Here is a 55844-nt window from a genome sequence, read left to right as displayed (position 1 = left end):
GCAACTCGCGGGCGATTCGACGCCGAGCAGCAGGCGTCGTCTTCTCAGCCCGATCGCGTTCGGCAAGCCGGATGAAACTTCGGCTATCCAAATGGCAATGCTGGGCGCTGCGAATTCGGCTGGCGTGACGGCGTTGCCCGAGCACGCCGAGGTCCGTCCCAAGGACCCTAAAACCGAAGCTCGCTATTTGAAGTCAATGGAAGCGGCAGAGCAGGCGAAACCGGCTCCAACTTATGCGGCTACCCGTCCCGCGCCTGGTGCGCCGTGGAGCGACAAGCAGGTCGAAGCCGCCTGGAAGCTGGTGAGTGCCAAACAGACGGCCCTCAAGGAAGAGCAGGCCCGGGGTCCGAGCGTGGAAAGAGCCGCGCAGATACAACGCTGCCTGGCAGTCGACCTGGCGCTGCTTGCTCCTGGTACGGCGTTGCAGCTTGCGCCCGTCGAGGACATCGACACGAAATACAAGCATTTCCGGGCAGCTTGCCAAGGCACGGACCTGACGTTCAAGGACGGCGGCGAAACGGAAACCGAGGCGAACGGCACATTGAACGTTTTGCTGCGTGCGATCACTGAAGGAAACGTGTTTCCGCCAGACGCTCGCGTCGACGGCCGCCATCCCTACGAGTTGCTCGGCACGCTGTCGCGATTGTCTGCGCCGGACAACGAGATGGCGACAGAAACGTTGCACCACCTGCTGCAGGAGTGTTCTCCGAAGGCGCGCGCGGACCTTGGCGCCGTTGCGTTGATGGACATGGAACAGCAAGTCTCGCGCTCGTGGCAGGACTATGCACTCTGGGCGTTCAGCACGGGTCTGGCGGGAGCAGTGGGATCCGCTGCGGATAAGCAGGAAGTTTCGGTCCGCAAGAACCTGGGCCTGAAACCTGGCGAGGCGGCCTCCTCGGCCTGGGACAAATTCGTGCTGGCCGCCGCGGATGCCACCACCTCGGGCGACTCGGAAGTCGGCGATGGACTCATCGTCAATAGGATGGACAATCTCGCGCACCATGAAGGCATAGGATTCAAGTGGGAGGATCTGCCGCAGATGGCCAAGTCATGGCTCCTCGGGACCATCACCGCGTTGCCGTCGAGCGCGCTCACCTATGCCAACTTGCACAAAGCGGCAACGGTGGCTTTGGGCCTGCCGGCGAACCTCATCGCCGCTGTCGGCTCTGCGGCGCCATTGCCGATGGCGCTCCAAAAGCGCAACGATCTCAGCCGCGCCGTGACGGTCGAACTGATCGGCGACGGCCTGATGACCCCGATGCACAAGGACGAGATCGGCCGGTTGGCTGACGCTTCCGAACGCATTTCCACCAGTGGCCAGATCATGCAAAAAGGCGGAGCTTGGACTCTCTTGGGCGGATTGGCCACATGGCTGGTTCAGTCGGGCAAATCCAGCCAAGGGGAAGCCCTTGCGGTGACACAACGGTTGTTGCTGAACCCGATGGAAGCGCACTCGATGATCGGCGGAGGCTTGCTGGCGGAATACGCATCTTTCCTCGGCACGAAACGCCGGTCCGAAAAGAGCGCCGACATGACGAGCCTGGTGCTCAACAACGCGCTGGAAGGCAAAGAGACGACGATTGCCGACATTATCGACGTCCACGAGCCATCGTTCGAAAGGCTGTTCCAGGGGGTTGGCCGAGGCGTCAGCACGGGAGTGAATGCACTCGTCAACGCCGGGGAGAAAGGTGTTCGCGCGAGCGCGAACGCCGCGGCACGGACCGTCGGGTATTCCGTCAAGCCGCCCATGCGTAATCGAATCGACTACGATAAGGCTGGCCCCGGGCGAAATCCGGGCGGCACACATCTGCAGGCATCAATCAGCAGGTTGGAGCAAGGCGGCGACGCGATGGGAACGGCCGCCATTCCCATGGAAAACCTCGATCGCCGCAGCGCCGCGGATGTGGACCTGGAGCGCGGGGATCTCGACTTCGGGTCCCCAATGGCCGTAAGGCGAAGTCGTTGACACCCAGGGTCCTCGAAGGACGTGCTTTGAAGATCGCTTATTTTCTTTCAACCCGGCCGATGCGGACCATGCCCAGCCGATAGTAGCCGCCGTTAATCGGCGTATTAACGCGGCGCGGATCCGGCGATTTGCACCCGGTTGCGTCCGGCGCGCAGGCGGCCGGTCGAGAGCACGACGACGACAGCGGCCACGTTGATGAACAGGATGACGAGCGCCGCCCCATGGCCCGCATCGGTTGCGGGACCGAGCGCTTGCGGCAGGGGCATATGGATCGCGAAGGCGCCGAGCGCAACGGCCAGTGCGACGGGGCCGCCGATCAGCGCCCAGGCCCACGAGCCGACGTGCTCGGGATCGACGGAGCGGTGCTTGAACCGCTCGCGGATCAAGGCGGCCAGCATCGCGAGCAGCGGAAAGCCGCCGTGCCAGAAGACCCAGATCCAGCCGGCGCTGGCCGGTCCCGCGCCGAACAGGCCGGTGGGCGTGATGACGCCCGGATACGTCAGGAGCTGCAAGGCGACGGCCGCCGCCGTATAGGCGTAGGCGCCGCCGAGCGCGCAGAGCATCAGTTGACGCGTCGCGGCAAAGCGCGCGCAGAGCAGGACAAGCAGCGCAAAGCCCCCGGCGACCGCCGCCTGTTTGCGTGTGGCGCGCTGTATCAGCAAGTCTTCCATCGCACTTGTCTCGTTTGTCGTCGTCGCGTTTTTGCCGCTGGCAAGCCTGGCGGTGGATGGCGCGGCCGGTTTGCGGGCTGGTCTGTGCCTGAACCGGGTCGTCCATTCTCCTGCAGATCGAACTGCGATAGCACATCGTTGCGCGCCTGCGAGCGGCCCTATGCGCCGTGTCATATCATGTCCGTTTCCCTCAGCATGACTGCCCTACAAGGCAAATCCAGGCCAATCGACATGACCGAGTCCAGCAACCCGCTGCTGCAAGACTGGCACACCCCATACCAGTTGCCGCCGTTTGCGCAGATCAAGCCCGAGCACTTCATCCCCGCCTTCAAGACGTTGTTCGCCGAGCATCTCGCTCAAATCGATGCGCTCGCCGAGAACCCCGCGGCGCCCACGTTCGAGAACACCGCTGCCGCGCTCGATGCCGCCGGCGCGCGTCTGCAGCGTGTGCACCTGCTGTTCGAAAACCTGTGCTCGTCCGAATCGCCGGCCGAGCTGCAGGCTGTCGAGCGCGAGATGGCGCCGCTTCTGGCCGCGCACGCGAGCAAGGTATCGATGCACGCAGGCTTCTTCGCGCGGCTCGACGCGGTGCACCGGCAAGCCGCGACGCTCCCGCTCACCGAAGAGCAGCAGCGCCTGCTGCAGCGTTTGCATACCGATTTCGTGCGCACCGGCGCGACGCTCAAGGGTGCGGCGCGCGAGCGCTTTGCGGCGATCGCGGAACGTCTCGCGGACCTGCACACGCAGTTCGCGCAGAACGTGCTCGCCGATGAAGCGACCTATCAACTGCCGCTGACCACCGAGGCCGACCTCGCCGGCCTGCCCGATTTCCTGCGCGGGGCCGCGAAGGGCGCGGGGCAGGAGCGCGGCCTCCACGGCCATGTGATCACGCTCTCGCGCTCGCTGGTGCTGCCGTTCCTCACGTGGTCCACGCGCCGCGACCTGCGCGAAGCGGCGTGGCACGCCTGGACGAGCCGCGGCGAAACGCCGGGACGCGACAACCGTCCGCTCGCGCGCGAAATCCTGGCGCTGCGCCACGAGCAGGCGCAATTGCTCGGCTACGACAGCTACGCCGACTACGCGCTCGCCGACCGCATGGCGGGCAAGCCGTCCGCGGTCTACGAGCTGTTCCGGCAGGTCTGGGAGCCCGCCAAGGCGAGCGCCGAAGCGGAGCGCGAGGCGCTCGCCGCGCAAGCCGCGGCGCTCGGCGAACCCACGGACATCGAGCCGTGGGACTGGTACTACCTCGCGGAGAAAGTGCGCGCAGTCCGCTACGCGCTCGACGACGCGGAGGTCAAGCCGTACTTCAGCCTCGACGCGATGCTCGGAGCGATGTTCGATTGCGCCGGCCGCCTGTTCGGGCTGACGTTCGTCGAGCAGACCGGCGTGCCGCTCTATCACCCGGACGTGCGCCTGTGGGAAGTGCGCCGCGGCGGCGAGCTCGCCGGCATCTTCCTCGGCGACAACTACGCGCGGCCCAACAAGCAGGGCGGCGCGTGGATGAGCGTCTATCGCCACCAATCGCGCAACGGCGGCATGTCGCTGCCGGTGGTGGTGAACAACAACAACTTCGCACGCGCCGGCGACGGCCCGACGCTCTTGAGCTTCGAGGACGTGCGCACCTTGTTCCATGAATTCGGCCACGGCCTGCATGGGCTGCTGTCCGACGTGGGCTACGGACGTCTGTCGGGCACGAACGTGCCGCGCGATTACGTCGAGCTGCCTTCGCAGCTGATGGAGAACTGGGCGACGGTGCCCGAGGTGCTGGGCAAGCACGCGCGTCACGTCGTGACGGGCGAGCCGATTCCTGCTGCGCTGATCGAACGCATCCGCGCGTCGCAAACCTTCAATCAGGGTTTCGAAACGGTGGCTTATGCGTCGTCGGCGCTGATCGACATGGCGCTGCATTTGCAGGAGAACCCTGCCGGGATCGATATCGCGAGCTTCGAGGAGCAAGAGCGCGAGCGCCTCGGCGTGCCGCGCGCAGTCGGCATGCGCCATCGCTTGCCGCACTTCGGGCATGTCTTCAGCGGCTCGTACTATGCCGCGGGCTACTACGTCTACATGTGGGCGGAGGTGCTGGAGGCCGAGGCGTTCGATGCTTTCGAAGAAGCGGGCAACGCGTTCGATCCTGCGCTGGCGGAGAAGCTGTATCGGTATATCTACAGCGCGGGCGACAGCCGCGAAGAGCGCGCCGCGTTTCGCGCGTTCCGCGGGCGCGATCCGCAGGCCGCGCCGATGCTGCGCAAGCGGGGATTGCTGGCGGCTTGAGGCTTGAGCCGGGCGAGCAAGGCTGGGACGAGGAGACAGATTCGCACTTTCCCCCCGTACAATTACGCCGCGACGCAGGCATTGGCCTGCCTATTAGTCTCGGATTTGTACGATGCGAAATATCTTGCTGAATTGGAAGATGGGGAATTTCTCGGGCTGGGGCATTCTCGGCCTGAACCTTTTTGCCCAGTGGGCGAACCTGCCGTATATCCGGCCGATCATGGGATATCCGATCGACCCTTATGACCTGCCGATGGTCGATCCGCTCAGGCTCATTTGCTTGCGCAATGCGTTCGGCGAAGCCAACAACTACCTCGCCAGACTACAGCCGGACTCGCGGGGACAGCGAAAGCTCAAGGGAACGGTGATCGACGGGCTCGGCAGCGACCTCGCCGGCGGAGCATTCTTCGGCGATGCGAACATCGGCCGCTGCGTGTTCGAGGATACGACGCTCGGCAATGCGCGCGAGAAGCTGGCGCGATACGACCAGCTGCTGTGCGGTTCCAATTGGAACGCCGGCCTGCTCGAGGCGAAGACGGGCCGCAGGCCAAAGGTCATTTTCGAGGGCGTGGATACATCGATTTTCTGTCCGGGCCCACGCTCGGGCATTTTCGACGCATCGAAGTTCTACATTTTCTCGGGCGGCAAGATCGAGCACCGGAAGGGGCAAGACGTGACCCTGCTCGCTTTTCGCGAGTTCTCGCGCCGTCACGAAGATGCCGTTCTCGTCACCGCGTGGCATTCGCTCTGGCCGCAATCCGTGGTGGGATACAAGGGGCGGCTCGATCATCCCGTCCAACTGGACGCGCAGGGACAGTTCGACATTCGGCGCTGGGTTCACGAAAACGGCATCGATCCGGCGCGGGTCCTCGACCTTCGGCCGATTCCCAATGCGCTCATGCCCGTTGTGCTGCGGGAAATGGATGTCTGCGTGCAGCCTTCGCGTGCCGAAGCTTGCACGAACCTGCTCGCAAAGGAGGCGATGGCATGTGCGGTGCCCGTCATCGTCACGGCGAACACGGGAATGCTCGATCTCGTCGCCGACGGAAACTGTGTGCCGTTGACGAGGCAGACGCCGGTTGTCGACTATCCGGCGATGGGCACGGAAGGCTGGGGCGAGCCCGACGTCGACGAGTTGCTCGAAGCATTGGAGTGGGCCTATCGGAATCGATCCGCGGCAAAGGCCATCGGGGTCGCGGGAAGCCAGTGGCTGACCGAACAGGGACGGACGTGGTCGGCGCACGCCAAGCAGGTGTTGGAATGGGTGATGGCCGCATGACGTCATTGGCCGGCGGCACGGCGATACGGCGAACGCCGTACCCGCGCGCGGTCAGCGCCCCGCCGCCCGCAGCGCGAACGTAAACACCGCCCCGCCGCGCGGCTCGTCGACGAGCCGCGCCTCGCTGCCGTGCAGTTGCAGCATCCGCTGCACGAGCAGCAGCCCGAGCCCGCCGCGATGCGCGTCGCCGGGCGCCACCTCCCACGATCCCACCGGGCGCCGGAACAGGCGCTCGCGCAAGGCCGCCGGCACGCCAGGCCCGGTATCGCGCACGGTCACCGTCACGTCGCCGTCGCGCGTGGCCAGTTCGACGGCGACATGCCCGCCCTCGGGCGTGTGCCGCAATGCGTTGTCGAGCAGATTGGTCAGCACGCGCTCGATCATGCCGAGATCGGCATGGACGTTCGGCAGGCGCGGCTCGATCCGCGCGTCGAGCGTCACGTCGCGCGCCTTCGCGGTCAGTTCGAACTTGGCGAACACGTCCTGCACGAGATCAACCAGCGAGCCGTCCTCGATCGCTGGCTGCACGAGGCCTGATTCGAGCCGCGCCAGCTCGAACAGCGCTCGCGCGAGGCGGCCGACCTTCTCGCTCTGCGCGAGCGCGATCGACAGATAACGGTCGCGTTCGCCGGCCTCGAGCGTCGCGCCCTTGAGCGCGAGCGTCTCCAGATAACCGTGCAAGGACGTCAGCGGCGTGCGCAGATCATGCGAGAGATTCGCGATCAGTTCGCGCCGCTGCTGGTCCTGTCGCTTCAGCTCGCGCCACTGCTCGCCGATCCGGTCGGCCATCTGCTCGAAGGTGGTTTCGAGCACGGCGATCTCGTCGCGCGCACCGGCCGCCGACGAATGCGGCAGCGGCGGCTGCGCGTCGGGCTCGCCGTTCGCATCGAAGCGGCGCATCGCGTCGGCGAAGCGGCGCAACGGCCGCGTGATCAGCCCGAATGCGGTCAGCCCGGCCAGCAGCCCGAGCAGCGCGACGAGCGCGATCGACCACAGCGTCGTGCGCAGCACCGAACTGGCCGCCACGCGCGCCGCCAGTTCGTCGTGCGCCTCGCCGAGCAGCACGACGTAGATATAGCCCGACGGCGCGCGGCCCGGCAGCTGCAGCGGCGCCGCGCTGAACACCTTGCGCGCGTCGAGGCTGCGCGGATCGTCGCCGAGGATCGGCAGCGGCTTGCCGGCGAGGAAGCGCTTCACCGGCGCGAGATCGACGCGGTCGCGCTTGACGCGGCCGGGCGGCGCATCGTCGCCGCGAATGCGCCCCTCGTTGTCGAGCAGATAGACCTCGACGCTCGGATTGACGCTCATCAGTTGCCCGAACAGTTGCCGCACCGCGTCGGTTCGCAGGCCGTTGTCGTCCATCAGCGACGCGCTCAGCGCGATATGCCCGGCGAGATCGCGCGAGAGCCGCTGCACGACCTCTTTCTCGTGCATGTCGCTGGCGCGGATCTGGATCCACGCGGATGCGCCGCAGCAGGCGAGCAGCAGCACCGAGAAAGCGACGGCGAGCCGCTGCGTCAGGGTCAGGCGGCGCATCATGCCTCCTTGCCCGCGCCGGGCGGTTCGGACGCGGCGGCCGGCCCCGGCGCGACGAGCTTGTAGCCGCGCCCCCAGACGGTCAGGATGCGCGCCGGCTGGGCCGGATCGGCCTCGATCTTGGCGCGGAGCCGGTTGATGTGGGTGTTGACGGTGTGCTCGTAGCCCTCGTGCTGATAGCCCCAGACGGCATTGAGCAGGTCGTTGCGCGAGAACGCCTTGCCCGGATGGCGCGCGAAGTGATAGAGCAGGTCGAATTCGCGCGGCGTCAGGTCGATCGGTGCGCCGTCGACGGCGGCCTCGCGCGTCAGCGGATCGAGCGTCAGCCCGCCCACGTCGACGCGCCCGGCGTCGGGACGCGTGTCGCGCGACAGCGCCTCGACGCGCCGCAGCAGCGCCTTCACGCGCGCGACGAGTTCGAGCATCGAGAACGGCTTGGCGAGGTAGTCGTCGGCGCCGAGTTCGAGGCCGAGGATCCGGTGCACCTCGCTCGAGCGCGCGCTGATGATGATGATCGGCGTGTAGCGCTCCATCGCGCGCGCCCGGCGACAGATCTCGAGGCCGTCGACACCGGGCAGCATCAGGTCCAGGATCAGCGCGTCCCAGTTGCCTTGTTCGAGACGGCGCAGACCGTCGTCGCCGTTCGCGCAGTGCACGACCTCGTAGCGCTCGTCGCGCAGGTGCAGCGCGAGCACGTCGGCGATGTCGGCGTCGTCTTCGACGATCAGGATGCGTTTCTGTGAGTCCATACGCGTCAGGAAATAGCAAGCAAGTCACACGGCGCCGACCGGCCGCCGGTACGACGATTCTCCGGCATTCGCGCCGGCAAGTCGTCACGGTTTCGTGAACATTCGCGCCGCCGAATTCGCCGAGTTATCACGAAATCTTTAACTTTCCGTGAGGACTTCGCGACCGCCGGGGCCGTACGCTGTGCGGCAAGTCACCCCGTCCGACAGGAGCCCATCATGACCAGCCGCCGACGTTTCCTGCTGACCGGCGCCGCGTTCGCCGGCGCCGCCGCCGCGCTCACGCGCAACGGCGCGTTCGCGCAACAGCCCCCGAAGCCGGCCGCGCCGGCCGAGCTGATTCTCTCCGATGCCGAATGGCGCAAGCGCCTCACGCCCGCACAATACACAATCCTGCGCGAGGCGGGAACCGAACGCCCGTTCAGCAGCCCGCTCAACGACGAGCACCGCTCGGGCACCTTCTCGTGCGCCGGCTGCGGGCTCGCCCTGTTCTCCTCGAAGACCAAGTTCGACAGCCACACGGGCTGGCCGAGCTTCTGGGCGCCGCTCGATCATGCCGTGGTCACCGAGGCCGACACCTCGTTCGGGATGGTCCGCACCGAGGTCCATTGCCGCCGCTGCGCCGGCCACCTCGGCCACGTCTTCGACGACGGCCCGAAGCCGACCGGCCTGCGCTACTGCATGAACGGCACGGCGATGACGTTCAGTCCGTCGCCGGCCTGAGCGCCGCCCTCCCTTCAGAAGGACCACGCCATGTTGCTCCTCATCCTCGCTTATCTCGGCGGCGTGCTCACCATCGTGAGCCCGTGCATCCTGCCGGTGCTGCCTTTTGTGTTCGCCCGCGCGGACCGGCCGTTCGTGCGCAACGGCCTGCCGCTTCTGGCCGGCATGGCCGTCACGTTCGCTGCCGTCGCGACGCTGGCCGCCGTCGGCGGCGGCTGGATCGCGCAGGCCAACCAGGCCGGCCGCTGGATCGCGATCGCGCTGGTCGGCGTGTTCGGCCTGACGCTGCTGTTCCCGAGCCTCGCCGAACGTCTGACGCGCCCGCTCGTCGCGCTCGGCAATCGTCTGAGCGGCGTCGCCTCGTCGGCCGAGAACGGCGGCCGCGGCAGCATCGGCCCGTCGCTGCTGCTCGGCGTCGCGACCGGCCTGCTGTGGGCGCCCTGCGCCGGCCCGATCCTCGGTCTCGTGCTGACGGGCGCCGCGCTGCGCGGCGCGAGCGTCGGCACGACGCTGCTGCTGGCCGCCTACGCGGCCGGCGCGGCCACTTCGCTTGCCGCTGCGCTCTTGATCGGCGGCAAGGTGTTCGCGGCGATGAAGCGCTCGCTCGGCGCCGGCGAATGGGTCCGGCGCGGGCTCGGCGTCGCGATGCTGGGCGGCGTCGGCGCGATCGCGCTCGGCCTTGATACAGGCGTGCTGACGCAAGTCTCGACGATCGCGACGGGCGGGCTCGAACAGTCGCTCGTCGACAGGCTCGCGCCGCGCGGCAATGCGATGCGCGGCGCGCCTGCCGACGCCAACAGTCCGGCAATGACGGCGGCGAATGACGCGGCCGCGGCGGCCAGCGGCAACGGCCCTTCGATGATGGCCGCCGGTGACGCCATGCGCGCTGCCGCCAGTGGTGCGGGTGCCAATCCGGCTGACGCCAACGGCCCGTCGATGACTGCGGCCGCCGCGCGCCAGAACGCGGCCATGCTGCACGTGTCGGCGCCGGCGCTGCCCGTCGAGGGCGAGGCGCCGTCGCTGGCCGGCGCGACCGAGTGGCTGAACTCGCCGCCGCTCACGAACGCGTCGTTGCGCGGCAAGGTCGTGCTCGTCGACTTCTGGACCTACTCGTGCGTCAACTGCCTGCGCACGCTGCCGTACGTGAAGGCCTGGGCACGCAAGTACCAGAACGACGGACTCGTCGTGATCGGCGTGCACGCGCCCGAGTTCGCATTCGAGCGCGACATCGGCAACGTGAAGAAGGCCACGCACGATCTCGGCGTGACCTATCCGGTCGCAATCGACAACGGCTATTCGATCTGGCGCGCCTTCAACAACGAATACTGGCCGGCGCACTACTTCATCGACGCGCAGGGCCAGGTCCGCTACCACCACTTCGGCGAGGGCGACTACGTGCAATCCGAACGCGCGATCCAGCAGCTGCTGGTCGAGGCCGGCCACCCGGACGCGGCACAAGTCCCGATCGGCATCGACGGCCCGGTGGCCAGCGGTGCGCAGGCCGCCGCGGACGACGCCGACATGCGTTCGCCGGAAACCTATGTAGGGTATGCGCGCGCCGAGCACTTCGCGTCGCCGGGCGGCCAGTTGCACGACCGCGAGCGCAACTACGCGGCACCCGCGCAGCCCGGCCTCGACGACTGGGGCCTTGCCGGCACCTGGACGGTCGGCGACGAACAGGCGACGCTCGCGAAGCCGGGCGGCCGGATCGTCTACCGCTTCCATGCGCGCGATCTGAACCTCGTGCTCGGCCCGGGCAAGAACGGCGCACCGGTGCGCTTTCGCGTGACCATCGACGGCACCGCGCCGGGCGCCTCGCATGGCGCCGACGTCAACGCCGATGGTATCGGCACGGTGACCGGCCAGCAGCTCTATCAGTTGATCCGTCAGTCCGGCCCGATCGCCGATCACACGTTCTCGATCGAATTCCTCGACCCCGGCGCGCAGGCCTTCGCGTTTACGTTCGGTTGAGCGCGGCGACCTTCCCCCCCATTCGATTTCCATAAGGAGACCAGACCATGAAATCGTCCCAACAGACCGCATCGTCCGCGCCGCGCGCGCGGCTTCGCCTGACGACGCGGATCGTCGCCGCCGCCGCCGCGATCGGCGCGGTAGCCGCCGTCGCGTTCGGCTGGCAGCCGGCCGCGCTTGCAGGGAGCGCGAAACCGCTGCCCGCGCCGACGCTCGACGAGAGACCCGGCGCGAGCCGCACCGAAACCGCCGTGTTCTCGGGCGGCTGCTTCTGGGGCGTGCAGGGCGTGTTCGAGCACGTGGCCGGCGTCAAGCAGGTCGCCGCGGGTTATGCGGGCGGCGCGGCTTCGACGGCGCAGTACGAGACCGTCAGCGAGGGCGATACGGGCCACGCCGAATCGGTGCGGATCGTCTACGATCCGACGCAGATCACCTACGGCCGGCTGCTGCAGATCTTCTTCTCGGTCGCGCACGATCCGACCGAGCTGAACCGGCAAGGGCCCGATACCGGCACGCAGTACCGGTCGGCGATCTTTCCGGCCGATGCGCAGCAGAAATCGATCGCGACCGCCTATATCGCGCAGTTGACGAACGCGCATGCGTTCTCGTCGCCGATCGTCACGAAGATCGAGATGGGCAAGAGCTTCTATCCGGCCGAAGGCTATCACCAGGACTTCCTGGTCAACCACCCCGACTATCCGTACATCGTCATCAACGATATGCCGAAGGTGGCGGCGCTGAAGTCGCAGTACCCCAAGCTGTACGTCGATTCGCCGGTGCTGTACGCGAAGAACGGCGGCGGTGCGTAAAAGTCAGCATCACGAACCCGATGGCCGTTTGGGCGCGATGCATCGAACGGTCATCGGCTCGTTTTCATGCGCGGGCTCATGTGGCGCATCCGGCGAGCGAACTTCATCCGCCCCGTCGCCAACCGCGGGCGGCGTCTCGATCGGATAGCCGCGCCGCCGCCACGCATCGAGACCGCCTTTCACGGTCCGCACGCGCGTGAACCCCTTCTCGCGCATCTTCCGCCCGACCTCGCGCGCGCTCGCATGATCGGAGCAGACGCAATAGACGACGGCGTCGTCGGCCATCAGCGCTTCATCCACCTTGTCGGCCGAGCTCAAGTCGAGCGGCCGCGCGCACGGAATGCGATGAGCCGCGAGGCTGCGGATCGGCTCGGCGCGCGCATCGAGAATGACAGGCGCCGCTGCGTGCGCCTCCGGCGCCGCCGATGCCAGCGCACGCCGCCTGCGCGCGATCCAGCGCCGCACGCGCCATCGCTGCACGAGGCGCAGCGCGAAGTATCCCGCCAGGACTGCGGCGGCGACGTCGATGAGCGTGGCGTCATGCGCTCTCACGACGCTCAGCAGCAGATGCAGCTCCTTGTGCACGAGCACGCCGCCGAGCAGCCAGAACGCGGCCCACGAGGCTGCGCTCGCCAAGTCCCAGGCCACGTAGATGCGCGCATCGACGCGCGTCGTGCCCATCAGCGGCGGCGTGATGAAGGCGAGGCCCGGCACGAACTTCGACACCGCCGTGAGCGAGACGCCAAAGCGCTCGAAGAGCGAGCGCGCCGTCCGGACGGGGACCTCGATGTGGGGCGAGAGCCGCCCCAAGGCGTCGAACACGCGCTCGCCGTAGCGGCGTCCCGCGGCGAACCAGACGCCGTCGCCCGCGAGCGCGCCCGCCACCGCGCCCAGCAGCGCGGACCAGAACGGCAGCGCGCCGCTCGCGATCGCCGTGCCCGCGACCACCAGCGTCGGCACCGCGGGTATCGGCACGCCGAGCCGCGTCAGCAGCACGTTCAGGAAGACGGCGGCTGCGCCCCAATTCGCAATGGCCGAAGTAGAGAGGGCGTTCATTTGCTGCGATTCCGGTGATCTCTGCGTTCTCAGGGCGGCGCGCTATCTTGCGTCCGACGACAGCAGGTCGACGGGCACGCCGTCGCACCCGATGCCCCGCGCCACTTCGAGCGCGCGCCATCCCGCCGTCTGGCCCGGCTCCGGGGCCGCGACGAGGCGGTCCAGCTGCCTGTCGGTACGCACGATGTTGAACGGCCACGACGGCCGCAGCAGACGCTCGTGCACGAGCGAGCCGACCCAGATGGGCCGGGGCCCGCCGTCGCGCTGCGCGAGCGCGTAATCGGTTGGCCAGAAGCGCAGCACGTCGCGTTCTTCGCGCGTGGCGCGCGAGCGCGTGAAGACGAGCGCCGACGGCTCGCCGTTGTTCAGCTTCGGCAGCGCGGGCAGGTCCATCGCGGAGACGTCGGGCGAGACGAGCGACAGCAGGCTCTTCGTCGTCAGCCGCATGCCTTCGACCCAGCCGCGGCTCTTCAGCTGCGCTTCGATCTGCGCCGGATCGGCGGCCCATTGCACGGTGAGGGGTTCCCTGCGGTCGCCGATCAGGTCGGACCGGTAGCACGGCAGGATCTTCCATGCCGAGTCGGCCCACTTCGCCTCGGTCACGACGATGGGCGGCGCCGGCGGCTCGGCGGAGGCGGCGATGCCCGCGATGCTGCCGCCTGCCTGCCACACGACGCACGCGCCGATCACGGCGAGGAACACCGCCGGCATGTGCGGATGGGCCCGGGGCGGCGCGGGATGCCGCCACACGCTGACCAGCGCGGCGAGCGCCACCCAGATCGCCGCGAAGGCCGCGCCGCCGAGCGCGTCCGAGATCGAGAAGCGCCCGAGATAGAGCCCGGCGAACGCGACGGCGACGATGATCGCGGTCGCGGCCGCGGTCACCGCCATGCCCTGAACGCGGCCGACCCGGCGCGTCAGCAGGAAGGCGAGAAATCCGTAGATCGTGACCGTGGCGGCGACGTGGTTGCTCGGAAACGAATAGATGCCGGCGCCCGCGTGCGCCGGGGCGGCGGGCAGGACGCTCAGCTGGATCGCGAGGATCAGCATCTGCGAGAACACCACTGCGGTCAGCCAATAGGCGACGCTGCGCCAGCGGCGCTCGTAGGCCAGCAGCAGCGTGGCGGTCGCGACGAGGGCGATGAGCGTCGGCACGGCGCCGAGCGTGGCCAGCACGGCGAACACGGTGTCGGCCCAAGGCGAGCGGATCGACTGCAGATAGCGGTACGAGGAGAGGTCGATTTGCACGAGCGGGTCGCCGCTGATGACGTCCTCGAACACGCCGAAGAAAACGGCTGCCGCGGCGAGCACGAGCACCGTGAGCGCGATGAGCGTGCCCATCACCGGCCGGGCCGGGTCGAGCATCTGCGTCACGATGCGGCCGGCTGTGTCCTTGCGCTTGCCCGCCCAGCGCATCAGCGCAAGACGCGACGAGGTTGCCCAGTTGCGCGCGTGATCGAGCACGAGACGTACGCCGCGCACGCTGATCCACAACGCGACGGCGAGGATCGCGATGACGGTGACGAGGCGGAACGAGACCGCGCCCGCGAGCTCGAGCGATGCGCCGAACACGACGCCCGGCAGGATATGGGCGAGCGCCCACAGGAGCGCCGAAAGCGCATTCATCGCGTAGAAGCGCGCGGGCGCCATGCCCAGCATGCCCGCGACGACCGGCACGATGGCCCGCAGCGGCGCGAAAAAGCGCGCGGTCACGACGCTCAGGGCGCCGTGCTTCGCGAAGTATTGGCGCCCTGTTTCGAGGATGTTCGGATGCGTGCTGAAGGGCCAGCGGGACGCGATGGTGTCGCGATAGCGGTGGCCGAGCCAGTAGCTGAGGCCGTCGCCGCAGACCGCGCCCGCGATCGCGCTGACGAACAGCCACCCAAGGTTCAAGGCGCCGGTGCCGACAAGCGCCCCGGAAACGAACAGGATCGAGCTGCCGGGAACGAACGTGCCGATGACGGCGACGGCCTCGAAGAACGCAGCGAGGAACACGACGGCCAGCGCCCAGCCCGCATGGTCCGCAAGCAGGTGCAGGAGGTCGGCGTACGCATGCTCCATCTGGGTCTCCGGCGGACCGGCGTTTCGAACAAGCCGGGCAAGCGGCGGGCCGGCGGGTCCCGTTACTTTAATACGGCGTCGCCGGGCTTGCCGGACGGGGCCCGCGCACCGCATCGAGCCCGCATTTCACTCGCCGATCCAGGCCCCGCGCAGATCGCTGTCCTGCAGCAGTTGCAGCAGCGTGCCGGCCGGGCGGCTCAAGCGCCTGGCCGCGAGCGAGATGAATTCGACGTCGGGCAGCGTCGGCAGGCTCGCGCTGTTGACGGGCGGCGCGAGGCCGCGCGCGGCGAGGTATTCCGAGCGCACCGTGATGCCGAGCCCGCCGCGCGCCGCGGCGACGCATCCGGCGTGGCTGCTGCTCGTGCACACCAGTTGCCAGCGCACGCCTTTTTCGGCGAGCGCGTCGAGCACCACGGGGCGCGTGACGCTCGGCTCGGCGACGAGAATGAGCGGCAGCGGCTGGGTGAGATCGACGAGCGTGCCCGCTTTCGCGAGCCATTCCAGCCGCGAGGTGAAGAGCGGCACGCCGCGCCGCCCGCCCACGCGGCGCTTGCCGACCATCAGGTCGATCGACCCTGCATCGAGCAGCTCGTAGAGCTTGCCTGTCATGGCGATGGTGATCTCGAGCTCGACGTCGGGATGCGCGTTGCGAAACGCGGCCAGCACCGTGGGCAGCGGCCCGAGCGCGACGTCGTCCGACGAGCCGAGGCGCACCCGGCCTTTGAGGCGCGGCCCCCGAAACTGCGACTCGGCGCGCGAGATCGCCTGCAGGATGACGGTTGCGTGCGCAAGCATCGCCTCGCCGTCGGGCGTCATGGCGAGCGAATGGGTGTCGCGCACGAGGAGCCGCCGCCCCACGCTTTCTTCGAGGCGGCGGATGTGTTCGCTGACGCTCGACTGCGTGAGGTCGAGCTGCCGTCCGGCCTCGGTGAAGCTGTGACAGGCCGCCACGGTCGCGAAGGTCTTGAGCCAGGTGGGATTGAGCATGCGCCATTGTTATCGGCAAATCCGATGACAGTCAACGCCGTTAGCGGGGTTCCCGATTGACGGCGATGTCAATATCATGACGGTAGCTGAAAGAAACCTCCATGATGAACAAGGAATCCTCACAAACCGCGCTACTCTGGATCGTCGCCACGGGCTTTTTCATGCAGGCCCTCGATACGACGATCGTCAACACCGCGCTTCCCTCCATCGCGCAGAGCCTCGCCGAATCTCCGCTGGCGATGCAGCCGATCGTCGTCGGCTACACCCTCACGATGGCGCTCCTCACGCCCGCCTCGGGCTGGCTCGCCGACCGCTTCGGCACCCGCCGCGTCTACTTCGCCGCGATCCTGATCTTCGTGCTCGGCTCGGTCTGCTGCTCGAGCGCGCATACGCTGAACCAACTGGTGATCGCACGCGTGCTGCAGGGCGTCGGCGGCTCGATGCTGCTGCCGATCGGGCGGCTCGCGGTGCTGCGCAGCGTGTCGAGCGAGCAATACGTGTCGGCGCTCGCGTTCGTGTCGATCGCGGGGCAGGTGGGGCCGATCGTCGGCCCGACGCTCGGTGGCTGGTTCGCCGAATCGATCTCGTGGCACTGGATCTTCCTCATCAACGTGCCGATCGGCGCGTTCGGGCTGTGGGCCGTGCATCGCTATCTGCCGCGCGATACGTCGGGCAGCGAGGCGCCGCCGTTCGACATCTTCGGCTGCGCGCTGCTCTCGCTCGCGATGATCGCGTTCTCGCTCGCCACCGATGCGCCCGTGCACGAGCATCGCGCAGCGTGGTCCGCAGGCCTCTTCGCGCTGGGTCTCGCCGCGGCGCTTGCGTACATCCCCTATGCGCAGCGCCGCAACAATCCGCTGTTCCGGCTCGCGCTCTTTCGCGAACCGAACTTCAGCGTTGGCCTGATCGGCAATCTCGTCTGCCGGATCGGCTCGAGCGCGGTGCCGTTCCTGCTGCCGCTCCTGATGCAATTGCAGCTCGGCTTCACGCCGTTGCACTCGGGCCTGATGATGCTGCCCGCCGCGCTCGCGGGCACCGTCGCCAAGCGCTGGATCGCGCCGCTCATCAAGCGCTACGGCTACGACACGTTCCTGCTCGTCAACACGCTCGTCGTCGGTGGGGCGATCGTGGCGTTCGCGCTGATCTCGAAGGGCACACCGCTTGCCGTCGAGATCGCCGTGCTCGCCGTGTTCGGCGCGGCCAACTCGATGCAGTTCGCGGCGATGAACAGCGTCACGCTGAAAGGCTTGTCGCACGCCGATGCGGGCAGCGGCAACAGCCTGTTTTCGATGGTGCAGATGCTGGCGATGGGGTTGGGCGTATCGATCGGCGGCGGGCTCGTGAAGGTGTTCTCGGCGCAATGGAGCTCGTCCGCGATGGGCTTCCGGCTCAGCTTCGTGTGCGTCGGCGTCATCACGCTGCTCTCGGCGCTGGTGTTCCGCCGCATCGACAACGAGCCGGCTCCGGTGCGGGCCGTTCGCCGCGCGCCGCAGGGGGCGGGGCGCTGATTCCCGGCGCGCCTCGTGTCTTTGCCTCATTTATTGAAATTGCCGCGGACGTGGACTAATTTGGGGGCATGTCCGCCCGACGCTCCCGACGGTGCGGACCCGTTTTCCTCATTGTCGAAACCATGCGCCGCCACATTGCCGTCCTGCTGCCCGCGCTGATCGCTCTTGCCGCATCGGCGCCCGAGGCTTCCGGCGAGGAGTCCGCGATGTCCTTGACCTTGACTTCCCCCGCCTTCCAGAACGGCGCCGGGATTCCCGCGCGCCACACCTGCCAGGGCGCCGACGTGTCGCCGCCGCTCGCGTGGTCCGGCGTGCCGGCCAACGCGAAGAGCCTTGCGCTGATCGTCGACGATCCCGACGCGCCGGACCCGGCCGCGCCCAAGGTGGTCTGGGTGCATTGGGTGCTCTATGACATTCCGCCGGGCGCGAGCGGGTTGCCCGAAGGCGCGGGCGGCGGGGCGCCGCCGCAAGGCGCGCAGCATGGCGTCAGTGATTTTCAGCGCGCCCAGTACAACGGCCCGTGTCCGCCCGTCGGCCGTCATCGCTACTTTTTCAAGCTCTACGCGCTCGACACGGTGCTGCCCGACCTCGGCAAGCCCAGCAAGGCGGCGCTTGAAAAGGCGATGCAGGGGCACATCGTCGCGCATGCCGAGCTGGTCGGCACGTATCAGAAGCATTGAGGCGCGAAGCATGGACATGGATACCGGCGATGGTTGGGTCGTGCGCAGGATGTCGGCCGACGAGGTCGGGCTGGCTGTCGAGTGGGCCGCGCAGGAGGGATGGAATCCCGGCTGGCACGATGCCGCTTGTTTCTGGGAGGCCGATCCGGATGGCTTTTTCGTGGGCGTTTGGCGGGGCGAGCCGGTGGCTTGTCTCGCGGCGGTCGCTTATGACGAGTGCTTTGGCTTCATCGGCCTCTATATCGTCAAGCCCGGGTTTCGCGGCAAAGGCTTCGGCATGCGAGTCTGGCAGCACGGCATGCGCTACCTGGGGGACCGCAACGTCGGTCTCGATGGCGTCCTCGCCCAGCAGGCGAATTACCGGAAGTCCGGTTTTCAGCTGGCTTATCGCAACATCCGATATCAGGGGCGGGTGCAGGGCATCGGATGTGCGCAGGTGACCGAGGCGGAAGGTGTGCCGTTCGAGCAACTGCTCGCTTACGACCGGCAGTGCTTTCCCGCTGCGCGCGAGCGTTTCGTCAGAGCGTGGATCGCGCAGCCGGATGCGGTCGCGCTGGCGACGGTCGATGAGGGGCGCGTGGCCGGATACGGTGTCGTGCGGCGCTGCCAGGCCGGCTGCAAGATCGGCCCGCTGTTTGCCGACGACGAATGCGTGGCGACCGGGCTCTTTCGCGCGCTGGCGGCGAGCATGCCGGGCGAGGTCGTCGTGCTCGATGTGCCGGAGACCAACCCTGCCGCGGTTGCGTTGGCTGAGCGGCACGGCATGACGAGCGTGTTCGAAACCGCGCGGATGTACACCAAGGAGACGCCTGCGATTGCGATCGAACGGGTGTTCGGGGTGACGTCGTTCGAGTTGGGGTGAGGGGGCCTTATGGCGTCGGTAATTTCAAGCCAAGAAGCATAGGGCATTCGTTTCGGACTATTCCTATAGCAGCCGGTGTTGTAGGTCGACTATGTTTCGCTCTCCAAAAATAAAAGCTGAAGGAGATGAGCGATGGATAAGTCGAATCACGCGCGACTGCGTTGGATAGATCGGTTCACGATCCAACTCGCGGCGCTGCGGCGCGTTCAACGGGAGGCTAAGCGTGCGGCGTGCTCGGGGCGTGCCCGATGAGCGCCGCGAAGAGGCTACGCACCCGCACTTTCAACTCGCAGCCTGAATTGATCCGCTTGCGCGACCTGGAACCGGAAGATGCGTCCTGGGTCTCGGATCCGCAGTCCGCGTGGAACGCGATAGAGAGCAAGGCGTGTGCTGCGCTGATGCACAGGAACATCGAGTTCGACTCGGGGCACGTCAGCGGCTACCAGCTTGCCGAGTTCCTGGACGACACGTTCGACTCAAGCTGGCGTCGTGCGCCGGCGTACGAACACGCAATACGGGTCAATCGGCTGGAAGCGCTCAGGCATCAGATCGACCGAGGGCACTGGGTAGTGCTGGGGTGGTGGGAACGCCAACTGGTCGAGTGGATGGAGTATCCCGGGGTGCCGGAAGGCGGACGCTGGCAGCTCCGTCCGAGATGGCGAAGCCTGGAAAATGGCAGTGCGTTGGAACGGCACTTGAACGAAGTGACCCGGCGACGCAGCCGAGAGGTGGCAAGGACGAGCACGCCGCTATCGGGTGAACCGTTTCTCGCGCAGTTCGATGCGCCGTTGCCGGGGGTGCTGGTGGCGGGGCCCGGGGCAGGCGAGACGCCACTCGACGCGTTCAGGCGTGGCGCGACAGGTGACTATGCTGGCGTGCTGGATCCAAGTCCGAGTGCTGCCTATGCGGGTAAGCTGGCAGGTGATGCGGTGCAGAGTGTGAAGCAGTTTGGTTACCAGATGATTGGTGGCCAGAGCGCGGATGAGGCTCTTGCGAACTGGGCGGCCGGGAACCACGTGGTCGCGGGAACCAAGGGGCTTGAGGCACTTACCGAAGCTGGCCTCGCCCTGATGGGGACAGGTGAGCTAACGCAACCGCTGGCGTCGGCGTTGCGAAAAGTCATTGGTTCATTCAGTGGCGCTAATTTCGCAAGCGACAAGCTTCTGGTTGAACACTTTTTGAAGCACGGAGCTGAGTTCCGTGCACAAAGCGCGCAAGAGTATCTGCAGGTTGGGCGAGATATTGTTAAGAACGGACATGAGGTCAGCTATTTATATGAGAAGACGAACGAAATGCGGACCGGCTATGTCTCATTTTTGCGGAATACGGGAAGAACGGGTGAGGCCCTGTTTGGCTTTGTCGGTACTAACAAAGAAGGTGCCATCACTACAATCCACGTTAAACCTCGTGCGGAAATGTTTAGCCTGCTCGGTGATGACATGCAGGGCAAACTAAGAGCATTCCGATCCGACACTGTTGGCCCGTCGCCTCAGAGCGGATGGAGATACCCATACCCAGAACCGGGAGTGAAATAAATGAAGACGGACGACTACCAAACAGTTCGAATCAAAAAAATAGGCAGCAGCGTAGAGGAGGAATTTGTTATTGAGGTGGAGGGTAATGCGCTCGTATGCTTTGCTAGCAATCCTCCCGCTAATTTGCGGGAGGGGAGTGACTGTTTGGCTGCTTTCACTTTTCTAATTCTCGACGATTACAAGATCTCGGTGTCTGAGTGTGATAGGCCATCAAGCCTTCAGAGAAGAGGGGAGGGATTTGCTTATAGGATCGTCGGTCAGCTACTTGACGGTCAATTGTGTGCGTGTGGATTCAATTTTCGTGATGAGGCGCTGGAGACAGAGTTTGCGTATTTGAATGGCAAGACAATCTCGATAGATGTCGATCGAATCGATGTGGATTTTTTAAAGTGAGATTTAGTGTCCCTGAGTTAACTGCTATCTGTGTTGGATGTCGGAGTAAGAGTGGCGTTCCACATTGTCATTGAGATGATCGATGAAGAAGGTGAAGTTGCTAACTATCGATTCAAAAGCGATGGTGGGAGGGTTGGGGTGTTTAAAATTTGCAAGTCAAATGGCGAGGTAAAGCTCATCGAGCAAATGCCCGGAGATGAAGGCGGGCACATATTTAACCGTGCTGCGGTAAAAGTTATGCGGGAATGGAAGCGGGGCAAGTTGCCGTCGGTAACGGAGTGGGCTTCTTGATAAAAGTGAGGCGCGATAGCCCGCTCTAAAGATCAAGACGCTGAAAATACCCCGTCAGCTCGAGATACCCGCGCCCCAACGGTCTTGTCGCGCTTACCGCTCGCGCTGCGCCGCTCGCGGCGGTGCTGGAGTTCGCGTCAGCCGGAGAGACCGTTCCAGCTGATGCCCGAAACGCCGTCACCGCCCCTTCCCAATACACCGCCCCCGTGCTCGCGCGGCTATCGAACTCCCGGTCGTCCATCAACGGCACGAGCACCAGATGCAGGTCCAGCGCATCGACCCGCATCGCCACCGGATAGCGCGCCCCCGTGTGCGGCGAACGCCACCATCGCAGCGGCGTGAAGCCGACACTATCGGGCGGCAGCGCGCGCGTGCTGCCGTCGGCGGCGCGCAGGGTGCCGCCGGCCCAGAACTTGCGGCCTGCCTTGTCGCGTATCCGGTAGGCCATCAGCGCGCCGCCGCCGTCGAGATCGATGCCGATCCAGTCCCAGCCGACTGCCTCGTTAGCGAGCGCCGCCGACGACCATTCGTGATCGAGCCAGGCGTGGCCGCTCACGGGCGTTCCTTTGCCGCTGCGCTTCAGGATGCCGGCCACTTTCAGCCAAGGCTGGCTGTAGTAGTAGCTTGCCTCGCTTGGAAGCGGACCTTTGCGGCTGTATCCGTCCGCACCGTTGAGGATTACCGGTTGCGTCGGCTGGAGCGTGAAGGCGAACGCGAAGCCGGAAGTGTCGACATTCAAGCGATAGAGGCCGTCAGCCTCGCGTTCGAGCGACCAGTCGCCGATATGGACGGCGGTGTCCGCCTCGCTGGCCTCGGCCAGGCCGAAACCCTGCCGCGCGGCGCGCTGGTCATGCTGCAGGCCGCCCGTGCGCGGATCGCTCAAGGCCACGTTGGCGAACAGCAGTTGCTTCGGCGCGAAGCGGCTGGGGTTCGCATCGTCGAGCGCGGGGCGCGAGCGGAAGAACGTCGCTTCGAAGCCAAGCGAGGTGTCCGCATCGCTTTGCAGCCAGCCCGTCAGATACCACCATTCGGTGCGATAGCGCGAATGCGCGCCGTAGTCGCGCGGAAACACGAGCGGATGCCCGCTTTCGACGGCCGGAAAATCCGGCACGTGAGCCTGCGCTCGGTGGGCGAGGAGCGCTGCCAACGGCCACAGAAGGAATGTGCGCCGCCTCATGGCTTCACCAATCGTCGCGCACGGCGCGCACCGCATCCACCGACATCGCCGCGCGCGAGCTGAAGAGCGCCGTCAACGCCGCAGCGGCGACGACCGCCGCCGCCAGCGCCGTCACCAACCCCCAAGGCATATGCAGGCTCATCGTCCAGTGAAACGATTGGGGATTGACGACATGCACGAGCACCATCGCGAGACCCACGCCCAGCGTCGAGCCCGACAGCACGCCAAGCAGCGCGACCAGCGCGCCTTCCATCGCGAGCATGATGCCGATCTGCCGCCGCATCACGCCCAGGTGCCGCAGCATGCCGAACTCGCGCGTGCGGGCGAGCGCCTGTGCGCCGAAGCTCGCGCCGACGCCGAACAGCCCGATGATCACGGCGACCGCTTCGAGCAGGTAGGTCACGGCGAAGCTGCGGTCGAAGATCTTGAGGCTCGCGGCGCGGATCTCGCCGGGCTGCGCGAATTCGAGCTGGCCGCCGCCGGTCACGCTGGCGCGCAAGCGCACGATGGCCTGCGCCGGCGTCGCGCCGGGCGCGAGCCACAACGCGGCATCCGTGACGCGCGTGTCTTGAGTCAGCCGCCGATAGTCGCTCGCGTCGATCACGATGGCGCCGAACTGCCGCGCGTAGTCGCGCCAGATCCCGGCCACGGTGAACGCGAAGCGCTGCCCCGCCAGCGGCAGCGTGATCCGTTGCCCGGTCCGCATCCCGTAGAGATCCGCTGCCGCCTCGCTGACCCAGACGGGCGGCGGGTCGCCCGCGTGCGGCACGAGCGGCGCGGCGGCAAGCGGCAGTCGCGCGGCGGGGTTGCGCGGATCGATCGGGCGCGCGAGCAGCGCCACCGGAGGCAGCCGTGCATCGAGCGAGATCTGCGTCGCGCGCAGGAATTCGGCGCGCGCGATGCCGGGCGTCGCCGCGATGGCCGCCTGCTCGCCCGGCGCGAGAAAGCCGCTGTCGCCGCCCGGCGACGCGCGCAAGTAGAGCGGCGCGGGCAGCAGCAACTGGAGCCAGTCGTCGACGGCGATGCGGAAGCTCGACACCATGATCGCCATCGCGCTCATCAGGCTGAAGCTCGCGACGATCCCCGCGAGGCCGATCGCCGCCCGGCCCGGCGCGTTGGCGAGCTGCGCGAGCACGAGCTGCGGCAGCGCATGGCGCGGCCAGGGCAGGCGCGCGAAAACCGTGTGCGCGACGGCTGGCATTGCGAGCACGCCGCCCACGAGCAAGAGTGCGATCGCGAGGTAGCCGAACACCGGCAGGCCGGCCACGGGTGGCATTTGAGTGAAGACGAGCCCGGCGCTCAACGCGGCGAGCGCGCCTGTCGCCGCCCGCCTGGTGCGCAGCCGCCCGGCAGGCGCTTCTTCGTCGCCCGCCTTCAATGCCTGGGCGGGACGCGAGCGCGCGGCTTCGAGCGCGGGCGCGAGACTGCCGAGCACCGCGGCGGCGACGCCGAGCGCAAAGAACATCGCCGCGGGCAGCGCGTCGAACTGCGCGCGCGGCTGCACGCCCTCGAAATAGCCGCCGCCGAGATCGCCGCCTCCGAAGCGCAGCACGGCGGCGGCGAGCGCGAAGCCGGCGGCGAGCCCCACGGCGGCGCCGGGCATGCCGAGGGCCGCGCCTTCCCAAACGACGAGCGCGAGCACGCCCCGCCGCGTCACGCCGATGGCGCGCAGCAGCGCGAACTGCGCGCGGCGCCGCAGCACGGCGAGCGCCTGCATCGTGAAGACGAGAAACGCGCCCGTGAAGAGCGCGACGAGCGCGAGCACGTTGAGATTGGCGCGGTAGGCGCGCGACAGCATCGACGTGCGGTGCGCGTTGTCGCGCGGCGTGACGGCGGCGACGCCCGCGGGCAGGAGCGGGGCGGCCTCGCGCGCGAACGCGTCGGCGTCGACGCCGGGCTCGAGCTTGATATCGATGCGCTGCAGCGTGCCGAGCCGCTGCAGGCGCCATTGCGCGGCGCCGATATCCATCACGCCGACCCGCACGCCCTCGCCCGAGGCCGGCAGCACGCCCGCCACGCGCAGCGCGAGCTGCGCGAGCCCGGCTTGCACGGTCAGCGAGTCGCCGGGTTTCAGGCCAAGCCAGGTCAACGCGGCGGGCGAGAGAAACACCGTGTCGGGCGAGAGCAGGTCGAGACCGTCGCCGGCGGCGCGATCGATGCGTCCGACGAGATTCGGCGTGACGTAGCCCGCGCGAAACACGTCGACGCCGAGCAGCTTCAGCGATTCGCCGCGGCCCGCGACGCGCGCATCGACCTCGACCACCGGGCTCGCCGCCGCGACCCCGGACAAATGTGCGATGCGCGGGTACAGCGCTTCGTCGAACCCCGCGCGCGGGCCGCGCAGTTCGACATCCGCGTTGCCCATCAGCGAATTGACGGTGGCCGACAGCTCGGTGAGCGCCGCGCGGTTGATCAACTGCACGGCGTAGCCCATCGCGACGCCGGCGGCGATCGCGAGAATGCCGATCAGCGTGCGCAGCGGATGCGAGCGCATCTCCCCGAAGATGAGCGCGGCGCCGTACGCGCCGTTGCCCGGCTGCCGTGGCGATCGCGCCGGGCTCGAATGCTGCGGCGAACGGATGGTGCTTGGATTACGCATCGCCTGCGCCTATGCGGCCCCGGCCGCTTCCGGAGGCGGCGCGCCAGGCTCGAGCCCTTCCGGCGTGAGCCTCAGCACGCGATCGGCGGCAGCGGCCACGGCCGCCGAGTGCGTGGCGAGCAGCACGGCCGTGCCGTTCTTTTGCGCGAGCTCGCGCAGAAGCGCGAGGATGCGCATGGCCGTGCCGTGGTCGAGATTGCCGGTCGGCTCGTCGGCGAGCACGAGGCGCGGCTGATGCACGAGCGCACGCGCGATTGCCACGCGCTGCAGTTCGCCGCCCGACATCTCGCGCGGCATCGCGTTCTCGCGTCCGCCCAGACCCACCGACAACAAGGCAAACGACACGCGCACTGCCGCATCCTTCGCGCGCATCCCGTTGAGGAGCAGCGGCAGCGCGATGTTTTGCGCTGCGCTCAGGTTCGGCAGCACGTGAAACGCCTGGAACACGAAGCCCATCTTGTGGCGGCGCTGCAGGGTGGCGGCATCGTCGTCGAGCGTGGCGAGGTCGTGTCCGTCGAAGACGATTTGGCCTGCGTCGGGGCGGTCGAGTCCGGCGGCGAGATTGAGCAGCGTCGATTTGCCGACGCCGGACTCGCCCATGATCGCCACGCATTCCCCCGCCCGCAGTTCGAGATTGACGCCGCGCAGCACCTGGCGCGGCGCGTGGCCGTCGTAGTGCTTCGATACGTTGGCGAGCGTCAGCATCATGGGGTGTCACTCGCCGCTGGGATTCGCCGCGCCCGAGCGGTAGCGCAGCAGATGATCCGTGCCGGATTCGGAGAGCCACACTTCGCCTGGACGGCCCATCATCTGGCGCACGTTCGCATGCTGGCGCGGCAGCGCGAAGACGTCGAAATGCTCGCTGCGCGGATCGAAGCGCACCAGCGCGTTCGCGCTCCATTCGCTGAGCCAGACGATGTCGTGTCCATCGACGAAGATCGCGTACGCGTGCGGATCGCTGCCGGGCAGCTTCCACTCGCGCCATTGGCGCGTCGCCGGATCGAAGACGCCCACCTTGCCCGCGTTCCACTCGCTGATCCAGATGCGCCCCTTCGAATCGGCCCAGGCGCGGCGCGCGCCCTGATTCGGCGTCGGCGGCTCGATGACTTGCGCGGCGCCGCTCGTCGGATCGATGTGGCCGAGATAGCTGCCGGCGAGCGACGCGAAGTACAGGCCGCCGTCGGGCGTCACGCAGATGCCGTAGGGGCCGCGGCCGCGCGGCGCGTCGAAGACGCGCATGCTGCCGTGCAGCGGATCGAGCTCGCCATAGACGCCGCTTTGCCCCGTAAACCACAGATGGCCTTGCTTGTCGAAGACGGCGGTGTTCAGGTTGGCGCCGGGACGATCTTGCGGCAGCGGAAAACGCGTGACGGCGAGCGTTTTCGCATCGACGCGCACGATCGCGTTCAAGCCGCCGTCGGTGACCCACGCCGCGCGATCGGGGCCGACGATCACGCCGTGCGGCGCCGAGCCGTTGCCGAGCGGCACCTGCGCGATCTTGCCGCTCGCGGGGTCGAGGCGCCCGAGCACGCCTTGCGCCTGCGCCGTGTACCAGACCGTGCCGTCTGGCGACGGGGCGGCGTCATGCGGCGCGCTGCCCGAAGGCACGGCAAAGCTATCGAAGGGCGGCGCTTGCTGCGCTGTCGCCAATCCGGCCAATCCGCCGGCGATGAGCGCGACGCAAGCAATCGCTGCGGCGGCGAGCGCGGTTTTCATCGCGCGCCGCGCCTATTCGGCGGGCCCCATGCCGCGATGCGGCGCCGTCGCGGCGGAGCCGGGGCGGCGCAGCATCTTGTCGACTTCGCCCGCGTGCAGTTCCTCGGTATGGATCATCTGCCGCGCAAACTCTTCGAGCGCCACCGAGCGGCCTTCCACGTGCGCCAGCAACTCGCGATAAAGCTCGAGCGCGCCGTTCTCGGCTTCCAGCGATTCGCGCAGGATCGACGCGATATCGAACGTGTGCGAATCGAGCAGCGGCCCGATCGCGAGCGACGGGTACGCACCCAGCGTCGTGATCCATTCGCCTGCCTGCTGGGCGTGCACGAGCGATTCGCCGGCCTGCTGCCGCAGCCATGCCACGATCGGGATGCGGCCGAAGCCGAACACCAGGAACGAATAGTGCGTATAGCGCACCACGCCCGCCAGCTCGGATTCGAGGATCTTGTTCAGCACCGCAACGACTGCTTCCTTGTCGATCTCAGCCATGTTCGCCTCCGTGCGGCAGGTGCGCCGAGGAATTCGATTGTTGCACTTCGAGGCACGCTCTGCACGGCGTGGGCGAAACGCTCATAATCCGGTCTTTCGTTGCGAGTGCAGGCCCGTCAATGTCAGCGTCAGGCAAACCGCAAACCTCCCGGCCGCTCGTCGTGGCGTCCGTCATGGCCGCGAGCGCCATGGTCGCCATCGAGGCGACGATCGTCTCGACCGCCATGCCGCAAATCGTCGCCGACCTCGGCGGCCTCGATCTGTACAGCTGGGTTTTCGCTTCGTTCCTGCTCGCGCAGACGGCGATGACGGTGGTGTTCGGCAAGCTCGCCGACCTCTACGGACGCAAGCCCGTGATGCTCGCAGGCATCGCCATCTTCCTGATCGGCTCGGTGCTTGCGGGATTCGCGTGGTCGATGCCCGCGATGATCGCGTTCCGGCTGATCCAGGGCGTGGGCGCGGGCTGCATCCAGCCGGTGACGCTCACGATCGTCGGCGACCTCTATCCCGCGCACGAGCGCGGCAAGGTGCAGGGCTATCTCGCGAGCGTATGGGCGATCGCGGCCGTGGTGGGGCCGATGGCGGGCGGGTTGATCATCCGCGACCTGTCGTGGGCGTGGATCTTCTGGATCAACGTGCCGATCGGGCTCGCGTCCGCCGCTGGCTTCGTCGCGTTCCTGCACGAGGACGAGCGGCGCGAACGGCGTTCCATCGACATCGCGGGCGCGGCGCTCTTCACGGTCGCGATCGGCGCGCTGATGATGGCGCTGACCGACGCGGATGCGGCAGGCGGCCGGCGCGCGTGGTGCGAATTCGCGCTGTTTTGCGTGTCCACGGTGCTGTTCGTTTGGCAGGAGCGGCGCGCCGCCGACCCGATGATTTCCTTTTCGCTCTGGGCGCACCGGCCGATCGCGGCCGCGAATGTGGCGACGCTCTTCAGCGGCATGGCGCTGATGGGCCTGACGACGTTCCTGCCGATGTATGTGCAGGGCGTGCTGCATCGCTCGCCGGTCGTCGCCGGCCTCGCGCTCACGATGATGATGCTCGGCTGGCCCGCCGGGGCGACGCTCGCGGCGCGCACGTTCCATCGTTTCGGGCTGCGCCGCATCATGATCGGCGGCAGCGTGTTCCTGCCGCTCGGCGCGCTGCCCTTCGTCGCGCTGAACCCATCGAGCTCGCCGGTGACCGCCGGCCTCGGCTCGCTCGTGATGGGGCTCGGGATGGGGACGTCGAGCGTCTGCTGCCTCGTGCTGATCCAGGAGATCGTGACCCCGCTGCAGCGCGGCAGCGCGACGGCGTCGAACCTGTTCGCGCGCAATCTCGGCAGCACGCTGGGCGCGACGATCTTCGGTGCGGTGCTCAATTACGGGCTCGGTCACACCAAGGGGATCGCGGCGGTCACGGCCGACGAGCTGCGCCGGCTGCTCGACACGTCGTCGGCGAGGCTCGCCGCGAACGAGCCGATCCGGCTCGCGTTGCATCAGTCGCTGCATCTGACCTTCGTGGCCTTGCTCGGGATCGTCGTGGCGGCGGTGGCGGCCTTGCTGTTCGTGCCGCCGGTGCGCATCGGGCAGGCGCGGCGGGTGTCGGCGGGCGAGGCGGTTTAGGATCGGAAATTTGAGGCTTTCTCTCTTTCAAGCCGCGGCTTGAAAGAGAGAGCTAGCGCTATCCGCAAGTTCAGACGAAAGCGGGCGCCGGAGGCCCTTTCCGGATCCTTTCGCCAGCCGACAAACCGGCCTAACCTTTCTGACAACGGCGCATCCATTCGCGCGCCGCCGCCCGTATACCGATCCGAAACGAGCGAGGAAAGTCTCATGGCTACCGACACCGATATCCACGATCAAGGCCGGCAATTACTGCCGTTTCGCGAGTCGGTGCTGGCCATGCTCGGCGTGGCGTCGGTATCGATGCTGATCGCGCTCGACCAGACCATCGTCGGCACCGCGATGCCGCGCATCGTCTCCGAGCTGAAGGGCTTCGATCTCTACGCGTGGGTCGCGACGGCCTACATGCTCGCGTCCGTCATCACGATCCCGATCTTCGGGCGCCTCGGCGATCTGTTCGGACGCAAACCGTTCATGCTGGCGGCCATTCTCGTCTTCACCGTCGCCTCGGTGCTGTGCGGGATCGCGACCAACATGCTGTTCCTGGTGATCGCGCGCGGCCTGCAGGGCATCGGCGGCGGCATCATGATCGGGACGGTGTTCGCCACCGTCGCCGACCTGTTCCCCGATCCGAAGCTGCGCCTGCGCTGGCTCGTATTCGTGACGTCGGCGTTCGGTTTCGCCAACCTCGTCGGGCCGATGCTCGGCGGCATGCTGACCCAGTACGGCGGCTGGCGGCTCGTGTTCTTCGTCAACGTGCCGGTGGGCGTCGTCGCGCTCTTCTTCGTGCGCAGTTTCCTGCCGCATCTTCACCAGGCGCGCGAGGGCGCGCGGCTGCGTCTCGACTGGGTCGGCGCGTTCGTCGTCGCCGTGACGTTCGGCGCGCTGCAGCTCACCATCGAGCTGCTGCCCAAGCAAGGCTGGACCTCTTCGACGATCGTGCTCGGCGCGATCGTCGCGGTCTGCTCGCTCACGCTGTTCTTCTGGGAAAAGCGCATGGGCTATCCGATCATTCCCGTCGACATGCTGCTCGACCGCAAGCTCGGCGCGCTCTTTGCGATGTCGCTGCTCGGCGGCTTCGCGCTGTTCTCGCTGGTGTTCTACGTGCCGCTGCTGTTCCAGGGCGGCTATGCGATGTCGCCGCATGCGTCGGGCACGCTGATCACGCCGCTTCTGCTCGGCACGACCGTGGGCAGCGTCATCAACAATCGCGTGGTCACGCGCATCAGGCGCGCCAACGCGATCATCTATGTCGGCTTCGCGCTCGCCGCGTTCGCGAGTCTCGCGGTGGTTGCGCTGAAGGGCAGCGAGCCGCATCTCGTATGGATGGCGTGCATGGGGGCGAGCGGCCTGGGGCTGGGCCTCGTGGGGACGAGCCTCACGGTCTGCTCGCAGCAGATCGTCGCGCGCGATCATCTCGGCGCCGCGACGGCGCTCCTGCAATCGCTGCGCACCTTCGGCGGCATGCTCGGCACGGTGATGACGGGCGCGCTGCTCGGCCATCTCTACACGATGGGCGTGCATCGATCGCTCGATTCGTATCAGGCGACGCAGTGGTTCAAGTCGTTTGCGAGCCCCGAGCTGCTCGTCGACCGCGCCGAGCAGGCCGCGTTGATCAACCGGCTCGTGAGCGCGGGCCACGCCGGCGACGCGATGATGAATTCCGCCCGCGGCGCACTCGTGGATTCGATACACGTGGGTCTCGTGGTGGCGGCCGTGGCCGCGCTGGCCGGGCTGTGCCTCGCGTGGTTCGTGCCCCCTGTGCGCGTCGGATATCTCGAAGCTCAGCCGCAACGGGGATGACTTGTGCAGGGAAGGTTTAGTAATACTTTTCTGCGCGGCACGGGCGGCAAACGTTTGCGCGTGAGCAAAAACCCTCGGGCGCCGGCCGGGCGCTAAAGATCTCCGCCGGACATGTCGATATACGGGCTATAGAGAGGCAGGACCGCGATCCAACGGTGCGCGGCTCCGCAGAGTACCGAACGGTGCAAAACAAAATCCGCAGGGGAACATCTTGAAGCAGCAAAACGCGTCATGGTCGCGCACGGCGGCCCCGAACGAGGTCATCTATTCGGAAGGGTACGCCGGCAAGCCGGTGATCTACGTGATCGCGGACGGCAAAGTCGAAATCTCCACACGCTGCGACGAAAAGAAGGTCGTCCTGGCCACGCTCGGCAAGGGGGAATTCTTCGGCGAGGCCGCGCTCCTGCCGTCCGAGCCGCGCGTGTCCACCGCGAAGGCGCTGACGTTCTGCCAGCTGACCGTCGTCGACGTGAGCGTGATCGATGAAGAATTGGAAAAGGTGTCGCCGCTCCTGCGCCACATGGTGCGAACCATGATTCGCCGCATGAAGCGCAAGGACGATCTGCTCGCCACCTACACGCATGCCGATTTCCTGCCGGGCGTGCTGTCGTATGCGCACGTGTTGTCGCTGATGGCGGGCGCCGAGTACCGCGAGGAGCGTATGGGACGCTCGCGCCAGGCAGAGGCCGCCGTGCCGCTCGCCGAAGTCATCAAGAAGTGCCGGGCGATCGCCGGTCATTCGCGCTTGCACGTGATGGCGATGCTCAAGCGCATGGAGCGGCTCAACCTCATCTCGATGGAGAGCGGGCGCAACGACTACCTGGGCAAGGCGTCCGCGGCGGTTGCCGACGAAGGCGGCGCGATCGGCCGCCAGATGGTGACGTTCGATCCGGTGCGGATCACCGATCGTGCGCAGCAGGTCGGCGATCAGGATCTCGACCTCGCCATCACGAGCGAGCTCGAATTGATCGAGCTGTCCGATCTCGAAGCGCTGATCGGCGTGGAGAAGAAGGTGATTCTCAACAAGCTGTCGCACGGCGAAATCGCCGAGGACATCTTCGCGTTCCGCAAGTCGAGCGTGCTGAACTACGTCGAAGAGAAGGGCGTCTCGTACTTCTCCAAGCGCAAGCGCCGCCCGATCAGCGAAATGGACTCGATGAGCGACCTCGAATTCGTCGACGAGCGCGTGCTGTTCGATACCGTCAGCGCGTTCGATGCCTACGATCTTGCGAAGCTGCTCGCTGCGCTGGAGGAGCCGGCGATCTCCGAGCGGCTGCAGTCGGTCATGACGGAAGCGCGCAGGAAGGAGATCTCATGGATCATGCGGCGCGACATCAAGATCGATCCGCTGGAGGTGCAGGATATCGAGCAGCGCTTCATCGAGACGGTGAAGGCGATCAAGTCGGCTCCGGGCAACGCGGCAGCGTAACGCGCTTTCAAGGAACGACATGGACATCCTCACGCTGTTCGGCGCATTGCTCGGCGTAGCGGCCATCGTCTTCGGCTTCTCGCTCGAAGGCGGGCGCTTCGCTTCGCTGTTTCAGTTGGAAGCACTCGTGATCGTGCTCGGCGGCACGCTCGGCGCGGTCATGATCCAGAACACCTGGGCGCGGTTTTTCGATGGCGTGAAGCTGATCGGCCGCGCGTTCACCCGGGCCAAGGCGGTGGATCAGGAGAGCTTGTCGAAGCTGCTCGAATGGGGCGACCACGCGAAGCTCAACGGCATGCTGGCGTTCGAAGCGATGGATGTCGGCGGCATCGATCCGTTTGCGCGGCGAGGGTTGGAGCTGCTGGCCAACGGGGTGTCGACCGCGGTGCTCGAAGACGCCTTGCAGCGTGAGCTGGAAGCGTACGAGCGCAATCACATGGCCGCCGCGCGGATCTGGCAGCAGGCGGGCGGCTATGCGCCGACCTTCGGCATCCTCGGCTCGGTGCTGGGGCTGATCCAGGTGACCGGCCACATTCTCGAGCCTGCGGAACTCGGAACGGGGATCGCGGTGGCGTTCGTCACGACGCTCTACGGGCTGGCTTTCGCGAACCTGTTGTTCCTGCCGCTCTACGGGAAGATCAAGGCGCAGGTCGATAGCGAGCTGCGTCTGCAAAAGCTCTATCTCGACGGCTTCCTCGCGATCTCCCGCCGCGAATCGCCGCAAACCATCGAGACGCGTCTCACGGGCGATGTCCGTCAACGGTCGAAGGAAGTGCTGGCATAGGCGCTTGCTTTCGCAACAGTCTCATTCTTGAAGAACAAGAAACGCGTGATGGTCTCCACCGTGCGAAATACATTCGCCAGGCTGCTCCTCGGGTCAGTTCTCGTTCTTGCCTTGGGCAGTTCCTATCCGCCGTATTCCGTCGCCGCGGAGGCGTCGGCGTCGGCGCAGAACCTTTCGCCGGCGGATATCAAACCGGAGATCGTGTCCATCGTCGTTCCGGGCGCAGGCGCATTCGGCGGCGATATCGCGATGCACACCGAAGTCTACAAACCCGCAGGTACCGGCCCGTTCCCAACGCTGATTTTTTCTCACGGGCGCTCCTCGGACGGCTTGGAGCGAGCCAGGCTGGAGCACCCGATCCCGAAAGGACATGTCAGGTATTGGCTGATGAAGGGCTTTGCGATCGTTGCGCCGGTACGAGTGGGCTATGGCGAAACGGGCGGCCCGGACCGCGAGAATTCGGGAGCCCGATTCGATAGCTTCGGCAATTGCACAAGCAGGCCGGAATTCCGGGAGGTGGCGAAGGCGACGGCGCAAGCCACATTGGCCGCCGTTAACTGGGCGCGCGAGCAGCCATGGGCCGACAAGAACCGCATCTTGCTGGAAGGCGCCTCGGTTGGAGGATTGGCGACGGTGGCGACCGCCGCGAGTCGTCCGCCAGGGGTTGTCGGCTACATCAACTTCTCCGGCGGCGCCGGCGGGCTGCCGGAGCGTGCGCCGGACCACAGCTGCGGCCCGGATGAAATGAAGGCGGTCATGGCCGAGCTCGGAGCGACGGCCACCATCCCGGGCCTCTGGTTGTACGCCGCGAACGATCATTTCTGGGGACCGGATGCGCCGCGCAAGTGGTATGACGCATTCGAGGCTGGGGGCAGTCCTGCGGAATTCGTGAACGCTGGTGAATTGTCCGGCCGGGACGGTCATTTTCTGCTCAATTACGGCGGAAAGATGTGGTCCGTGCCCGTCGACCGCTTCGTGAAGCAGTTCGGGTTCTAAGCAGACCCTGGAGGAGCCCTGAGAGATGAGCGTTCGCACCGAGATCCGGCGCCTGGCGTCCGAGAAGAACGATTTGCACAAGGACGACGAAACGGGCGGCAGCACCGAGCGCTGGCTGATTTCGTACTCGGACCTGATCACCACGCTGATGGTGCTGTTCCTCGCGCTCTATGCGCTGGAGCTTGCCAGGTATCGCCGGCTCGAAACGACGGTCGAGGCGGCGCACGTCGTCAAGACGCAGAAGAGCGCGGCCAGTGCCGATGCGGCGAACGGAAAGAAAGAGGCGGCAAAAAAAGAACTCATGTCGCTGCTCGGCGCGCTTCGCGACGAGAAGCAGCTCACGCTCAGCGAGAATGCGCAAGGCGTCGAGATCGGCATCAACGCGAAGGTGCTGTTTCGCTCGGGCGATGCGCAACTGATGCCGGATTCGCTTGGCGTGCTGAACCAGGTGGCGGCGGTGCTCAAGAACTATTCGTCGAGCAATATCTTCGTCGAGGGACACTCCGACAGCGTGCCGATCGCCAACGCGAAGTACGAGTCCAATTGGGAGCTTTCGTCGGCGCGAGCGGGGGCGGTGGTGCGCTTCCTCGTCGAGCGGGGCGTCGAGCCGCACCGGCTCGCGGCGATAGGGCGGGCCGATACGATTCCGCTCGTCATCGGCGATGATGAGGCGGCAAGAGCCGCGGATCGGCGGGTGGTCATACTTGTGCAGTATTGAGGTGAGGGGGGCGCTCGAAGGTTCGCGAGGTTTAGGTTTTCGTGGAAACTTTGAATTCGCGGCGGTCCGTATAGTCCGTCCCTCCCCGGGACCGGGGTCACTTTGGTCTTGCCCAAAGTAACCAAAGGCGTGTCCTAGGCGGACGGCCTGTCCCGGAGGCACGCAGTGCTGTTGGCGGTAGCGGTCTTGGGGGCTACCGTTGTCGCACGCCGTACGTCCCGTTAGCACGCGGCACAGAATTGCCTTGCGTCGAATCAAATTCATGTTGACGGTGAAGCAAGGCCTGATCGGCTTTCCTCATGAGGCGGCTCCAGCTCCATGCGCCCATCTCATCTCCAATCGCAGGCAATACGGGGCGTGGCCAAAGCGACGCCCTCGATTTGTTTCGACGCAAGGCAATTCTGTGCCGCGTGCGAACGGGACGTTCGGCGAGCGGTGACGGCAGCCCTCAGACCGCTATCGCAGACAGGACTGAGTGCTAACGGGCCAGGCCGTCCGCCTAGGACACGCCTTTGGTTACTTTGGGCAAGACCAAAGTGACCCCGGTCCCGGGGAGGGACGGACTATACGGACCGCCGCGAATTCAAAGTTTCCACGAAAACCTAAAACGCCCCAAGCCAGTATTGCTGAAGCACCTCACTGCAGCACCGCCTCATACCTGGCGACCTGCCGCCCCGCAGCATAGCGCGGCTCCAAGCGCTCGCCATCATCCTCGACCGCGGCCGCAGCCGACTCATCCGGCACGAACACATACCCGCGCCCCCGCATGGTCTGGATGTACTGCCGTCCCGACGGCGACGCCCCGAGCGCCGCGCGAACGCGGAACACCAGCACGTCGAGTCCGCGCTCGGCCTGATCGGAGCCGTCCCTGCCCAGCATGCCGATGATGCGTGCGCGCGAAAGCGTCTTCATCGGATGCGCAGAGAAAATCTTCAGCAGCGCGAATTCGCTGGGCCGCAACGGCACTTCGACGCCATTCCTGAACAGCCTGCGCCCCAGAAAATCGATCGCGCAGTCAGCGAACACGAATTGCTCGCGATTGACCGGCACCTCGAATCCCTCGCGATGGTGACGCCGCAGGGCATTGCGGATGCGCGCCAGCAGTTCGTTGGGATCGAACGGATCGACGAGGTAGTCGTCGGCGCCGAGCTCGAAGGCGACGATCTTGTCGACGACTTCCGCGCAACGGCTCACGATGACGACCGGCATGTCGTATCCCGCCGCGCGCAGGCTTCTTAGCGAGGCCATCGCGTCGATGTTCGGCGTGCCGTGCCGCAGCACGATCGCCGACGGCACCTCCACCTCGAGACGCCGCATCAGCGATGTCGCGTCGTACAACACGGACATTTCCACCTGGTGCTTCTGCAGGTGTGCGCGGAGTTCGTCGCGAATCTCCTGATCGGGCTCGACAACAAGAAGGTGGGTGATCATCGGCATGAGCTCTCTTTCCACGGCACGAAATTAAACACGTCCTGGCGGGGCGTGCGTCCAGCGGTTACCACAATGGAGCCCATCTTAGAGAGCAACTGTGCAGCGACGATGGGGGAAATGAGGAGAAAATATGGAACTTGGCGCACCGGTGTAGGCACGGGCACGGCGCAGGCGCGAAAATACGTCCCACATGCCGAATGCCCGCCGCATGCCCTGCGCGCCGTTTCCAACTTGCTTTTCGCGGTCCTTCCCATACGCAACGTGTCCATCAGAGTCGGCATCACCTCGAAGCTCTTTCTCGCCATCTCGGCCGTCTGCATTCTCGTGGCGGTTGCGATGGGCGTCGCCGTGCGCGTGAGTTTCCAGCGTGGGTTTCTCGACTACCTGAATGCGCAATCCTCGGCGGGAGCGGACCAGCTGACGAGCGAGCTGGAACAAGGTTACGCGCAGCACGGCAGCTGGGATTACCTGCGCCGCGATTCGGATGCATGGTTCGCGCTGCTCAGAAACCTTCCCGGGAACCAGCGCGCCGACGAATCCTCAGGGCCCGGAGCGAGCCGCCCAGGCCCGCCGCCGGGCACGGAGCCGTCCGGCGGACCGCCTAACGGGGCGCCGCCCGATGGATCGCCGCCCGGCGGCTTCACAGGCGGCCCCCCGCCCGGCGCGCCCCCGGGGCCGCCGCCCGGCGGACTGTCGGACCCGGGGCCCGGACGCACGCCGCCGATGACGCTGTACGACGCGCAGCTGCATCGCGTCGCGGGCAACGGGCCGCCGCCTCCGCCGGACGCGCATCGCCGTCCGCTCGAGGTCGGCGGCAAGGTGGTCGGCTGGCTGGCCGTCGCCTCGCCCGAGAGTCTGCTGGCCGCCGCGGACCAGCAGTTCCAGGCCCGGCAGATCCGCGCGACCTGGGTCATCGTGGGCCTGGCCGCGCTGCTCGCGGCCGGCGCGGCGATCGTTCTGGCCCGGCTCTTTCTCGCGCCGGCGCGGCGCCTCGTGGTCGCCACGCATCGCCTCGCGAGCGGCGACTACGCCACGCGCCTGCCCGAGGCCGGCGGCGACGAGCTTCATCAGCTGGCGAAGGACTTCAACCAGCTCGCGACGTCGCTGCAGGCCGCCGAGCGCAGCCGGCGCGATTTCATCGCGGATATTTCGCACGAGCTGCGCACGCCGCTCGCGGTGCTGCGCGGCGAGCTCGAAGCGATCGAGGACGGCGTGCGCGCGCTCGACGCGTCGAACCTCGCCTCGCTGCAAGCCGAAGTCGCGTCGCTGAGCCAGTTGATCGACGACTTGTACGAGCTGTCGCTTGCCGATATCGGCGCGTTGTCGTTCGAGAAGGTCATGGTCAACGTGGCGCCGCTCGTCGAAGGCGCGGCCGAGGCGTTCCGCGAGCGCCTGGCCGCGAAGAGCATCGCGCTCGAGACGGATTTCGGCGCGGCGCCGGCGTTGATGTCGGCGGACCCGCACCGGCTCACGCAGCTGATGAAGAACCTGCTCGAGAACTCGCTGCGCTACACCGATCCGGGCGGCAAGGTGCGCGTGGCCGTCTCGACGAATCCGTACGAGCTGCGGATCGACGTGCAGGACTCGTATCCGGCCGTGCCCGAACCGTTGCTGCCGCATCTATTCGACCGGCTCTTTCGCGTCGACGCCTCGCGCAGCCGGCAAAGCGGCGGCGCGGGCCTCGGCCTCGCGCTGTGCCGGCACATCGTCCGCGAGCACGGCGGCACCATCACGGCGTCGCGCTCGCCATTGGGCGGCCTATGGGTCATGGCCCGCTTTCCCAACCTGAACCCCCAACATGATTGACCGCACCTCGCGTCCATCCATCCTGATCGTCGAAGACGAGCCCAAGCTGTCCGCGCTGCTCACCGACTACCTGCGCGCGGAGGGCTACGACGCGACGGCCGTCGCCGACGGTCTCGCCGTCATCCCGCACGTGCGCGCGCAGATGCCTGCGCTGATCCTGCTCGACCTGATGTTGCCGGGCCGCGGCGGACTCGAAATCTGCCGCGAATTGCGGACGTTTTCGCACGTGCCGGTGATCATCCTCACGGCGCGCGTCGACGAGATCGACCGGCTGCTCGGTCTCGAGCTGGGCGCCGACGACTACGTCTGCAAGCCCTTTAGCCCGCGCGAAGTGGTGGCGAGGGTCAAGGCGATCCTGCGGCGCGTCGAGAACCTCGCCAATGCGGCGCAAGCGGACGGCGCCACGGCGTCGCCGTTCGAGATCGACGTCGAGCGGCACGTTGCGCGTCTCGACGGCCGCGACCTCAACCTGACGCCGATCGAGCTGCGCCTGCTGTCGCTGCTGCATTCGACGCCGGGCCGGATCTACCCGCGCGATCACCTGCTGCGCAGCCTGTACGACGATCACCGTGTCGTCGCCGACCGCACCGTCGACACTCACGTCAAGAACCTGCGCCGCAAGCTGCAGGCGGTGCGCCCTGAGCAGGACATGATTCGCTCGATCTATGGCGTCGGCTATCGCCTCGATCGCGAGCCGGAGCAGGACGGCCCGGGCGGTTGAGTCGGGCGCGCACGCATGGCGCGAGGGCCGTGCCGTTAAGACGATGTAACGAAGCGGTGATGACCGCTGGAAGAGGATCCCCTAGATTTGGGGGAAGCGCGCAAACAAGACCAACGCGCCATTTCTTCCAGGGGCCAAGCCATGATCTTAGACAGACACCTCTCACGCCGCCATTTCCTCACCACGACGCTCGCGCTTGGCGCCGCGCTGCAATTTCCGCTGAGAAGCCAGGCTGCGCAGCCGCAGGATGCGGGCTCGTGCAAGCTCAATATCGAACAGGAAGTCGGCCCGTACTATCTGCCCGACAACATGATGCGCAGCGACATCACGGAAGGCAAAGCGGGCATTCCGTTGATCCTCGATATCGCCCTCATCGACAAACGCCGATGCGCGCCGCTCGCCAACGCGATCGTCGATGTTTGGCAGTGCGATGCGCTGGGGGTGTATTCGGGCTTTGCGAAGACCGACGGCTATCCCATTCCGCCGGGACCGCAAGCTTCGATGCCTCCCGCTCCGCCGTCCGGGATGCCTCACGGTCCGCAATCGGGCATGCCGCCCGGCCCGCAGTCTGGCATGCCGCCCGGTCCCCCTCCGTCGGGATGGCCGGACGCCTCGCGCGGCGGCCCCGGTCATGACAGTCCGCCGCCGCCACCGCCGCCCGCGAGCAAGTCCACCGATCGCCTCACGTTCCTGCGCGGCGTCCAGCGCACGGACGCACGGGGCAACGTCACGTTCCGCACCATCGTCCCCGGTCTCTATCTGGGGCGCACGAATCACATTCATTTCAAGGTGCGCGTGCCGGACACGTCGTCTCTTGCCGGCGAGCATGTTTCGCATGTCGGGCAGATCTTCTTCCCCGAAGACCTGATGGTGCGCCTGATGCGCGTCGAGCCTTACCGCAATCACGTCATCACGCGCACGACACAAAACGAAGACCCTGTCTTTGCGCATCAGAATGGTGCGGCTGCCATTGCGCGAACCACGGCGCTGCAAGGCGACGCCTATGAAAAAGGCATGCGCGCGCAAGTCGTCGCAGTCGTCGATCCCGAGGCGGCGCCGCAGCCCGTTATATAGCCAACGGCGCAACGCTCAACAGAATCGGGCAAGAAATTCAGAGAATCGGACAAGCAATAGCGGCCCGTCATCGCGCAAACTCCAGCAGTTCATCGTCGTCCGAACCCGGACGCATCGAGATTGACTACAGGAGCCATCGATGTCCACCTCCTTCACTCTCAACGGCAAGCCCATCACGCTGGATGCCGATCCCAACATGCCGTTGCTGTGGGCGATCCGCGAGGTCGCCGGGCTGCACGGCACCAAGTTCGGCTGTGGCATGGCGCAGTGCGGCGCGTGCACGATTCACCTGGAAGGCACGGCAACCCGCTCCTGCGTGTTGCCGCTCGCCGCGGTCGCGGGCCGCCGCGTGACCACGATCGAAGGCCTCGAAGGCAAGCCTGCGAAAGCCGTGCAGGCCGCGTGGGTCGAGCTGCAGGTCCCGCAGTGCGGCTATTGCCAGTCGGGGCAGATCATGTCCGCGACGGCGCTGCTCGCGCAAAACCCGAAGCCTACCGACGCCGACATCGACGCCGCGATGAGCGGCAACATCTGCCGCTGCGCGACGTACTCGCGCATTCGCGCGGCGATCCACAGCGCCGCCGATTCGATCCAGGGGTAAGCCATGACGACCGATATCGTTGAAGCGCCGAGCCAGTCACGGCGCGGCTTTCTGAAAGGCGTCGGCACGGCCGCCGCGCTGGCGTTGACCATCGGCTTCGAATGGGGCGGCCCTTCGGGGCGCGCGTTCGCTGCCACCGCTAAAAACGCAGGCAGCACCTTCACGCCCAACGCCTTTCTGCGGATCGGCGCCGACGACAGTGTGACTGTGATCGCCAAGCACGTCGAAATGGGCCAGGGCGCGTACACGGGGATCGCGACGATCGTGGCCGAAGAGCTCGATGCCGACTGGGCGCGGGTCCGCGTCGAGAGCGCGCCGGCCGACGCGAAGCGCTACGCGAACCTCGCGTTCGGCAAGATCCAGGGCACGGGCGGCAGCACGGCGATGGCCAACTCGTGGACGCAGCTTCGCGAAGCCGGCGCGAAGGCGCGCGCGATGCTGATCTCGGCGGCAGCCGCGAAATGGCATGTGCCGGCTTCGCAGCTGCGGGCCGAGCGCGGCGCCGTCATCGACCCGGCGAGCGGGCGGCGGGCGACGTACGGCTCGCTGGTCCCCGCGGCGGCGAAGCTGCCGGTGCCCGAGACCGTCACGCTCAAGGATCCCAAGACGTTCACGCTGATCGGCAATACGCGGGTTCCGCGCGTCGACGCGGTTGCGAAATCGAACGGCACGGCGCAGTTCACCATCGACGTCACGTTTCCCGGCATGCTCGTGGCGCTGCTGCAGCGTCCGCCGCAGTTCGGCGCGACGGTCAAGTCGTTCGACGCCTCGGCGGCCAAGGCGGTGCCCGGCGTGGTGAACGTCGTGCAGGTGCCGCGCGGCGTGGCCGTCGTGGCGAAGAGCTTCTGGGCCGCGAAACAGGGCCGCGATGCGCTCAAGGTGGAGTGGGACGACACCCGCGCGGAAAAGCGCAGCTCCGCGCAGATCATGGACGAGTACAAGCAGCTCGCCGAGCAGCCGGGGCGTCCGGCGCGCGTAGCGGGCGACGCATCGAAGGCGATCGACGGCGCGGCGAAGAAGGTCTCGGCGACCTACGAATTTCCGTACCTCGCGCATGCGCCGATGGAGCCGCTCGACGCGGTCGTCAAGCTGACCGCCAACAGCTGCGAGATCTGGGCCGGCGACCAGTTCCAAACCATCGACCAGGCGAACGCCGCGCAAACGGCAGGCTTGAAGCCCGAGCAGGTGAGCATCCACACGCTCTACGCGGGCGGCAGCTTCGGCCGGCGCGCGAATCCGGGCTCGGACTACATCGTCGAAGCGGTGTCGATCGCCAAGGCGCTCGGCGCCAACGGCACGCCGGTCAAGCTGCAATGGACGCGCGAGGACGACATCCACGGCGGGCTCTATCGCCCGATGTATTTCCACAAGCTCGAAGCGGGCCTTGGCGCCGACGGCCAGCTGACCGGCTGGCGGCACATGATCGTCGGGCAATCGATTCTCGGCGGTACGCCGTTTGCGGCGATGATCAAGGATGGCGTCGATACGACTTCCGTCGAGGGCGCCGCGAACATCGCCTATGCGATTCCCAACCTCTCAGTCGAGCTGCAGACGACGCAGACCGGCGTGCCGGTTCTGTGGTGGCGCGTGGTCGGCAGCTCGCACAACGCGTTCGCCGTCGAAGCGTTCATCGACGAAGTGGCGCATGCGGCCGGACAGGACCCGTTCACGTTCCGCCGCAACCTGCTCGCGCACGAGCCGCGCATGAAGGCCGTGCTCGAACTGGCCGCCGAGAAGGCGGGATGGAGCAACGAGCCGATGCCCGCGGGCAAGGGACGCGGGATCGCCGTCGCGGAAGCGTTCAACAGCTACGTGGCGCAGGTCGCCGAGGTGACTGTCGACAAGGACGGCAAGGTCAAGGTCGACCGCGTGGTCTGCGCGGTGGATTGCGGTACGGCGATCAATCCGGACATCGTCGCGGCGCAGATGGAAGGCGGCATCGGGTTCGGCCTTGGCGCGGCGCTCTACGGAGCGATCACGCTGAAGGACGGGCGCGTCGAGCAGAACAATTTCGACGGCTACCAGGTGCTGCGCATGGATGCGATGCCGAAGGTCGAGGTGCATATCGTGCAGTCGGGCGAGGCGCCTACCGGAGTCGGCGAGCCGGGCGTCGCGCCGGTGGGGCCGGCGGTTGCCAACGCGATTTTTGCGGCTACGGGCAAGCGGATTCACGCGTTGCCGTTTGCGGGGGCGAAGAGCGAGGCCTGAGGCTCAGGGGTTTAGGCGGGCGGCATGTGTGCAGAAACTGTCACGCGGTCAGCGCACACGCTGCCCAAGTCTTTGCTAAGCCACGCAAACACCCGGCACCGACACCTTCTGAAACAGGTGCGGCGAAGCGGCGGCCGAGGAAGGATAGGCCGACAGCTTCGCAACGAACTGCGGATGATTGAATGCGGCCCTGAAGTGAGCGGTCGATTCCCAGACGGCGTAGTTCAGATAGGCCGGGCTCGGGCCGATGGCGCGATGAAGCTGGGTCGAAATGAAGCCCGGCTGCTGCTTCATGAAGGCAGCATCGTCTTGCCATGCCTGTAGAAACATCTGCTCGTCTGTCTCGCTCATGGTGAAAACGTTGACCAGAACGACAGGTGTGGCCTCGATGGCGAGCTGACGCTGAATCGGGAAAGCGGGGTCCATGGGTTGGAAGTTGGGCATATAAGGCTCCGTTCGAGATGGCGCAAAGGTGGTACTCTGATGGCGTCCATGCATCCAAATTGACATCATGGTGTCAATATAGGTATATTTTGTCAAATGCGCAATACCAAACGAAACCCGGCGGGCGCCGCCTTGAGCGATCTGGTCCTCGACCTGTTCTCGGTCAACAATCGAATCCTGACGGCGGGGGACAGGCTGGTCGCGGATCTTGGCTTGACGAGCGCGCGCTGGCAGGTCCTCGGCACGATCGTCGAAACGGAACGGCCGCAGCCGGTCGCGTGGCTCGCGCGCGACATGGGCGCCAACCGCCAAAACGTCCAGCGCATCGTGAACGACTTGGCCGATGACGAGCTCGTCGCCTTCGAGCCGAATCCGCACCACCGGCGCGCCCCGCTGGTCGTATTGACGGACAAGGGCAGGGAAGTCTTCGATGCCGCCATGCGCCTGCAGGCGCCTTGGATCAACGGGCTGGCGGACGGGCTGCGCGTCGAGGACATCGAGACGACGCATCGCGTGATCACGGCACTTCGCCGCAAGCTGGAAGGAGACGGGAATTCCGAAGAGCCGACGTGATCGCTAGTAGACTTGGCGTGCTCTGCCACTGCCGGGAATTCACGTCGATGCCGTCTACCGTCCGCAACTCGCTCCTCTGGATCTTCGACGCGTTCGAGCGCGACTCGACCTACATTCGCAAGCGGATGTTCGGCTGCGATGCCGCGTATGTGGACGGCTTGTTGTGCCTGGTTGTTGCTGACGGCGACGAGCCGTGGAATGGCTTGCTCGTATGCACATCGAAAGAGCACCATGCCGCGCTCATCGATGACATGCCCGCGTTGCGCCCGCATTCGGTGCTCGGCAAATGGCTTTACGTTCCGCAAGCCGATCCGGCGTTCGAAACCACCGCTGAGAAGATGACGGCGCTCGTGCTCGCGCGCGACTCGCGTGTGGGTGTCGAGCCCAAGCCGCGCAAGCGCAGCCGGAAAACCGTGTTGCCGAAGCCGTGAGGAGTCTGTCGCTGGCAACGCTTGCTTTCGATGAACCGGGGAGAAGGAAGTGAACGACAACATGACGGTGCGCCGCGTGGGCGCCGATGAAGCCGCCGGCTATGTCGAGGCGCTCGCCGACGTGCTCATCGATTGCGTCGAAGGCGGGGCCTCGGTGAGCTTCATGCTGCCGATCTCGCGCGAAAAGGCGTTGCAGTTCTGGCGCGATGTCGTCGACGGCGTCGTGCGTGGCGAGCGCGTATTGCTGATCGCCGAAGACGATGCCGGCCGGGTTCTCGGGACGGTGCAGCTGATTGCAGCCGGCGCGGAAAACCAGCCGCACCGCGCGGACGTCGCCAAGATGCTGGTGCATCGCCGGGCGCGCAGATGCGGCGTCGCGCAACGTCTGATGGCCGCGGTGGAAAGCGCGGCGCGCGACGAAGGCAAGTCCGTGCTCGTGCTCGATACCGTCACCGGAGGCGACGCCGAACGGCTTTACGACCGCGCGGGCTGGCAGCGCGTCGGCGTGGTGCCGAACTATGCGCTGATGCCTGATGGCCAGTTCTGCGGCACGACGTTTTACTGCAAGCAAATCGGTTGAGCGGGTGCTTTGCGTCGTTAAGGTCCGGAGGCTCATCCGACATCACCCGCCCCGTTGCTGCGACAGCTCCGCAACAACCCCCTCCAGCGACGCCAGGAACTTCTGCCACCCGTACTGCGCGCCCTGGTAGTTCTGTTCGTTGTCGGCCCGGAAGCCTGCTTGCTCCATCCGCAGCAGCGTGCCGCCGTTGGCTGGCGTCAGCGTGAAGGTGACGACCGTCGTCAGCCGGCCCGCTTCCTCGCCTGACGAATTCCAGCTATACGAGAGCTTTCTTTCCAGCTCGACGGCCAGCACTTCGCAATCGGTCACGCCGTTCCAATGCGGCATGGGCTCGGCGCGAAGATTGAACTTGTGGCCGACGACCGGCTGGAAATCGTTCTTCATCAGCCATTCCTCGATCAAATATCCCTGCGTGAGCGCGCGCCAGATTTTTTCCGGCGCGTGAGCAAACTGGCGTTCGATGACAAGCGATCGTGTAGTCGAGCTCATGACGGTATCCGCTGAAGAGGGTGAGGGGGCAAGGGGATTGGCGTTCGATTGCGTCGAGGAATGGGGTGAAGGGATAGAGCGGTGGTATGGCGAGACTTATTGGTCCATTCGCTTCAGCAAGTCATCGAGCCGGTCGAGGCGCTCATTCCAGAAGGCGCCATAGAGACCGATCCAGTCGATGAGCGGCGCGAGCCCTTCGGGATCCGAGCTGTAGTGCGTCTCTCGGCCCTCGCGGCGAAAACGCACGAGACCGGCTTCTTTCAGGACGCCCAGGTGCTTCGACACAGCCGGCTGCGACACGCCAGCCGCATCGGTGAGCGCGCGCACGGTCTGCTCGCCGTTGCGCGTGAGCTGCTCGAAGATGCCGCGGCGAGTGGGATCGGAGAGCGCGGTGAAAAGGTCGTCGAAGCTGGGTTGCACAGGGTGATTCATAGCTCGTTGGTTATGTGTTTAGGCATAACTGGCGAGTTATGAGTCGTCAAGAGATGGTTTCGATGCGAAGGTTTGTGTACGGAAAGGGGATTCGCGAGTCCGGGCCGCTGCCAAGCCGATACAGCGCGCTCTGATCTTGCTGCGAACGGGAGAAACGAGGGGCCGGATTAGTTGTTGTTGTGGCAGACAAGCGCGCAATAGAGCCCGCTGACCGTGCCTGCAACGCCGAGGCCGAAGCCGAGCCCTATATTGCCAAGCGTGGATGAGCAGCCGTTTAGATTGAAAAGCAGTGCAAGTGTCACGAGCAGGGCGACTTTGCGTCTTAGTGCGGACATGGGGCGGTCATTCAGAGTATCCCGATGCACGATGATATCCAGCCGGCCTGTGGGCGCTTCCCCGCAAAAAGCGTTGGTTTTGCGCAGTTCTTACCGTTCCCTACGCCGAATGCTCCAATCGAAAAACTCGCCCCTTCAGATCGCCCTGTAGTGGCTTGGCAGCAGCCCGGGAAGGGTAAAGCGACACCCGAAAACCGAGTAGTTATTGGCGATCGAAGATCGCAAGTTTCTAGGCCAACTGGCTCTTCCAAAGGAGCGGTCGTGGTGTGAAGCCCAATTGTGCCTTCGCCCGGCCGTTCGAAGCTCCGGCCAAACATATAGGTTCCGGGTTCGGATGTCAGCGAAGCGACCGTCGCCGCGATTGCGTCATCGATATGGACGAACGACCAGACAGCGTTGCCTTCGCCAATGATTACTGTCTCACGTCAGTTGGTCGATTACCACGTCCGGCGAGGCCGCCTCGATCGCGGACCTCACCGCCGTAGAGTCGAAAGCATCGGCACAAGACGGCTGGGCGCCGAGTTCCCGTAGACGGTCCACGCCCGCGCCCGCGCGAGTCATGCCGGTCACCCGATGGCCGAGTGCGCACAACACGCGCACGAGCGGCAAGCCCACGGCGCCGGTAGCGCCTGCAATGAAAATTTTCACGAATCCCTCCTTGCGGCTGCGCTGCAACTCAAGCGCCGCGGAACTGGCTACCGTGTCTTACTGCTCTAGTGCAGCCTGAGGTACGTTCCGGAAGCTGATGGCCATACGGTTATATGTGTTCATCAGGCTGATTGCGATAGTGAGATCCACAAGTTCGCGCTCATTGAACACCGCGCGCGCGGCTTCATAGGCCGCGTCAGGCACGCCAGTTTCCGCGACGCGAGTGACCGACTCGGCCCACGCAAGGGCGGCGCGCTCGCGTTCGTCAAACAGATTGCCGGCTTCCGCCCATGCCTGAACCAGCGCCAGCTTTTCGACTTTCATGCCTTTCTTCAGCAGGTCACGTGTGTGCATGTCGAGGCAGTAGGCGCAGTTGTTGATCTGGGAGACGCGAAGGTAGGCCAACTCGACAAGAACAGGCGAAAGGCTGCTCTGCGTGACATAGCCGTATACGCTGCCAAGGGCCTTGACGCCTGCGGGTGCGATCTGGTTGTAGTCGAGACGCTTGCTCATGTGGTTGCTCCTAATTGCTCTGGGTTTACCTAACCGGGGTGGTCAGGGCCTTGTCGTCGGTATCGGCCACGAACACCGCAAGAAGCTTCGCAGGCCTGGTCTTGCTCGCATTGCGGCTCACGCGGTGAAGGGAGCCGGGCTCCTCGAAGAAGCTCTCACCTGCGTGATAGACCCGCTTCGGGCCGTCGTTCACTTGCGACTCGATGGCGCCCGACACAATGTATGCGTAGATGAAAGCCGACTTCGCGTGCTCGTGCGAGGGCGATGCTCCACCAGGGGCGTAGTCAACAACCACGGCGGTCAGTGACTTGCCAGGAACATTGGGAATTGCGTGTTCGAAGTTCGGCGTGACGGTTTCGCCCGTACCATGCGCAGTAGCAGGCAATGCGATGGAGAAGGCAACGGTTGCACAGGCGGCGCCCAGGACAGATCGAAGGTTCATGGAAACATTTCTCCTTGGAGTCCTTCCATTGTGGTGTTGTGCTGGGTCACGAGAAAGAACCAGGAATGAACATTTTTTATGTACCATGAACGAATGACCAAGCCGCTGCGGATACAACTCGATCGGTCTGCGAAGATGCCGTTGGCCGAGCAGATCCACAAAGCGATCAGCACGGCAATTGAGAGTGGGGTGCTGGCGCCGGGAGCGCGTCTGCCGTCATGGTTGGATCTCGCAGCCCAGCTTGGCGTGGCCCGAGGCACCGTGCGCCTGGCATATGAGCGACTCTCCGACGCCCAACTCATCGTTGCTTCCAGGGCGACGGGAACCCGTGTGGCGGATCGACCGCTCGCTCCTGTCCAGAAGATGGAGGGACGGCCTGATCCGGGCTCGTTCATGGAGATGTATGGGGAACTCACTGCCGGCCCGGCAATTTTCCAGATGGGCGTCCCGGCACAGGAGACGCTGCCCGCCAAACTCTTCACAAAGGTTCGCTCGTTCGCGCTGCGCGCGGAATCCAGCGCTTCAGTCGTTTATCCCGATCCCCGGGGTGAACTGGAGCTGCGGCGGGAAATAGCGGCGTACCTTGCCATTGCGCGCGGCATCATGTGCTCGCCCGCGCAAATCCTCATCACTAGCGGGTTCGGTGGCGGGCTCGGACTGACACTACGTGTACTAGGCCTCGAGGGGCGAAAGGCCTGGGTGGAGAACCCAGGGTTTCCGTTCACCCGACACGGGTTGGAACTTGCAAATATGTCGCTTTCGCCGATTCCGGTCGATGCGGACGGGATGAATGTCGATTACGGCCTCCAACATGCGCCGGATGCAGACCTTGTTGTCGTTACCCCGGGGCAGCAGGCACCCCTCGGTCCTGCGCTATCGCTCGCCAGGCGTCTGCGCCTTCTCGATTGGGCCGCCAAAGAGGGAGTCTGGGTAATTGAAGATGACTATCTGAGCGAACTACAACTGACGGCTCGTGCCGCGCCGGCGCTCGCGTCGCTCGATCGCGCCCGGCGCGTCATTCATATCGGTTCCTTCAGCAAAACGATCAGCCCGGCACTGCGATTGGGTTTTGTTGTCGCTCCTTCGCCCCTGGTATCCCGTTTCGCAGAAGTGGCAGCGTGCCTTGCTCCGGCACCCTGGACGTCTGTGCAACTTGCAACGGCGCAGTTCATGCGTGACGGACACTATATGCGCCATCTTCGGCGCATGAAGCGCCTTTATTCCACTCAACGGGACGTGTTGCTCAAATGCCTTGAGCGGCAAGCCTTGGAGACAACGACGGCTGGTTTGGCTGTACTCGTGCGATTGCCTGACGGCGCGTCCGACGTATCCATCGCGAGGGAGATGTTGGCGTTCGGACTGGGCCCCGCGCCGCTCTCGCCCTGGTATGTGTCGCCGAGTTCTGCGAGATCAGGGCTTCTGTTGGGAGTCGCGACTTCACCGGAAAGATATGTCGCCAGATCCTGTGATCGATTGCATGAGGTGATACGGCGCTTTGCATGACGCAGCAATAGTGACTGTCCGAGCCGACTTGTCGGCGGCCGTTGTTCGACCTGTCCCCGACTTTATGTCCGCGGCTGTAGAAAGAGAGGGCTGCCGCAATGGCGGCGCACGGGAAATATCATTCGACGCCAGATCGCCGCCGAGCGCTCAAACTCCCCACTCGGCAAGAATCTGCTCGGCCAGATAGTCACAGGGCGGTCGTCCGGATTGGGCACTGCGGGCAAGCACGACCTCGAGATCGTTTAGAAGTGGAAGCCCTTCCTTCTGGGACAGTTGAACAAGGTGCTCGGGGATGCTGCATCTCGCCAAAGGGGCGATAGCCAGGCCAGCGTCCACCATGCTGATGAGGCCGAGGAAGCTCGGACTTTCGTACGACATGCGAAATTTGATGTTTTCGCGTTGCAAGGCTCTGACCGCATGGTCACGTGCGGTACTTCCATGAGCGAAAACGGCGAGCGGGAGAGGCCGCTCTTCCCAGACTTTTCTCTTTGCTGAACCTGCCCAGATAATTGGCTCGAACCTGATGAATTCACCCGTGACTCCCCTGACTTTGGTGAGGCACGCCAGATCGATCGAATTGTCTTTCAACATCGGAACCAGCGAGCTGCTCGGCTGGCCGATCACGCGAACTTCCACTCGCGGGTGCGCGGCGGCAAATTTTCCGAGCACCTGGGGAAGCAGCGACGAGATGTAATCGTCAGGAACGCCAATCGTCACGCGGCCTCTGACCTCCGGACGGACCACCGACGCCCATGCTTCTTCTCGCATCGCCAACATGCGACGGCCGTAGTCCGCGAGGGTCTTTCCTTCCGAGGTCGTTGTCACGTTGCGGGTGTCCCGGCTGAAGAGCTGCTTTCCCAGCGCTTCTTCCAGCGCCTTGATCTGCATACTTACCGCCGACGGCGATCGATGCACGGCTTGGGCCCCTTGGGCGAATGACCCCGCTTCGGCAACAGCGACGACCATCTCCAGAACATCCAGATCGAGCTTTTTCATGGAATTCAGAAAACTTGAGCAATGTGTTCAGTTTAATGCGTTTTACTGTACGTCTTGCGGTCGCGATAATGGCTAACAGTCAATGCTACTGGGGCGAGGGAAAATGCACGGTTCCGGATCGATCTATGGATTCCTCGTTGTCGGCGGGATGCTCGCGGTGACGCCAGGTCCCAACATGGTTTACGTGATGTCGCGCTCGATCGCGCAGGGCCGAGCGGCCGGGCTGATTTCACTTGCCGGTGTCATGGCCGGATACCTCTTCTATATGTTTGGCGCGGCGTTTGGCATCACGGCGCTGTTGCTCAAGGTGCCGTTTTCAGGGAGCGCTTTGGCCATTGCCGGCGCGGCATATCTGCTCTATCTGGCGTGGCGGGCGGTCAAGCCCGGTGGTCGATCGCCCTTCGAAATTCGCGAGCTTGCGGGTGAGCCGCCGCTGCGTCTGCTCGCGATGGGGGCAACGACCAGCGTCCTGAATCCGAAGCTCGCGATGCTTTTTATATCGCTCTTGCCGCAATTCATCGATTACCAAAAGGGTAATGTGCTCGGTCAGTCGCTGTTGCTTGGGGCGCTGTTGATCTCGGCGTTCGCGTGCGCAAACGGCTTGGTGGCAATCTGTTCCAGCAGTATCGCGGCGTACCTTCACCGTCGCCCAATATTGATGTCAGTTCAGCGGTGGGCGATGGGCATTGTCTTGGGTGGTCTCGGTGTCAGCATGACTGCTGATGCTCTGAAGCTTGGTGGTTTTTCGTGATCGGGGGCTGGCTGCGTGATCAAACTTTGCAGAATCCCCAGTCTCCGGAATTGCATCCCCGCGCACTTTGCGCACCTTCCCCACCGCCCTTATTTTGCCGAATTCGGCGATAACAGCTTCGACCACCGGATTCTCCCGCGCCGTAGTCCAAGCCATCGCCGTAGTCACTACGCTCAAATTCTCCTTCAGCGGCCGCAACACCACATTCGCCGGCGCGAGCTTCTTCAGCGAGGCCGGCACCAGCGCGATGCCCTGACCGCATCCGACAAACGCCACCTGCGAAGCCACCGAACGCACCTCATGCAATATCCGCGGAGAAAACCCGTTCGCCCTGCATGACGCCACCAGGCTATCGAAGTACACCGGGCTGACTTGCCGCGAGAACATCACGAAGTCTTCGTCGGCGAGCGACGCGAGCCGGATGCGAGGGCTCGCGGCCTTCGCATGCTCGCGCGGCAATGCCACGGCCAGCCGGTCCTGCGCGAGCGGCAGCGATGCGATCGTCGCGCCCAATTCCCCCTCCAGCCTCGCGAACGCCAGATCGATGTCGCCGGCTTCGAGCGCGGGGATCGCCTCCGAGCTGTCGATTTCCTTGACCGATACGGTGAGCTGCGGATAGCCGGACTTGAGCCGCTCGATGAGCGGCGGCAGCACGTCGACCATCGCCGACGATATCGCGCCGATCGTCAGCACGCCGCTGCGCCCCGCGACGGCCTCGCGCACCGCGAGCTCGAGCCGCTCGAGCTGATCGGCGAACTTGCGCACCGCGGGCAGGATGGCCGCGCCGACCGGCGTGAGTTGCGCGCCGCGCCGGGACCGCTCGAAGAGCTTCACCTTCAAGGCCTGTTCGAGCGCCTGAATCTGCTCGGTCAGCGGCGGCTGGGACATGTCCAGGCGGCGCGCTGCCCGCCCGAAGTGCTGCTCCTCCGCAACGGCGAGAAAGAGCCACAAGTGACGGATGAGCCGGAAGTTGATCATGATCGTTTGATAGGTTTGGCGTATCGAACGCTTCCAATATTCGGAATTTACATATCGAACTGTAGGCTCGAAAGTACGGCATCGCAACCACTGAGCCGCACCGCCATGTCACAGGTCTCTCTCCTCGATCGCCTCGCCGCGCTCGACACCAACACGGTGTCGGATGCACTCGATTTCCTTGGTCTTGCGGGCGCGACCTTCGGTCTGCGTCCGCTTTGGGACTGTCCGAAGATCGTCGGCCGCGCCAGCACCATTCAGCTCGGACCGAAGACGGATGCCCAGCCGACAGTCCACCTCATCACCCCGGTCGTCGCGCGGATCGAGTCGGACGACCGCATCCTGGTCATCGCGGGCGGCATCGACGGCATCTCGTGCTGGGGCGACATCCTCGCGAATGCCGCGCAAGCCAGGCACATCCGCGGCTCGGTGATCGACGGCATGAGCCGCGACATCGAAGGCAGCGAGGCGATCGGCTATCCGGTCTACGGGCGCGGCGTCACGATGATCAGCGCGCGCAACCGGGCCGTGCAGGTGTCGTCGGGCGGGGCGGTCACGGTTGCTGGCGTCGTCGTGCACGAAGACGACTATGTCGTCGCGGATCGCTGCGGCACCGTGTTTGTTCCGGCCGCGCGCATCGAAGAAGTGCTGGAGCTCGGCCAGCGCATCGCGCGGCGTCAGGACGGGATGGTGCAGGCGGTGCGCGCCGGACGCTCGGTCGAGGACGTCATGCACGACAAGGAATTCGAAGCCATCAAGGCAGGAGATAAGCGATGAATCAAGAGGACCAGGAACTCGTGGCCCTGTTTACGGGACTCGATACGCCCGGCGTATCCGATGCAATGGACAAGCTCGGGCTGGCCGGCCAATGTTTCGGCATCGCGCCGCTCGACGATTACGCGGCCGTCGTCGTCGGGCCGGCGTTCACGGTCAGGTATGTGCCGGCGAGCCATCCGCCGGGCACGGTCGGCGATTTCATCGACGATGCCGCGCAAGGCGACGTGGTGGTCATCGACAACGGCGGCCGCACCGATTGCACCGTGTGGGGCGACATCATGACCCAGTACGCGGGAGCGCGGAAGATCGCGGGCACGGTCATCGACGGCGTTTGCCGCGACGTATCGAAGGCGCTCGGCGACGGCTACCCGCTGTTCACCAAAGGCCGTTTCATGCGCACCGGCAAGGACCGCGTGCAGGTCGACGCCGTCAACGTGCCCGTGTCGATCGGCGCGGCGCGGGTTTGCGCGCGCGACATCATCGTTGCCGATGCGAACGGCGCCGTGGCAGTCCCGCGCGAACGAGCGCGCGAGGTGGCCGCTGTGGCGCGCCAGATCGAAGCAGTCGAAGCGGATATCCGCGCACGGATCTCGCAAGGCAAGACGCTCAGAGAAGCGCGTGAAGCGCTCGGTTATCACACGCTGCAGCGGAGGGCGTCATGAGTCTCGCATCGGCATCCCCGGCATCGACCGCGGACTTCGCCGCGCGAGCGCGCGCTTTGGGCAGCTCCACGCTCTACGAAGCCTCCGGCCTGCCGTGCGCGGTCGATCCGCTCGTGCGGACGATCTGGAGCGGCGCGTTCGTCGCCGGCCCGGCGTATCCGCTGGTCTGCTCGCCCGGGGACAATCTCGCGATCCACATCGCGATGGAACGCGTGCCGCGCGGCAGCGTGCTCGTTGTCGGAACCGGCAACTTCGTGGCGGGCTACTGGGGCGAAGTGCTGACCGTCGCGGCGGAAGCAGCGGGTGTGGTCGGGCTCGTCATCGACGGCGGCGTGCGGGACGTCGCCGCCATCGCGGCGCGCCGCTTCCCGGTATTCGCACGCGGCATCTCGGTGCGCGGCACCGTGAAGGCCAGCGCGCCGTCGGTCGGAGCGCCGACGATCTTCACCGGCGTGCCGGTCGCCGAGGGCGACCTCGTGGTGGCCGACGACGACGGCGTCATCATCGTCCCCGCTACCGAAGCGGGGCGCACGATCGCCGTCGGCGAAGTGCGGGCCGCCAAGGAGGCGATCATGATGCAGCAGCTCGCGCAAGGCGCGAGCACGCTGGAACTGATGGGCCTGACCGAATGGAGAACGCACGCATGAACGGGGACGTGCAAGGCTTGCAACGTTTGAATGCGCACTTGTCGAAGGCGCAGCCGTCGGCCACTTATCGCATGATGGACCGCGTCGCGGCGCGCCGTGCTTCAGGCGCGAAAGTGATTTCGCTGAGCGCGGGGGAGCCGGACTTCGATACGCCTGCGCACATCTGCGACGCGGCAATCGACGCCATTCGCGCAGGGCATACGCGCTACACGCAAGTCGCCGGCATGCGCTCGCTGCGCGAGGCGGTCGCCGCAAAATTCCGGCGCGAGAACGGCCTCGACGTCGCCTGGGAGGACACGATCGTTTGCAGCGGCGGCAAGCAGGTCATCTACAACGCGCTGGCGGCGACGCTCAACGAAGGCGACGAAGTCATCGTGCCCGCGCCTTACTGGGTCAGCTATCCGGAGATGGTTCAGCTATGCGGCGCGAAGCCGAGTGTGGTGACGTGCGGTGGCGATAGCGGCTTCAAGCTGACGCCCAAGGCGCTTGCCGATGCCCTCGGGCCGCGCACGCGCTGGGTGATCCTGAATTCGCCGTCGAATCCGACCGGCGCGGTCTATGCGCGCGACGAGCTTGCCGCGCTCGCCGAGGTGCTGCTCGCGCATCCGCATGTGCTGATCCTGTCGGACGACATCTACGAGCATTTGATCTTCGACGGCGCGACGTTCCATACCATCGCGCAGGTCGAGCCTCGCCTGATGCCGCGCACGCTGACCATGAACGGCGTATCGAAGGCGTATGCGATGACGGGCTGGCGCATCGGCTATGGAACCGGACCTCGATGGCTGCTGAACGCGATGGAAAAGCTGCAAGGGCAGCAGACTTCGGGCGCCAGCGCGATCTCGCAGCATGCGGCGCTGGCTGCGCTCACCGGTTCGCCGCAATTCATTCGCGAGGCTGCGTCGGTGTTCGAACGGCGGCGCGACCTGATGGTGGAACTGCTCAACCAGGCGCCGGGCCTCGCGTGCGCGAGACCGGGCGGGGCGTTTTATGCGTTCGCATCGTGCAAGGATCTGATCGGGCGGACGACACCTGCCGGCACGCGCCTCGATGACGATGAAGCCGTCGCGGGAGCGTTGCTGGACGAGGCGGGTGTGGCAGTCGTTCAAGGCAGCGCGTTCGGTCTCGGCCCCTATATCCGCGTTGCCTATGCGCTGGACGATGAGGCGCTGGCCGATGCGTGCCGTGCGATCCATCGGTTTTGCGAATCGCTTTCCGTGGGGGAATGATGTCGATGCACAGTGAGATCAAGCAGGAAGTCGTCGCGCTGAACGTACAAGGCGTCGAGCTCGATATCGCCGCGATGCATCGCGCGGGCGAACTCGCGCCGATCGTTTTCTTGCACGGCTTCGGGTCGACCAAGGAGGACTACGCCGACATCGTCCACTATCCCGCGTTCGCGGGGCGTCCCGTCATCGCGTACGACGCGCCCGGTTGTGGAGCCACGCGTTGCGGCGATGTGTCGAAGATTTCGATTCCTTTTCTTGTCGCGACGGCGAAGGCCGTGCTCGATCATTTCGGCATCGGGCAATTCCATCTCGTCGGCCATTCGATGGGCGGGCTCACGGCGCTCATGCTGGCTCATGAAGCGCCTGACCGTGTGCTGAGCTTCACCGATATCGAGGGCAACGTGGCGCCCGAGGACTGCTTCCTGAGCCGCCAGGTGACCTGATGACGAAATTCCTCGCTCTGCCGTTTCCGCGGATGTTCATGTACGGCGAGCAGAACGCTTCGCTATCGTACTTGCCGAAGCTTCGGACGCATGGCGTGACGCTGGCGGAGATCGCCCATAGCGGACACTTCCCGATGTACTCGAACCCTGTCGAAATGTGGGCGCGGGTGGCCGCATTCATTGTCCGGGCTTGAATTCGACTGAGATCTCGGGGTTTCGTAGGGGAATCCTGAGTATTGTGTAAGGGTGGGTGGCCAGGTGGCCCCTGCCTCTGCTTCTTCCACAAGTCCCATCCTTTTCTTACTAAACCTGATCGTTTGGTCAGGTTTGGCACGGTATCTGCTCCCACCTGCTGACCTTCGCAGGAAGGCACGTAAAAGCTGTCTGATTGGTCAACATTGGGGCGGCGCCGCACCGCAATCAACGGGTCTGCGCAAAGATGAAGCACTGCGCACGACGCCGGGGGCGGTGAT

General features: G+C 65.8%; 53 protein-coding genes and 1 pseudogene (1 of these 54 only partly in view). 33 read left to right on the top strand and 21 right to left on the bottom strand.

Annotated features, from left to right (window positions below):
• A protein-coding gene (locus FAZ69_RS21975) for a hypothetical protein (RefSeq protein ID WP_136897199.1) crosses the window boundary here: on the top strand, positions 1-1966 show its 3' portion. It extends 137 nt beyond the left edge of the window; only the last 1966 of its 2103 coding nucleotides appear in the window; its start codon lies off the left edge, out of view; it ends in the stop codon at positions 1964-1966.
• A 104-nt stretch (positions 1967-2070) separates the two neighbouring features.
• On the opposite strand, the gene FAZ69_RS21970 is transcribed toward FAZ69_RS21975, so the two are convergent.
• Entirely contained in the window at positions 2071-2637 is a 567-nt protein-coding gene (locus FAZ69_RS21970; RefSeq protein ID WP_169708725.1) for an MASE4 domain-containing protein, read from the bottom strand.
• Between the two features lie 231 nt (positions 2638-2868).
• On the opposite strand from FAZ69_RS21970, the gene FAZ69_RS21965 reads away from it, so the two are divergent.
• Both FAZ69_RS21965 and FAZ69_RS21960 read left to right on the top strand, forming a co-directional pair.
• Positions 2869-4908 carry a M3 family metallopeptidase gene (locus FAZ69_RS21965; protein ID WP_136897197.1) on the top strand — a complete coding sequence of 680 codons (2040 nt, stop codon included), beginning with the start codon at positions 2869-2871 and terminating at the stop codon, positions 4906-4908.
• Between the two features lie 112 nt (positions 4909-5020).
• Positions 5021-6187: a glycosyltransferase family 4 protein gene (locus FAZ69_RS21960; protein ID WP_136897196.1), complete on the top strand. Its 1167-nt coding sequence runs from the start codon at positions 5021-5023 to the stop codon at positions 6185-6187.
• A gap of 51 nt (positions 6188-6238) precedes the next feature.
• On the opposite strand, the gene FAZ69_RS21955 is transcribed toward FAZ69_RS21960, so the two are convergent.
• Both FAZ69_RS21955 and FAZ69_RS21950 read right to left on the bottom strand, forming a co-directional pair.
• Positions 6239-7723, bottom strand: coding sequence for a sensor histidine kinase (locus tag FAZ69_RS21955; RefSeq protein ID WP_136897195.1), 1485 nt, complete (start codon positions 7721-7723; stop codon positions 6239-6241).
• On the bottom strand, positions 7723-8472 hold the full coding sequence (locus FAZ69_RS21950; RefSeq protein WP_136897194.1) for a response regulator transcription factor: 750 nt from the start codon (positions 8470-8472) through the stop codon (positions 7723-7725). Before FAZ69_RS21950 ends, FAZ69_RS21955 begins: the two co-directional genes overlap by 1 nt.
• A 216-nt stretch (positions 8473-8688) precedes the next feature.
• Between FAZ69_RS21950 and msrB the strand changes: the two genes are divergently transcribed.
• Genes msrB through msrA form a run of 3 tightly spaced genes read left to right on the top strand, consistent with a single transcriptional unit; the run spans position 8689 to position 11972 of the window.
• On the top strand, positions 8689-9192 hold the full coding sequence (msrB, locus tag FAZ69_RS21945) for a peptide-methionine (R)-S-oxide reductase MsrB (RefSeq protein ID WP_136897193.1): 504 nt from the start codon (positions 8689-8691) through the stop codon (positions 9190-9192).
• A 30-nt stretch (positions 9193-9222) separates the two neighbouring features.
• A complete protein-coding gene (locus tag FAZ69_RS21940) occupies positions 9223-11163 on the top strand; it encodes a cytochrome c biogenesis protein DipZ (protein WP_136897192.1) in 1941 nt (646 codons plus the stop codon).
• Between the two features lie 47 nt (positions 11164-11210).
• Positions 11211-11972, top strand: coding sequence for a peptide-methionine (S)-S-oxide reductase MsrA (msrA, locus tag FAZ69_RS21935; protein ID WP_136897191.1), 762 nt, complete (start codon positions 11211-11213; stop codon positions 11970-11972).
• Positions 11973-11981: 9 nt separating this feature from the next.
• Here msrA and FAZ69_RS21930 read toward each other — a convergent pair whose 3' ends face one another.
• The 3 genes from FAZ69_RS21930 to FAZ69_RS21920 all read right to left on the bottom strand — a co-directional run bounded on the left by FAZ69_RS21930 (position 11982) and on the right by FAZ69_RS21920 (position 16076).
• Complete coding sequence (locus FAZ69_RS21930) at positions 11982-13028, bottom strand: VTT domain-containing protein (protein WP_136897190.1); 1047 nt, start codon at positions 13026-13028, stop codon at positions 11982-11984.
• A gap of 42 nt (positions 13029-13070) precedes the next feature.
• Positions 13071-15089 (bottom strand): VTT domain-containing protein, encoded by a 2019-nt coding sequence (locus FAZ69_RS21925; RefSeq protein WP_136897189.1) that lies wholly within the window; start codon positions 15087-15089, stop codon positions 13071-13073.
• A gap of 126 nt (positions 15090-15215) precedes the next feature.
• Positions 15216-16076 carry a LysR family transcriptional regulator gene (locus FAZ69_RS21920; RefSeq protein WP_136897188.1) on the bottom strand — a complete coding sequence of 287 codons (861 nt, stop codon included), beginning with the start codon at positions 16074-16076 and terminating at the stop codon, positions 15216-15218.
• A gap of 104 nt (positions 16077-16180) precedes the next feature.
• Between FAZ69_RS21920 and mdtD the strand changes: the two genes are divergently transcribed.
• The 6 genes from mdtD to FAZ69_RS21890 all read left to right on the top strand — a co-directional run bounded on the left by mdtD (position 16181) and on the right by FAZ69_RS21890 (position 21345).
• Entirely contained in the window at positions 16181-17584 is a 1404-nt protein-coding gene (mdtD, locus tag FAZ69_RS21915; protein ID WP_136897277.1) for a multidrug transporter subunit MdtD, read from the top strand.
• A 206-nt stretch (positions 17585-17790) separates the two neighbouring features.
• Positions 17791-18264 carry a YbhB/YbcL family Raf kinase inhibitor-like protein gene (locus FAZ69_RS21910; RefSeq protein ID WP_136897276.1) on the top strand — a complete coding sequence of 158 codons (474 nt, stop codon included), beginning with the start codon at positions 17791-17793 and terminating at the stop codon, positions 18262-18264.
• 16 nt (positions 18265-18280) lie between these two features.
• Complete coding sequence (locus FAZ69_RS21905; RefSeq protein WP_136897275.1) at positions 18281-19126, top strand: GNAT family N-acetyltransferase; 846 nt, start codon at positions 18281-18283, stop codon at positions 19124-19126.
• A 248-nt stretch (positions 19127-19374) separates the two neighbouring features.
• Positions 19375-20661, top strand: a complete 1287-nt coding sequence (locus tag FAZ69_RS21900; protein WP_136897187.1) for a hypothetical protein — start codon at positions 19375-19377, stop codon at positions 20659-20661.
• On the top strand, positions 20662-21054 hold the full coding sequence (locus FAZ69_RS21895) for a UCP019853 family protein (protein ID WP_136897186.1): 393 nt from the start codon (positions 20662-20664) through the stop codon (positions 21052-21054). It begins immediately after the preceding gene.
• Positions 21055-21105: 51 nt separating this feature from the next.
• The gene (locus FAZ69_RS21890; RefSeq protein WP_136897185.1) at positions 21106-21345 is read left to right on the top strand and encodes a hypothetical protein; all 240 of its coding nucleotides are present in this window, start codon (positions 21106-21108) and stop codon (positions 21343-21345) included.
• 25 nt (positions 21346-21370) lie between these two features.
• Here FAZ69_RS21890 and FAZ69_RS21885 read toward each other — a convergent pair whose 3' ends face one another.
• From FAZ69_RS21885 to FAZ69_RS21865, 5 genes are read right to left on the bottom strand one after another with little or no spacing between them, the layout of a single operon-like run.
• The gene (locus tag FAZ69_RS21885; RefSeq protein WP_136897184.1) at positions 21371-22522 is read right to left on the bottom strand and encodes a lipocalin-like domain-containing protein; all 1152 of its coding nucleotides are present in this window, start codon (positions 22520-22522) and stop codon (positions 21371-21373) included.
• A gap of 4 nt (positions 22523-22526) precedes the next feature.
• Positions 22527-25121, bottom strand: coding sequence for an FtsX-like permease family protein (locus FAZ69_RS21880; RefSeq protein ID WP_136897183.1), 2595 nt, complete (start codon positions 25119-25121; stop codon positions 22527-22529).
• A 9-nt stretch (positions 25122-25130) separates the two neighbouring features.
• Complete coding sequence (locus tag FAZ69_RS21875; RefSeq protein ID WP_136897274.1) at positions 25131-25826, bottom strand: ABC transporter ATP-binding protein; 696 nt, start codon at positions 25824-25826, stop codon at positions 25131-25133.
• Positions 25827-25835: 9 nt separating this feature from the next.
• Positions 25836-26837 (bottom strand): Vgb family protein, encoded by a 1002-nt coding sequence (locus FAZ69_RS21870; protein WP_136897182.1) that lies wholly within the window; start codon positions 26835-26837, stop codon positions 25836-25838.
• A 12-nt stretch (positions 26838-26849) separates the two neighbouring features.
• Complete coding sequence (locus tag FAZ69_RS21865; RefSeq protein WP_136897181.1) at positions 26850-27326, bottom strand: ferritin-like domain-containing protein; 477 nt, start codon at positions 27324-27326, stop codon at positions 26850-26852.
• 119 nt (positions 27327-27445) lie between these two features.
• Between FAZ69_RS21865 and FAZ69_RS21860 the strand changes: the two genes are divergently transcribed.
• The 6 genes from FAZ69_RS21860 (at position 27446) to FAZ69_RS21835 (ending at position 34660) form a co-directional block, all read left to right on the top strand.
• Entirely contained in the window at positions 27446-28933 is a 1488-nt protein-coding gene (locus FAZ69_RS21860) for an MDR family MFS transporter (protein ID WP_136897180.1), read from the top strand.
• 207 nt (positions 28934-29140) lie between these two features.
• Positions 29141-30733 carry an MFS transporter gene (locus FAZ69_RS21855; RefSeq protein WP_136897179.1) on the top strand — a complete coding sequence of 531 codons (1593 nt, stop codon included), beginning with the start codon at positions 29141-29143 and terminating at the stop codon, positions 30731-30733.
• Positions 30734-30944: 211 nt separating this feature from the next.
• Positions 30945-32162 carry a cyclic nucleotide-binding domain-containing protein gene (locus FAZ69_RS21850; protein ID WP_136897178.1) on the top strand — a complete coding sequence of 406 codons (1218 nt, stop codon included), beginning with the start codon at positions 30945-30947 and terminating at the stop codon, positions 32160-32162.
• Between the two features lie 19 nt (positions 32163-32181).
• Positions 32182-32946, top strand: coding sequence for a flagellar motor protein (locus FAZ69_RS21845; RefSeq protein WP_136897177.1), 765 nt, complete (start codon positions 32182-32184; stop codon positions 32944-32946).
• Between the two features lie 27 nt (positions 32947-32973).
• Positions 32974-33942: a dienelactone hydrolase family protein gene (locus FAZ69_RS21840; protein ID WP_240702400.1), complete on the top strand. Its 969-nt coding sequence runs from the start codon at positions 32974-32976 to the stop codon at positions 33940-33942.
• A gap of 25 nt (positions 33943-33967) precedes the next feature.
• Complete coding sequence (locus tag FAZ69_RS21835; protein ID WP_136897176.1) at positions 33968-34660, top strand: OmpA family protein; 693 nt, start codon at positions 33968-33970, stop codon at positions 34658-34660.
• A gap of 636 nt (positions 34661-35296) precedes the next feature.
• On the opposite strand, the gene FAZ69_RS21830 is transcribed toward FAZ69_RS21835, so the two are convergent.
• Positions 35297-36097, bottom strand: a complete 801-nt coding sequence (locus tag FAZ69_RS21830) for a winged helix-turn-helix domain-containing protein (RefSeq protein ID WP_240702398.1) — start codon at positions 36095-36097, stop codon at positions 35297-35299.
• Positions 36098-36352: 255 nt separating this feature from the next.
• Here FAZ69_RS21830 and FAZ69_RS21825 point away from each other — a divergent pair, with 255 nt between their 5' ends.
• The 5 genes from FAZ69_RS21825 (at position 36353) to FAZ69_RS21805 (ending at position 42501) form a co-directional block, all read left to right on the top strand.
• Complete coding sequence (locus FAZ69_RS21825; protein ID WP_240702397.1) at positions 36353-37897, top strand: ATP-binding protein; 1545 nt, start codon at positions 36353-36355, stop codon at positions 37895-37897.
• Positions 37890-38618: a response regulator gene (locus FAZ69_RS21820; RefSeq protein ID WP_136897174.1), complete on the top strand. Its 729-nt coding sequence runs from the start codon at positions 37890-37892 to the stop codon at positions 38616-38618. The genes FAZ69_RS21825 and FAZ69_RS21820 overlap by 8 nt, the downstream gene beginning before the upstream one ends.
• A 141-nt stretch (positions 38619-38759) precedes the next feature.
• On the top strand, positions 38760-39692 hold the full coding sequence (locus FAZ69_RS21815) for a peptidase associated/transthyretin-like domain-containing protein (RefSeq protein WP_136897173.1): 933 nt from the start codon (positions 38760-38762) through the stop codon (positions 39690-39692).
• Between the two features lie 139 nt (positions 39693-39831).
• Positions 39832-40293: a (2Fe-2S)-binding protein gene (locus tag FAZ69_RS21810; protein ID WP_136897172.1), complete on the top strand. Its 462-nt coding sequence runs from the start codon at positions 39832-39834 to the stop codon at positions 40291-40293.
• A gap of 3 nt (positions 40294-40296) precedes the next feature.
• Entirely contained in the window at positions 40297-42501 is a 2205-nt protein-coding gene (locus tag FAZ69_RS21805) for a xanthine dehydrogenase family protein molybdopterin-binding subunit (RefSeq protein WP_136897171.1), read from the top strand.
• A gap of 75 nt (positions 42502-42576) precedes the next feature.
• On the opposite strand, the gene FAZ69_RS21800 is transcribed toward FAZ69_RS21805, so the two are convergent.
• Positions 42577-42945, bottom strand: a complete 369-nt coding sequence (locus FAZ69_RS21800) for an antibiotic biosynthesis monooxygenase family protein (RefSeq protein ID WP_136897170.1) — start codon at positions 42943-42945, stop codon at positions 42577-42579.
• Between the two features lie 96 nt (positions 42946-43041).
• Between FAZ69_RS21800 and FAZ69_RS21795 the strand changes: the two genes are divergently transcribed.
• The 3 genes from FAZ69_RS21795 (at position 43042) to FAZ69_RS21785 (ending at position 44529) form a co-directional block, all read left to right on the top strand.
• On the top strand, positions 43042-43518 hold the full coding sequence (locus FAZ69_RS21795; RefSeq protein ID WP_136897169.1) for a MarR family winged helix-turn-helix transcriptional regulator: 477 nt from the start codon (positions 43042-43044) through the stop codon (positions 43516-43518).
• A gap of 47 nt (positions 43519-43565) precedes the next feature.
• A complete protein-coding gene (locus FAZ69_RS21790) occupies positions 43566-43949 on the top strand; it encodes a hypothetical protein (protein ID WP_136897168.1) in 384 nt (127 codons plus the stop codon).
• A 61-nt stretch (positions 43950-44010) separates the two neighbouring features.
• On the top strand, positions 44011-44529 hold the full coding sequence (locus FAZ69_RS21785) for a GNAT family N-acetyltransferase (protein WP_439654788.1): 519 nt from the start codon (positions 44011-44013) through the stop codon (positions 44527-44529).
• Positions 44530-44571: 42 nt separating this feature from the next.
• On the opposite strand, the gene FAZ69_RS21780 is transcribed toward FAZ69_RS21785, so the two are convergent.
• The 6 genes from FAZ69_RS21780 to FAZ69_RS21760 form a co-directional block, all read right to left on the bottom strand.
• The gene (locus FAZ69_RS21780) at positions 44572-45018 is read right to left on the bottom strand and encodes an SRPBCC family protein (RefSeq protein WP_136897166.1); all 447 of its coding nucleotides are present in this window, start codon (positions 45016-45018) and stop codon (positions 44572-44574) included.
• A gap of 96 nt (positions 45019-45114) precedes the next feature.
• Positions 45115-45450, bottom strand: a complete 336-nt coding sequence (locus FAZ69_RS21775) for an ArsR/SmtB family transcription factor (RefSeq protein ID WP_169708724.1) — start codon at positions 45448-45450, stop codon at positions 45115-45117.
• 167 nt (positions 45451-45617) lie between these two features.
• Positions 45618-45785, bottom strand: a complete 168-nt coding sequence (locus tag FAZ69_RS33355) for a hypothetical protein (protein ID WP_169708723.1) — start codon at positions 45783-45785, stop codon at positions 45618-45620.
• A 420-nt stretch (positions 45786-46205) separates the two neighbouring features.
• Positions 46206-46433, bottom strand: coding sequence for an NAD-dependent epimerase/dehydratase family protein (locus tag FAZ69_RS33605; RefSeq protein WP_206171227.1), 228 nt, complete (start codon positions 46431-46433; stop codon positions 46206-46208).
• A gap of 57 nt (positions 46434-46490) precedes the next feature.
• Complete coding sequence (locus FAZ69_RS21765; protein WP_136897165.1) at positions 46491-46946, bottom strand: carboxymuconolactone decarboxylase family protein; 456 nt, start codon at positions 46944-46946, stop codon at positions 46491-46493.
• Between the two features lie 25 nt (positions 46947-46971).
• On the bottom strand, positions 46972-47388 hold the full coding sequence (locus tag FAZ69_RS21760; RefSeq protein WP_136897164.1) for a cupin domain-containing protein: 417 nt from the start codon (positions 47386-47388) through the stop codon (positions 46972-46974).
• A gap of 93 nt (positions 47389-47481) precedes the next feature.
• Between FAZ69_RS21760 and pdxR the strand changes: the two genes are divergently transcribed.
• A complete protein-coding gene (gene pdxR, locus FAZ69_RS21755) occupies positions 47482-48891 on the top strand; it encodes a MocR-like pyridoxine biosynthesis transcription factor PdxR (RefSeq protein WP_136897163.1) in 1410 nt (469 codons plus the stop codon).
• A gap of 147 nt (positions 48892-49038) precedes the next feature.
• On the opposite strand, the gene FAZ69_RS21750 is transcribed toward pdxR, so the two are convergent.
• Positions 49039-49887, bottom strand: coding sequence for a LysR substrate-binding domain-containing protein (locus FAZ69_RS21750; protein ID WP_136897162.1), 849 nt, complete (start codon positions 49885-49887; stop codon positions 49039-49041).
• Between the two features lie 103 nt (positions 49888-49990).
• Between FAZ69_RS21750 and FAZ69_RS21745 the strand changes: the two genes are divergently transcribed.
• Complete coding sequence (locus FAZ69_RS21745) at positions 49991-50638, top strand: LysE family translocator (protein WP_136897161.1); 648 nt, start codon at positions 49991-49993, stop codon at positions 50636-50638.
• Here FAZ69_RS21745 and FAZ69_RS21740 read toward each other — a convergent pair.
• Positions 50549-51616 carry a LysR family transcriptional regulator gene (locus FAZ69_RS21740; RefSeq protein ID WP_240702395.1) on the bottom strand — a complete coding sequence of 356 codons (1068 nt, stop codon included), beginning with the start codon at positions 51614-51616 and terminating at the stop codon, positions 50549-50551. The genes FAZ69_RS21745 and FAZ69_RS21740 overlap by 90 nt on opposite strands.
• 105 nt (positions 51617-51721) lie before the next feature.
• Here FAZ69_RS21740 and FAZ69_RS21735 point away from each other — a divergent pair, with 105 nt between their 5' ends.
• The 5 genes and pseudogenes from FAZ69_RS21735 to FAZ69_RS21715 all read left to right on the top strand — a co-directional run bounded on the left by FAZ69_RS21735 (position 51722) and on the right by FAZ69_RS21715 (position 55565).
• Positions 51722-52390 carry an RraA family protein gene (locus tag FAZ69_RS21735; RefSeq protein WP_136897160.1) on the top strand — a complete coding sequence of 223 codons (669 nt, stop codon included), beginning with the start codon at positions 51722-51724 and terminating at the stop codon, positions 52388-52390.
• Complete coding sequence (locus FAZ69_RS21730; protein WP_136897159.1) at positions 52387-53052, top strand: RraA family protein; 666 nt, start codon at positions 52387-52389, stop codon at positions 53050-53052. The genes FAZ69_RS21735 and FAZ69_RS21730 overlap by 4 nt, the downstream gene beginning before the upstream one ends.
• A complete protein-coding gene (locus FAZ69_RS21725; protein WP_136897158.1) occupies positions 53049-53699 on the top strand; it encodes an RraA family protein in 651 nt (216 codons plus the stop codon). Before FAZ69_RS21730 ends, FAZ69_RS21725 begins: the two co-directional genes overlap by 4 nt.
• On the top strand, positions 53696-54928 hold the full coding sequence (locus FAZ69_RS21720) for a pyridoxal phosphate-dependent aminotransferase (protein WP_136897157.1): 1233 nt from the start codon (positions 53696-53698) through the stop codon (positions 54926-54928). The genes FAZ69_RS21725 and FAZ69_RS21720 overlap by 4 nt, the downstream gene beginning before the upstream one ends.
• Positions 54928-55565: pseudogene (locus FAZ69_RS21715) on the top strand (alpha/beta fold hydrolase). Before FAZ69_RS21720 ends, FAZ69_RS21715 begins: the two are co-directional and overlap by 1 nt.
• The last annotated feature ends 279 nt before the right edge of the window (positions 55566-55844 follow it).

The sequence above is a fragment of the Trinickia terrae genome (assembly GCF_005144415.1).
GTDB classification, from domain to species: domain Bacteria; phylum Pseudomonadota; class Gammaproteobacteria; order Burkholderiales; family Burkholderiaceae; genus Trinickia_A; species Trinickia_A terrae.
The sequence above is the reverse complement of the archived record's forward strand: the minus strand, read 5'-3'. Positions and strand labels throughout refer to the sequence as shown.

Coding starts and splice junctions, on each gene's coding strand:
- FAZ69_RS21815 (WP_136897173.1), top strand. CDS start 38,760: ATGATCTTAGACAGACACCTCTCACGCCGCCATTTCCTCACCACGACG.
- FAZ69_RS21885 (WP_136897184.1), bottom strand. CDS start 22,522: ATGAGGCGGCGCACATTCCTTCTGTGGCCGTTGGCAGCGCTCCTCGCC.
- FAZ69_RS21835 (WP_136897176.1), top strand. CDS start 33,968: ATGAGCGTTCGCACCGAGATCCGGCGCCTGGCGTCCGAGAAGAACGAT.
- FAZ69_RS21970 (WP_169708725.1), bottom strand. CDS start 2,637: ATGGAAGACTTGCTGATACAGCGCGCCACACGCAAACAGGCGGCGGTC.
- FAZ69_RS21750 (WP_136897162.1), bottom strand. CDS start 49,887: ATGAAAAAGCTCGATCTGGATGTTCTGGAGATGGTCGTCGCTGTTGCC.
- FAZ69_RS21765 (WP_136897165.1), bottom strand. CDS start 46,946: ATGAGCAAGCGTCTCGACTACAACCAGATCGCACCCGCAGGCGTCAAG.
- FAZ69_RS21925 (WP_136897189.1), bottom strand. CDS start 15,089: ATGGAGCATGCGTACGCCGACCTCCTGCACCTGCTTGCGGACCATGCG.
- mdtD (WP_136897277.1), top strand. CDS start 16,181: ATGAACAAGGAATCCTCACAAACCGCGCTACTCTGGATCGTCGCCACG.
- FAZ69_RS21785 (WP_439654788.1), top strand. CDS start 44,011: ATGACGGTGCGCCGCGTGGGCGCCGATGAAGCCGCCGGCTATGTCGAG.
- FAZ69_RS21900 (WP_136897187.1), top strand. CDS start 19,375: ATGAGCGCCGCGAAGAGGCTACGCACCCGCACTTTCAACTCGCAGCCT.
- FAZ69_RS21865 (WP_136897181.1), bottom strand. CDS start 27,326: ATGGCTGAGATCGACAAGGAAGCAGTCGTTGCGGTGCTGAACAAGATC.
- FAZ69_RS21965 (WP_136897197.1), top strand. CDS start 2,869: ATGACCGAGTCCAGCAACCCGCTGCTGCAAGACTGGCACACCCCATAC.
- FAZ69_RS21725 (WP_136897158.1), top strand. CDS start 53,049: ATGAGTCTCGCATCGGCATCCCCGGCATCGACCGCGGACTTCGCCGCG.
- FAZ69_RS21720 (WP_136897157.1), top strand. CDS start 53,696: ATGAACGGGGACGTGCAAGGCTTGCAACGTTTGAATGCGCACTTGTCG.
- FAZ69_RS21955 (WP_136897195.1), bottom strand. CDS start 7,723: ATGCGCCGCCTGACCCTGACGCAGCGGCTCGCCGTCGCTTTCTCGGTG.
- FAZ69_RS21820 (WP_136897174.1), top strand. CDS start 37,890: ATGATTGACCGCACCTCGCGTCCATCCATCCTGATCGTCGAAGACGAG.
- FAZ69_RS21930 (WP_136897190.1), bottom strand. CDS start 13,028: ATGAACGCCCTCTCTACTTCGGCCATTGCGAATTGGGGCGCAGCCGCC.
- FAZ69_RS21895 (WP_136897186.1), top strand. CDS start 20,662: ATGAAGACGGACGACTACCAAACAGTTCGAATCAAAAAAATAGGCAGC.
- FAZ69_RS21790 (WP_136897168.1), top strand. CDS start 43,566: ATGCCGTCTACCGTCCGCAACTCGCTCCTCTGGATCTTCGACGCGTTC.
- FAZ69_RS21775 (WP_169708724.1), bottom strand. CDS start 45,450: ATGAATCACCCTGTGCAACCCAGCTTCGACGACCTTTTCACCGCGCTC.
- FAZ69_RS21735 (WP_136897160.1), top strand. CDS start 51,722: ATGTCACAGGTCTCTCTCCTCGATCGCCTCGCCGCGCTCGACACCAAC.
- FAZ69_RS21880 (WP_136897183.1), bottom strand. CDS start 25,121: ATGCGTAATCCAAGCACCATCCGTTCGCCGCAGCATTCGAGCCCGGCG.
- FAZ69_RS21740 (WP_240702395.1), bottom strand. CDS start 51,616: ATGATCAACTTCCGGCTCATCCGTCACTTGTGGCTCTTTCTCGCCGTT.
- FAZ69_RS21905 (WP_136897275.1), top strand. CDS start 18,281: ATGGATACCGGCGATGGTTGGGTCGTGCGCAGGATGTCGGCCGACGAG.
- FAZ69_RS21795 (WP_136897169.1), top strand. CDS start 43,042: ATGCGCAATACCAAACGAAACCCGGCGGGCGCCGCCTTGAGCGATCTG.
- FAZ69_RS21800 (WP_136897170.1), bottom strand. CDS start 42,945: ATGCCCAACTTCCAACCCATGGACCCCGCTTTCCCGATTCAGCGTCAG.
- FAZ69_RS21875 (WP_136897274.1), bottom strand. CDS start 25,826: ATGCTGACGCTCGCCAACGTATCGAAGCACTACGACGGCCACGCGCCG.
- FAZ69_RS21860 (WP_136897180.1), top strand. CDS start 27,446: ATGTCAGCGTCAGGCAAACCGCAAACCTCCCGGCCGCTCGTCGTGGCG.
- pdxR (WP_136897163.1), top strand. CDS start 47,482: ATGACCAAGCCGCTGCGGATACAACTCGATCGGTCTGCGAAGATGCCG.
- FAZ69_RS21745 (WP_136897161.1), top strand. CDS start 49,991: ATGCACGGTTCCGGATCGATCTATGGATTCCTCGTTGTCGGCGGGATG.
- FAZ69_RS21730 (WP_136897159.1), top strand. CDS start 52,387: ATGAATCAAGAGGACCAGGAACTCGTGGCCCTGTTTACGGGACTCGAT.
- FAZ69_RS33355 (WP_169708723.1), bottom strand. CDS start 45,785: ATGTCCGCACTAAGACGCAAAGTCGCCCTGCTCGTGACACTTGCACTG.
- FAZ69_RS21780 (WP_136897166.1), bottom strand. CDS start 45,018: ATGAGCTCGACTACACGATCGCTTGTCATCGAACGCCAGTTTGCTCAC.
- FAZ69_RS21855 (WP_136897179.1), top strand. CDS start 29,141: ATGGCTACCGACACCGATATCCACGATCAAGGCCGGCAATTACTGCCG.
- FAZ69_RS21760 (WP_136897164.1), bottom strand. CDS start 47,388: ATGAACCTTCGATCTGTCCTGGGCGCCGCCTGTGCAACCGTTGCCTTC.
- msrB (WP_136897193.1), top strand. CDS start 8,689: ATGACCAGCCGCCGACGTTTCCTGCTGACCGGCGCCGCGTTCGCCGGC.
- FAZ69_RS21805 (WP_136897171.1), top strand. CDS start 40,297: ATGACGACCGATATCGTTGAAGCGCCGAGCCAGTCACGGCGCGGCTTT.
- FAZ69_RS21830 (WP_240702398.1), bottom strand. CDS start 36,097: ATGCCGATGATCACCCACCTTCTTGTTGTCGAGCCCGATCAGGAGATT.
- FAZ69_RS21810 (WP_136897172.1), top strand. CDS start 39,832: ATGTCCACCTCCTTCACTCTCAACGGCAAGCCCATCACGCTGGATGCC.
- FAZ69_RS21920 (WP_136897188.1), bottom strand. CDS start 16,076: ATGCTCAATCCCACCTGGCTCAAGACCTTCGCGACCGTGGCGGCCTGT.
- FAZ69_RS21870 (WP_136897182.1), bottom strand. CDS start 26,837: ATGAAAACCGCGCTCGCCGCCGCAGCGATTGCTTGCGTCGCGCTCATC.
- FAZ69_RS21950 (WP_136897194.1), bottom strand. CDS start 8,472: ATGGACTCACAGAAACGCATCCTGATCGTCGAAGACGACGCCGACATC.
- FAZ69_RS21940 (WP_136897192.1), top strand. CDS start 9,223: ATGTTGCTCCTCATCCTCGCTTATCTCGGCGGCGTGCTCACCATCGTG.
- FAZ69_RS21910 (WP_136897276.1), top strand. CDS start 17,791: ATGTCCTTGACCTTGACTTCCCCCGCCTTCCAGAACGGCGCCGGGATT.
- FAZ69_RS21960 (WP_136897196.1), top strand. CDS start 5,021: ATGCGAAATATCTTGCTGAATTGGAAGATGGGGAATTTCTCGGGCTGG.
- msrA (WP_136897191.1), top strand. CDS start 11,211: ATGAAATCGTCCCAACAGACCGCATCGTCCGCGCCGCGCGCGCGGCTT.
- FAZ69_RS21845 (WP_136897177.1), top strand. CDS start 32,182: ATGGACATCCTCACGCTGTTCGGCGCATTGCTCGGCGTAGCGGCCATC.